This window comes from Pseudarthrobacter ribosi, assembly GCF_055412865.1.
Genome location: NZ_JBVAYZ010000024.1, coordinates 1 through 57232, shown reverse-complemented (window position 1 = coordinate 57232; position 57232 = coordinate 1). Strand labels below are relative to the sequence as shown.

General features: G+C 68.2%; 48 protein-coding genes, 1 rRNA gene and 1 riboswitch (1 of these 50 cut by a window edge). Of the genes, 28 read left to right on the top strand and 21 right to left on the bottom strand.

Annotated elements, in window-relative coordinates:
* Window positions 1-379, bottom strand: partial view of a mannose-1-phosphate guanylyltransferase gene (locus ACZYZ5_RS18105; protein WP_463903595.1) — the 5' portion only. 767 nt of this gene lie to the left of the window's left edge; only the first 379 of its 1146 coding nucleotides appear in the window; the start codon lies at window positions 377-379; the stop codon falls past the left edge of the window.
* Window positions 380-682: 303 nt separating this feature from the next.
* On the opposite strand from ACZYZ5_RS18105, the gene sdhC reads away from it, so the two are divergent.
* The 5 genes from sdhC to ACZYZ5_RS18080 all read left to right on the top strand — a co-directional run bounded on the left by sdhC (window position 683) and on the right by ACZYZ5_RS18080 (window position 5142).
* The gene (gene sdhC, locus ACZYZ5_RS18100; protein WP_144674233.1) at window positions 683-1063 is read left to right on the top strand and encodes a succinate dehydrogenase, cytochrome b556 subunit; all 381 of its coding nucleotides are present in this window, start codon (window positions 683-685) and stop codon (window positions 1061-1063) included.
* A 2-nt stretch (window positions 1064-1065) separates the two neighbouring features.
* Window positions 1066-1560 (top strand): succinate dehydrogenase hydrophobic membrane anchor subunit, encoded by a 495-nt coding sequence (locus ACZYZ5_RS18095; protein WP_463903594.1) that lies wholly within the window; start codon window positions 1066-1068, stop codon window positions 1558-1560.
* Window positions 1561-1687: 127 nt separating this feature from the next.
* Complete coding sequence (gene sdhA, locus ACZYZ5_RS18090; RefSeq protein ID WP_463903593.1) at window positions 1688-3487, top strand: succinate dehydrogenase flavoprotein subunit; 1800 nt, start codon at window positions 1688-1690, stop codon at window positions 3485-3487.
* A gap of 1 nt (window position 3488) precedes the next feature.
* On the top strand, window positions 3489-4271 hold the full coding sequence (locus tag ACZYZ5_RS18085) for a succinate dehydrogenase iron-sulfur subunit (protein WP_024365819.1): 783 nt from the start codon (window positions 3489-3491) through the stop codon (window positions 4269-4271).
* Window positions 4272-4371: 100 nt separating this feature from the next.
* On the top strand, window positions 4372-5142 hold the full coding sequence (locus ACZYZ5_RS18080) for an alpha/beta hydrolase family protein (protein WP_463903591.1): 771 nt from the start codon (window positions 4372-4374) through the stop codon (window positions 5140-5142).
* Here ACZYZ5_RS18080 and ACZYZ5_RS18075 read toward each other — a convergent pair.
* From ACZYZ5_RS18075 to glyA, 10 genes are all read right to left on the bottom strand, one after another.
* The gene (locus ACZYZ5_RS18075) at window positions 5099-6265 is read right to left on the bottom strand and encodes a YihY/virulence factor BrkB family protein (protein ID WP_463903589.1); all 1167 of its coding nucleotides are present in this window, start codon (window positions 6263-6265) and stop codon (window positions 5099-5101) included. The two genes, ACZYZ5_RS18080 and ACZYZ5_RS18075, sit on opposite strands and share 44 nt — an antisense overlap.
* Window positions 6210-6875: a 2'-5' RNA ligase family protein gene (locus ACZYZ5_RS18070; protein WP_463903588.1), complete on the bottom strand. Its 666-nt coding sequence runs from the start codon at window positions 6873-6875 to the stop codon at window positions 6210-6212. Before ACZYZ5_RS18070 ends, ACZYZ5_RS18075 begins: the two co-directional genes overlap by 56 nt.
* Window positions 6876-6879: 4 nt before the next feature.
* Window positions 6880-7995 carry a tryptophan--tRNA ligase gene (trpS, locus tag ACZYZ5_RS18065; protein WP_463903587.1) on the bottom strand — a complete coding sequence of 372 codons (1116 nt, stop codon included), beginning with the start codon at window positions 7993-7995 and terminating at the stop codon, window positions 6880-6882.
* Between the two features lie 17 nt (window positions 7996-8012).
* Window positions 8013-8846, bottom strand: a complete 834-nt coding sequence (locus ACZYZ5_RS18060; protein WP_463903585.1) for an exodeoxyribonuclease III — start codon at window positions 8844-8846, stop codon at window positions 8013-8015.
* A 10-nt stretch (window positions 8847-8856) separates the two neighbouring features.
* Window positions 8857-9429 (bottom strand): hypothetical protein, encoded by a 573-nt coding sequence (locus ACZYZ5_RS18055; protein ID WP_463903584.1) that lies wholly within the window; start codon window positions 9427-9429, stop codon window positions 8857-8859.
* Between the two features lie 86 nt (window positions 9430-9515).
* Complete coding sequence (locus ACZYZ5_RS18050) at window positions 9516-10349, bottom strand: ABC transporter permease (protein WP_463903583.1); 834 nt, start codon at window positions 10347-10349, stop codon at window positions 9516-9518.
* Window positions 10346-11164 carry an ABC transporter permease gene (locus ACZYZ5_RS18045; RefSeq protein WP_463903616.1) on the bottom strand — a complete coding sequence of 273 codons (819 nt, stop codon included), beginning with the start codon at window positions 11162-11164 and terminating at the stop codon, window positions 10346-10348. The genes ACZYZ5_RS18050 and ACZYZ5_RS18045 overlap by 4 nt, the downstream gene beginning before the upstream one ends.
* A 76-nt stretch (window positions 11165-11240) precedes the next feature.
* Window positions 11241-12191 carry an ABC transporter ATP-binding protein gene (locus ACZYZ5_RS18040; RefSeq protein ID WP_463903582.1) on the bottom strand — a complete coding sequence of 317 codons (951 nt, stop codon included), beginning with the start codon at window positions 12189-12191 and terminating at the stop codon, window positions 11241-11243.
* 205 nt (window positions 12192-12396) lie between these two features.
* A complete protein-coding gene (locus ACZYZ5_RS18035; RefSeq protein ID WP_463903581.1) occupies window positions 12397-13329 on the bottom strand; it encodes a bifunctional methylenetetrahydrofolate dehydrogenase/methenyltetrahydrofolate cyclohydrolase in 933 nt (310 codons plus the stop codon).
* A gap of 3 nt (window positions 13330-13332) precedes the next feature.
* Complete coding sequence (glyA, locus tag ACZYZ5_RS18030; RefSeq protein WP_463903580.1) at window positions 13333-14634, bottom strand: serine hydroxymethyltransferase; 1302 nt, start codon at window positions 14632-14634, stop codon at window positions 13333-13335.
* A gap of 172 nt (window positions 14635-14806) precedes the next feature.
* A riboswitch (ZMP/ZTP riboswitch) is annotated at window positions 14807-14892 on the bottom strand.
* Between the two features lie 61 nt (window positions 14893-14953).
* Here glyA and purU point away from each other — a divergent pair.
* From purU to ACZYZ5_RS18015, 3 genes are all read left to right on the top strand, one after another.
* The gene (gene purU, locus ACZYZ5_RS18025; protein ID WP_463903578.1) at window positions 14954-15814 is read left to right on the top strand and encodes a formyltetrahydrofolate deformylase; all 861 of its coding nucleotides are present in this window, start codon (window positions 14954-14956) and stop codon (window positions 15812-15814) included.
* A 41-nt stretch (window positions 15815-15855) separates the two neighbouring features.
* Entirely contained in the window at window positions 15856-16254 is a 399-nt protein-coding gene (locus ACZYZ5_RS18020; RefSeq protein WP_463903576.1) for a class I SAM-dependent methyltransferase, read from the top strand.
* Between the two features lie 97 nt (window positions 16255-16351).
* Window positions 16352-16870 carry a gamma carbonic anhydrase family protein gene (locus ACZYZ5_RS18015; RefSeq protein ID WP_463903574.1) on the top strand — a complete coding sequence of 173 codons (519 nt, stop codon included), beginning with the start codon at window positions 16352-16354 and terminating at the stop codon, window positions 16868-16870.
* A gap of 4 nt (window positions 16871-16874) precedes the next feature.
* On the opposite strand, the gene ACZYZ5_RS18010 is transcribed toward ACZYZ5_RS18015, so the two are convergent.
* On the bottom strand, window positions 16875-18578 hold the full coding sequence (locus ACZYZ5_RS18010; protein ID WP_463903572.1) for a flavin monoamine oxidase family protein: 1704 nt from the start codon (window positions 18576-18578) through the stop codon (window positions 16875-16877).
* The gene (locus tag ACZYZ5_RS18005) at window positions 18575-20116 is read right to left on the bottom strand and encodes an amino acid permease (RefSeq protein ID WP_463903571.1); all 1542 of its coding nucleotides are present in this window, start codon (window positions 20114-20116) and stop codon (window positions 18575-18577) included. Before ACZYZ5_RS18005 ends, ACZYZ5_RS18010 begins: the two co-directional genes overlap by 4 nt.
* 99 nt (window positions 20117-20215) lie before the next feature.
* Between ACZYZ5_RS18005 and ACZYZ5_RS18000 the strand changes: the two genes are divergently transcribed.
* Window positions 20216-21925, top strand: coding sequence for a PucR family transcriptional regulator ligand-binding domain-containing protein (locus ACZYZ5_RS18000; protein ID WP_463903570.1), 1710 nt, complete (start codon window positions 20216-20218; stop codon window positions 21923-21925).
* Here ACZYZ5_RS18000 and ACZYZ5_RS17995 read toward each other — a convergent pair.
* The gene (locus ACZYZ5_RS17995; protein WP_463903615.1) at window positions 21904-22695 is read right to left on the bottom strand and encodes a nitrilase-related carbon-nitrogen hydrolase; all 792 of its coding nucleotides are present in this window, start codon (window positions 22693-22695) and stop codon (window positions 21904-21906) included. The genes ACZYZ5_RS18000 and ACZYZ5_RS17995 overlap by 22 nt on opposite strands.
* Window positions 22696-22982: 287 nt before the next feature.
* On the opposite strand from ACZYZ5_RS17995, the gene ACZYZ5_RS17990 reads away from it, so the two are divergent.
* The 9 genes from ACZYZ5_RS17990 to ACZYZ5_RS17950 all read left to right on the top strand — a co-directional run bounded on the left by ACZYZ5_RS17990 (window position 22983) and on the right by ACZYZ5_RS17950 (window position 33957).
* The gene (locus ACZYZ5_RS17990; RefSeq protein ID WP_463903568.1) at window positions 22983-24173 is read left to right on the top strand and encodes an ROK family transcriptional regulator; all 1191 of its coding nucleotides are present in this window, start codon (window positions 22983-22985) and stop codon (window positions 24171-24173) included.
* A 130-nt stretch (window positions 24174-24303) separates the two neighbouring features.
* A complete protein-coding gene (gene mmsA / locus ACZYZ5_RS17985) occupies window positions 24304-25860 on the top strand; it encodes a multiple monosaccharide ABC transporter ATP-binding protein (protein WP_463903566.1) in 1557 nt (518 codons plus the stop codon).
* A gap of 49 nt (window positions 25861-25909) precedes the next feature.
* Window positions 25910-27178, top strand: coding sequence for a multiple monosaccharide ABC transporter permease (gene mmsB, locus ACZYZ5_RS17980; RefSeq protein WP_463903564.1), 1269 nt, complete (start codon window positions 25910-25912; stop codon window positions 27176-27178).
* Window positions 27179-27240: 62 nt separating this feature from the next.
* Window positions 27241-28344 (top strand): substrate-binding domain-containing protein, encoded by a 1104-nt coding sequence (locus ACZYZ5_RS17975; RefSeq protein WP_463903563.1) that lies wholly within the window; start codon window positions 27241-27243, stop codon window positions 28342-28344.
* Between the two features lie 118 nt (window positions 28345-28462).
* The gene (locus tag ACZYZ5_RS17970) at window positions 28463-28690 is read left to right on the top strand and encodes a hypothetical protein (RefSeq protein ID WP_463903617.1); all 228 of its coding nucleotides are present in this window, start codon (window positions 28463-28465) and stop codon (window positions 28688-28690) included.
* Between the two features lie 4 nt (window positions 28691-28694).
* A complete protein-coding gene (locus ACZYZ5_RS17965) occupies window positions 28695-29765 on the top strand; it encodes a Gfo/Idh/MocA family protein (protein WP_463903562.1) in 1071 nt (356 codons plus the stop codon).
* 116 nt (window positions 29766-29881) lie between these two features.
* On the top strand, window positions 29882-31300 hold the full coding sequence (locus ACZYZ5_RS17960; protein WP_463903561.1) for a hypothetical protein: 1419 nt from the start codon (window positions 29882-29884) through the stop codon (window positions 31298-31300).
* Between the two features lie 903 nt (window positions 31301-32203).
* On the top strand, window positions 32204-33424 hold the full coding sequence (locus ACZYZ5_RS17955; RefSeq protein ID WP_463903614.1) for a serine/threonine-protein kinase: 1221 nt from the start codon (window positions 32204-32206) through the stop codon (window positions 33422-33424).
* On the top strand, window positions 33421-33957 hold the full coding sequence (locus ACZYZ5_RS17950; protein ID WP_463903560.1) for a mucin-associated surface protein: 537 nt from the start codon (window positions 33421-33423) through the stop codon (window positions 33955-33957). Before ACZYZ5_RS17955 ends, ACZYZ5_RS17950 begins: the two co-directional genes overlap by 4 nt.
* Window positions 33958-34116: 159 nt before the next feature.
* On the opposite strand, the gene ACZYZ5_RS17945 is transcribed toward ACZYZ5_RS17950, so the two are convergent.
* Window positions 34117-36336: an NADP-dependent isocitrate dehydrogenase gene (locus ACZYZ5_RS17945; RefSeq protein ID WP_463903559.1), complete on the bottom strand. Its 2220-nt coding sequence runs from the start codon at window positions 36334-36336 to the stop codon at window positions 34117-34119.
* Between the two features lie 248 nt (window positions 36337-36584).
* Between ACZYZ5_RS17945 and ACZYZ5_RS17940 the strand changes: the two genes are divergently transcribed.
* Entirely contained in the window at window positions 36585-37586 is a 1002-nt protein-coding gene (locus ACZYZ5_RS17940; RefSeq protein ID WP_463903558.1) for a trypsin-like serine peptidase, read from the top strand.
* 523 nt (window positions 37587-38109) lie between these two features.
* On the opposite strand, the gene purH is transcribed toward ACZYZ5_RS17940, so the two are convergent.
* Complete coding sequence (gene purH / locus ACZYZ5_RS17935; RefSeq protein WP_463903556.1) at window positions 38110-39795, bottom strand: bifunctional phosphoribosylaminoimidazolecarboxamide formyltransferase/IMP cyclohydrolase; 1686 nt, start codon at window positions 39793-39795, stop codon at window positions 38110-38112.
* A gap of 150 nt (window positions 39796-39945) precedes the next feature.
* Here purH and ACZYZ5_RS17930 point away from each other — a divergent pair, with 150 nt between their 5' ends.
* Window positions 39946-41298 carry an MFS transporter gene (locus ACZYZ5_RS17930; RefSeq protein WP_463903554.1) on the top strand — a complete coding sequence of 451 codons (1353 nt, stop codon included), beginning with the start codon at window positions 39946-39948 and terminating at the stop codon, window positions 41296-41298.
* Window positions 41299-41458: 160 nt separating this feature from the next.
* On the opposite strand, the gene purN is transcribed toward ACZYZ5_RS17930, so the two are convergent.
* Window positions 41459-42037, bottom strand: a complete 579-nt coding sequence (gene purN / locus ACZYZ5_RS17925) for a phosphoribosylglycinamide formyltransferase (protein WP_463903553.1) — start codon at window positions 42035-42037, stop codon at window positions 41459-41461.
* A 39-nt stretch (window positions 42038-42076) separates the two neighbouring features.
* On the opposite strand from purN, the gene ACZYZ5_RS17920 reads away from it, so the two are divergent.
* Window positions 42077-42517, top strand: a complete 441-nt coding sequence (locus ACZYZ5_RS17920; RefSeq protein ID WP_463903552.1) for a hypothetical protein — start codon at window positions 42077-42079, stop codon at window positions 42515-42517.
* 13 nt (window positions 42518-42530) lie between these two features.
* On the opposite strand, the gene ACZYZ5_RS17915 is transcribed toward ACZYZ5_RS17920, so the two are convergent.
* Window positions 42531-43850 carry a cell division protein PerM gene (locus ACZYZ5_RS17915; RefSeq protein ID WP_463903612.1) on the bottom strand — a complete coding sequence of 440 codons (1320 nt, stop codon included), beginning with the start codon at window positions 43848-43850 and terminating at the stop codon, window positions 42531-42533.
* Window positions 43851-44100: 250 nt separating this feature from the next.
* Between ACZYZ5_RS17915 and ACZYZ5_RS17910 the strand changes: the two genes are divergently transcribed.
* Window positions 44101-44505, top strand: a complete 405-nt coding sequence (locus tag ACZYZ5_RS17910) for a DUF4383 domain-containing protein (protein ID WP_463903550.1) — start codon at window positions 44101-44103, stop codon at window positions 44503-44505.
* A 508-nt stretch (window positions 44506-45013) separates the two neighbouring features.
* On the opposite strand, the gene ACZYZ5_RS17905 is transcribed toward ACZYZ5_RS17910, so the two are convergent.
* Window positions 45014-45193 carry a hypothetical protein gene (locus ACZYZ5_RS17905; RefSeq protein WP_463903549.1) on the bottom strand — a complete coding sequence of 60 codons (180 nt, stop codon included), beginning with the start codon at window positions 45191-45193 and terminating at the stop codon, window positions 45014-45016.
* 55 nt (window positions 45194-45248) lie between these two features.
* On the opposite strand from ACZYZ5_RS17905, the gene ACZYZ5_RS17900 reads away from it, so the two are divergent.
* The 6 genes from ACZYZ5_RS17900 (at window position 45249) to ACZYZ5_RS17875 (ending at window position 55828) form a co-directional block, all read left to right on the top strand.
* Complete coding sequence (locus tag ACZYZ5_RS17900) at window positions 45249-46127, top strand: HNH endonuclease (protein ID WP_463903548.1); 879 nt, start codon at window positions 45249-45251, stop codon at window positions 46125-46127.
* Window positions 46128-46494: 367 nt separating this feature from the next.
* Window positions 46495-47643, top strand: a complete 1149-nt coding sequence (locus ACZYZ5_RS17895; RefSeq protein WP_463903547.1) for a glycosyltransferase family 4 protein — start codon at window positions 46495-46497, stop codon at window positions 47641-47643.
* The gene (locus ACZYZ5_RS17890) at window positions 47640-49109 is read left to right on the top strand and encodes a UDP-glucose dehydrogenase family protein (RefSeq protein WP_463903546.1); all 1470 of its coding nucleotides are present in this window, start codon (window positions 47640-47642) and stop codon (window positions 49107-49109) included. The genes ACZYZ5_RS17895 and ACZYZ5_RS17890 overlap by 4 nt, the downstream gene beginning before the upstream one ends.
* A gap of 212 nt (window positions 49110-49321) precedes the next feature.
* Entirely contained in the window at window positions 49322-51595 is a 2274-nt protein-coding gene (locus ACZYZ5_RS17885) for a sensor domain-containing protein (protein ID WP_463903544.1), read from the top strand.
* Between the two features lie 49 nt (window positions 51596-51644).
* On the top strand, window positions 51645-53831 hold the full coding sequence (locus ACZYZ5_RS17880; protein WP_463903542.1) for a putative bifunctional diguanylate cyclase/phosphodiesterase: 2187 nt from the start codon (window positions 51645-51647) through the stop codon (window positions 53829-53831).
* A gap of 188 nt (window positions 53832-54019) precedes the next feature.
* Complete coding sequence (locus ACZYZ5_RS17875; protein ID WP_463903541.1) at window positions 54020-55828, top strand: putative bifunctional diguanylate cyclase/phosphodiesterase; 1809 nt, start codon at window positions 54020-54022, stop codon at window positions 55826-55828.
* A gap of 105 nt (window positions 55829-55933) precedes the next feature.
* On the opposite strand, the gene ACZYZ5_RS17870 is transcribed toward ACZYZ5_RS17875, so the two are convergent.
* A complete protein-coding gene (locus tag ACZYZ5_RS17870) occupies window positions 55934-56782 on the bottom strand; it encodes an SDR family NAD(P)-dependent oxidoreductase (RefSeq protein ID WP_463903539.1) in 849 nt (282 codons plus the stop codon).
* Between the two features lie 158 nt (window positions 56783-56940).
* Window positions 56941-57057, bottom strand: a 5S ribosomal RNA gene (gene rrf / locus ACZYZ5_RS17865).
* Window positions 57058-57232: the final 175 nt, after the last annotated feature.

Sequence of the window (57232 nt, the reverse complement as noted above, 5' to 3'; positions counted from 1 at the left end):
AGGAGCCCATGATGGTGTCCGGGTCGCGCTCGTGCAGGATGGCCGCGGCCAGCCCGATGGCCGCGCCGGAGTCCTTGGGCTCGCTCTCCAGCACCAGGTCGGCGTCGTCGATCTCCGGCAGCTGCCGGCAGACGGCGTCACGGTGGGCCTTGCCGGTCACCACGAGCATGTGCTTGCCGGCGAGCGGTTCCAGCCGGTCGTACGTGGATCTCAGCAGGGTACTGCCCGAACCCGTGAGGTCGTGCAGGAACTTGGGGGCTGCTGCCCGCGACAGGGGCCAGAGGCGGGTCCCCACACCGCCTGCCGGAATCACGGCAATAAACCGGCGCAGGGCCGAATCGTTGAGTGAGTCCTGGCTTGTCGCTTTGTCTGTAGTCATCACGGCTACTTTAGCCGAACGTACCGCATGAGTCCCCGACCGGGCGCGGACACGGCGCCGAAGCGTCATCCCCGGGTGCGGTCCCGGCCCGCCGGCGGCACTCCCCGGCCCGGCCGGGAATGTGGCGTTTGTCTCAAAAGTGGACGAAAACCGCGCCGGGCGCCGTCACCAACGGGTGGCTAAATTGAATAAGCTGTTAGCGAAGCCTAGATTTAGGCTTGAGCTTACGAGTGCTCTCGCAGCAGGCGTTCCCCCCGCGTGGATCCCATGCCAGCGCCGCTGTGTTGCAGGGAGGTTTATTCAGTGCCGACAAAACCAGCTGGCACCTTGTACCGCGGCCGTGAAGGCATGTGGTCCTGGGTTGGACATCGCATTACCGGTGTAGTGATCTTTTTCTTCTTGTTGGTCCACGTCCTGGACACCTCATTGGTACGTGTGTCCCCGGAGGCCTACACCGCCGTGATCGGTGCCTACAAGAACCCCCTGATGGCCCTGGGTGAAACGGGCCTCGTCGCAGCGATCGTGTTCCACGCCTTCAACGGCCTGCGGATCATCGCCGTCGACTTCTGGAAGAAGGGCGCGAAGTACCAGCGCCAGATGCTGTGGGCGGTGCTCATTCTCTGGGCAGTCGTCATGGTGGGCTTCTCCATCCGCCACCTTTCCCTCGCCCTCGGAGGTCACTAGCCATGAGTGCAACTCAGATTGAGAGCCCGCGCAGCCCGAAAGCCGCTGCCAAGGTGGGCAGCGACCGGATCGCGCCGCAGTACCGCCGCAGCGGCAGTTCCAAGGGGAACTTCGAAATGTTCGCATGGCTCTTCATGCGGCTCTCGGGCGTTGTCCTCGTTGTCCTGATCTTCGGACACCTGGCCGTCAACCTGCTGGTGGGCGAAGGCATCCACGCGATCGACTTCGGCTTTGTGGCCGGCAAGTGGGCCGATCCGTTCTGGCAGATCTGGGACCTGGCCATGCTGTGGCTCGCCATGCTGCACGGCACCAACGGTGTGCGCACCATCATCAACGACTACGCCGAAAAGGACGCCACCCGGCTGTGGCTGAAGATCGTGCTGTACGCGGCCACCACCGCCATCATCATCCTGGGCACCCTGGTCATCTTCACCTTTGACCCGTGCCCCGTGGTCAACGGTGTCCAGCTGCCCGGCGGGTTCTGCCCCGCGCCGTAGCGGCGCAGCCCCAGCGGCAGCCGGTCCCTTGCCTGCCCGGTGCGGGCAAGGGATTTCCACGAGGTTTCACCGTCCTGGCTCCGCCGGCCGGTGTTGTTAGCGAATTTTGAGAGAAAGAGCGTCTGGTATGCAGGTCCATAAGTACGACGTCGTCATCGTCGGTGCCGGTGGCGCCGGGATGCGCGCGGCGATCGAATCAGGTCAGCGCGCCCGAACAGCAGTACTGACCAAGCTGTACCCCACCCGCTCCCACACCGGCGCGGCGCAGGGCGGCATGTGTGCGGCCCTGGCCAACGTCGAGGAAGACAACTGGGAGTGGCACACCTTCGACACCATCAAGGGCGGCGACTACCTGGTTGACCAGGACGCCGCCGAGGTCATGGCGAAGGAAGCGATCGACGCCGTCCTGGACCTGGAAAAGATGGGCCTGCCGTTCAACCGCACGCCCGAGGGCCGCATTGACCAGCGCCGTTTCGGCGGCCACACCCGCGATCACGGCAAGGCTCCGGTCCGCCGCGCCTGCTACGCCGCCGACCGCACCGGCCACATGATCCTGCAGACCCTGTACCAAAACTGCGTCAAGCACAACGTCGAGTTCTACAACGAGTACTACGTCCTTGACCTGCTCACGGTCGAGGAAGACGCTGTCCGCGAGGACGGCACGCCGTACAAGCAGAAGCGCGTGGCCGGCGTCGTGTCCTACGACCTCGCCTCCGGCGAGCTGCACGTCTTCCAGGCCAAGTCCGTGGTGTTCGCCACCGGCGGCGCCGGCAAGGTCTTCAAGACCACGTCCAACGCCCACACCCTCACCGGCGACGGCATGGGCATCGCGTTCCGCCGCGGCATCCCGCTGGAGGACATGGAGTTCTACCAGTTCCACCCGACAGGCCTCGCCGGCCTGGGCATCCTCCTCTCCGAGGCCGCCCGCGGCGAAGGCGCGATCCTGCGCAACTCCGAGGGTGAGCGCTTTATGGAGCGCTACGCCCCGACCATCAAGGACCTCGCCCCGCGCGACATCGTGGCCCGCTCCATGGCCAACGAGGTCCGTGAGGGACGCGGCTGCGGCCCGAACAAGGACTACGTCCTCCTGGACCTGACGCACCTTGAGCCGGCGCACATCGACGCCAAACTGCCGGACATCACCGAGTTCGCCCGCACCTACCTCGGGGTCGAGCCGTACACGGAGCCGGTACCGGTCTTCCCGACGGCGCACTACGCCATGGGCGGCATCCCCACCAACATCACCGCCGAGGTCCTCCAGGACAACGACACCGTGGTCCCGGGTCTCTACGCCGCCGGCGAGGTTGCCTGCGTCTCGGTGCACGGCTCCAACCGGCTGGGCACCAACTCGCTGCTGGACATCAACGTCTTCGGCAAGCGCGCCGGCATTGCCGCCGCGGAGTACGCCAAGACCGCCGAGTTCGTGGAGCTCCCGGTCGACCCGGAGGCCTACACGCTGGACCTGCTGGACCACGTCCGCACCTCCGACGGCACCGAGAAGGTCGCTGCGATCCGCAAGGAACTGCAGGACACCATGGACGCCAACATGCAGGTGTTCCGCACCGCCGAGACGCTGAACCAGGTCCTGGCGGACATCGCGTCCTTCGAGGAGCGGTACCAGCGCATCAGCGTCCAGGACAAGGGCAAGCGCTTCAACCTGGACCTCCTGGAGGCCGTGGAACTGGGCTTCCTGCTGGAGCTCGCCAAGGTCATGACCGTGGCGGCCCTGCACCGCGAGGAATCCCGTGGCGGCCACTTCCGCGAGGACTTCCCCGAGCGCGACGACGACAAATTCATGAAGCACTCCATGGCGTACAAGGATGACCACGCCCCTGCGGATGGTTCCGCGGAGGCGATTGCGGGTATCCGGCTTGCCACCAAACCGGTGGTCTTTACGCGCTACGAGCCGATGGTGAGGAAGTACTAAGATGACCGCTGAACTCGCTGAGCCAGCTTCCAAGATCGAACTGCCCGCCCACATCGGTGGCGGCGGGGACATCCCGTCCTTCGACGTCCACCTGCGCGTGCGCCGCTACAACCCGGAGGTCTCCGACGAGTCCACCTGGGATGACTTCCACGTGACCATGTACGGCACGGACCGTGTCCTCGACGCCCTGCACAAGATCAAGTGGGAAATCGACGGTAGCGTCTCCTTCCGCCGATCCTGTGCGCACGGTGTCTGTGGTTCCGATGCCATGCGCATCAACGGCCGCAACCGCCTCGCCTGCAAGACCCTGCTGAAGGACCTGGACACGTCCAAGCCCATCACGGTCGAGCCGATCAAGGGCCTCCCGGTGGAGAAGGACCTGATCGTGGACATGGAGCCGTTCTTCCAGTCCTTCCGCGAGGTCATGCCGTTCCTGATTAACCGCGGCCACGAGCCCACCAAGGAACGCCTGCAGTCCGCCGAGGACCGCGAACGGTTCGACGACACCACCAAGTGCATCCTGTGCGCCGCGTGCACCTCGTCCTGCCCGGTGTTCTGGACCGACGGCCAGTACTTCGGCCCCGCGGCGATCGTCAACGCGCACCGCTTCATCTTCGATTCCCGTGATGATGCCGGCGACATGCGCCTGGAGATCCTCAACGACAAGGAAGGCGTGTGGCGCTGCCGCACCACCTTCAACTGCACCGAGGCATGCCCCCGCGGCATCCAGGTCACGCAGGCCATCGCTGAGGTCAAGCAGGCCATCCTGTCCCGCAAGATCTAGCACCTTGCTCAGCTAGATCAAGAGAACCACGACGACGGCGCCTCTCACCTGCCAGGTGGGGGCGCCGTCGTCGTCTTACCCCTTGAACGAAAGGCCCCCCGTGTCCCGCTCCGAAAGAGTCTCCTTCCAGGGTTCCACCGGCGAACTCCTCTCCGGCATCGTCGACGTCCCCGAGGGGCCGGTGAAGGGCTGGGGCGTGTTCTCGCACGGCTTCACGCTGGGCAAGGACAGCCCTTCGGCCTCGCGGATGTGCAAGGCGCTGGCGGACAACGGGGTGGGCATGCTCCGCTTCGACAACCTGGGCCTCGGCGAATCCGCCGGCCTCTGGTCGGAGGGCTCCTTCAGCCACAAGGTGGCGGACACCGTGAAGGCCGCCGAATTCATGCGCGACTCCGGCCGGCCGGTATCGCTGCTCGTGGGCCACTCCTTTGGCGGGGCCGCCGTCCTGGCGGCGGCGCGGGAGATCCCGGAGCTCGACGCCGTCGCCACCGTGGGCGCGCCGTTCTCGCCCAAGCATGTGGCCCACGTCTTTGACGCCGCCCTGGACCGGATCCTCAGCGAGGGCAGCGCCGAGGTGGACCTGGGCGGCAAACGTGTGGAGATCCGCCGGCACTTCGTGGAGGACCTGGAGAACGCTGACCTGACGGACTGCATCCGGCGGCTCGGGAAGCCGCTGCTGGTGCTGCACTCCCCCACCGACAACACGGTCGGCATCGAGAATGCCAGTACCATCTTCCAGACGGCCCGGCATCCGCGCAGCTTCGTGTCGCTGGAGGGCAGCGATCACCTGTTGACGGCCAAGGGCCAGGCGGCCCGCGCGGCGAAGATTATTTCAGCCTGGGCCGACCAGTACCTCGACGCCACCGCGTAGCCCCGACCGGTCGGGGGCTCTCCCCGGACTCCACCGGGGTCTTGCCCGGCTGGACGCGGCGGGCGCCCCACCCGGTCTTTTTGCCGGCCGGCGCCAGCCTGAGGTCCTGCTCCCGGATCGCCACCCACGCGGCGCAGACCACGTAGACCTGGCTGACCAGGTTGAACCAGATCAGCAGGCCGATAATGATCGCGAAGGGCGCCAGGATGGGGTTCTTGCCCGCACTGGCCAGCAGCTGGGTGCTGAAGATCTGCAGCACGGTGGTGCCCGCCGCGGCGAGGAGGGTCCCTTCCATCAGGGAGCGCCGGGAGGGTTTCAGCCCCGCGGCCACGCGGAACATGATCAAGGCGGTGCCCCAGCCGAGCAGCAGCGGCACGAGGATCGTCACGGAGGTCGTCAGGGGCCCGGCCAGCAGCGGGTCGAGGTTCAGCTGCGCGGCGACCCAGTCCGCGGCCGTGCCGAACACGAGCGAGACGGCCGCGCTGGTCACCAGGGCCACCCCCAGCAGGACCACGGTGCCGACGTCGCGCAGGATCTGCAGGACCGGATTCATGCCCCGCGGGCCGAGCTGCATCATGCCCCGCACGCCGTCGCGGACGCCGCTGATCCAGCCCAGGGAGGTAAACACCGTCACCGCGGCGGCGATCACGGCCGCCCAGCCCAGGCTGGAGGGGTTCAGCAGCGCGTACGGGTCAACCAGCCCCTCGCTGCCGTCGACCTGCAGGAGGCCGGGCGCGGTCATGGCCACGCTCTTGATGATCTGGTCCAGCAGCGCAGGCTGTCCGCTCAGGAAAAGGCCGGCCAGGGCGAACCCGGTGGCCAACAGGCCCGTGACGGAGAAAAACATCCTGAACCCGATGCCGGCACTCATCAGCGGGCCGTGCTGGCGCCCGTAGTGCTGGAACGCGCGCAGCGGCAGAAGCGTGTTGAGCCGGGCCAGCAGCCACCCCACCATCGCCATCAGCGACGCCATGCCCCCGCCGCCGGAGCGTCGAACCTTGCTCCAGTCGACCCTCTTCCGGATGACTTCGAGCTTCAGCCCGGCCAGATCGGTGGGGAGCGGCGGCTCAGCGGGCGCCCGCGACACCGCCCTCGCCTCGGTCGTTGTCAGATTCGGTCCCAAAGTCAAGTTCTTCCCGTAGCTGCCAGATGCCGTTGTCATCATGCTCGTAGAGTCCCATGCTAGCCACCGGGAACGTGGCCCTGTAATCCTTGAGCGCCGTCTCGGCCTCGTCGAGGCTCTCGGGGGCGACGTCGTGGGCGACGGTGACGTGCGGGTGGTACGCAAACGGCAGTTCCCGCTCCAGCGGTCCGGTCTGCAGCTGCTCGTGCAGGCTGACGCAGTCCCCGAAGCCGTCCTCAACGTTGAGGAAGACCACGGGAGACACCGGCCGGAAGGATCCTGTCCCGGCGATGGTCACGTGGAAGGGCTCCTGCTTGCTCGCCACGTCCCGCACATGGGCGAGCGTGGCTTCCCAGTCCTGGGTCATGGTGGTGGTCACCAGCGTGATGTGGGCGGGAATGACGCCCGCCATGGGGTCACCGAAGGACGCCCGCCAGCGCTGGAGCTCCTCGGCGATGTCCGTCGGAAACCCCAGTATGACGCCGATACTGATACCTTCGGTGCGCTGCCCGTTGCCTCCGGCGTCGTGATTGCCTGGAGCCGTGCTGCTGCCGGCACGCGCCGAGGTGCGGGCCGGCGCGTTGGCGGTGACTTTGCTGACGGGGGACATTGCGCTAGCGGACTCCCTGGGTTCCGGCGTAGGGCAGGAACCCCACCTTGGCGTAGACGTCGCGCAGGGTGACGGAGGCGATCTCGCGGGCCTTGTCGGCGCCGAGCGCCAGCAGCCGGTCAAGCTCCGCGGGGTCGTCCAGGAGTTCCTTGGCCCGGTCCCGGATGGGGGTCAGGCGCTCCGCCACGACCTCGGCGAGGTCGACCTTGAGGTGCCCGTACATTTTGCCCTGATAGGCGGCGACGAGGGACTCCACACTCTGCCCGGTGATCGCCGAGTAGATGGTCAGGAGGTTGGAAACCCCGGGCTTGGCCTCGCGGTCGAAGCGGATCTCCGTCTCCGCGTCCGTCACCGCGGATTTGATCCGCTTGGCGATGACCTTGGGATCGTCCAGGAGGTTGATCAGCCCCGCCGGTGACTCCGCCGACTTGGACATCTTGGCGGTGGGGTGCTGCAGATCGTAGATTTTCGCCGATTCCTTCTGGATAAAAGGCGCCGGGACGTTGAAGGTCTCGCCGAAGCGGGAGTTGAAGCGCTGGGCCAGGTCGCGGCTGAGTTCCACGTGCTGCCGCTGGTCCTCTCCCACCGGCACACCGTGCGGCTGGTAGAGGAGGATGTCCGCGGCCTGCAGGACCGGGTAGGTGAACAGGCCAACGCTGGCCTGGTCCGAGCCGTGCCGTGAGGCCTTGTCCTTGAACTGGGTCATCCGGGAGGCCTCGCCGAAGCCGGTGATGCAGTTCAGGACCCAGGCCAGCTGGGCGTGCTCGGGCACCTGGGACTGGACAAAGAGTGTGCACTTGTCCACATCGACGCCGCCGGCAATGTACTGCGCGGCCGTGACCCGGGTGCGGTGGGCCAGTTCGGCCGGATCCTGCGGAACCGTGATCGCGTGCAGGTCCGGGATGAAGAAGATGGCGTCAAACTCGTCCTGCATCCGGACCCAGTTCACCAGCGCGCCGAGGTAGTTGCCCAGGTGCAGGGAATCCGCCGAGGGCTGCATGCCCGAGAGGATGCGCTGCCGGACCCCCAGCGGGACAGCAGCGCCGGGGACGGCAGCGGCGGCCGTGGCCGTGACAGTGGCAGCGTCGTCGACCGGGGTCACAGTGGAAGGAGAAGTCATTCGTGGGAGCCTTAAGACTAGAGCCGGTAGTCCACTACCAGCGGGGCGTGGTCGGAGAAGCGTGTGTCCCAGGACGGTGCCCGGTCAACAACGGCTGACACTGCCGCAGCAGCCAGGGCGGGCGTGGCCATGTGGTAATCAATGCGCCAGCCGGTGTCGTTGTCGAAGGCCTGTCCCCGTTGCGACCACCAGGTGTAGGGGCCGTCGACGTCGCCCGCCAGGCCCCGGTGCACATCCTTCCAGCCGATGTCCTCGCCAAAGAAACGGTCGAAGTAGGCCCGCTCCTCCGGCAGGAAGCCGGCACGTTTGACGTTGCCCTTCCAGTTCCTGATGTCCCGTTCCGTGTGGCCGACATTGAGGTCGCCCACCACGAGGGCATGGTCGCTGTGCTTGGCCAGCTCGGGAAGCCGGTCGACCATGACGTCGAGGAAACGGAACTTGTCGTCCTGCTTCGGGGTGCCCGCCTCGCCGGAGTGCACATAGGCGCTGACGACGGTCAGCTGCGAGGCCTCCCCCGCCGCGTTGCGGACAATGTAGTCGGCCTCGACCCAGCGGCCGGCGGTGGCGAAGTAGTCATCGCCGATGCCCGCCCGGGTCTGCAGGGGTTCGGTCCGGGAGGCGATGGCGACGCCGGCGCGGCCCTTGGCTTCGGCTTCGGCGTGCAGGATGTACCAGCCCTCGCCGAGCAGCGCGTGGACGATCGCGTCAGGCGCACGGACCTCCTGCAGGCAGAGGATGTCCACTTCGCGGGGCTCAAGCCATTCCGCCATGCCGTTCTTGTAGGCGGCACGGAGGCCATTGACGTTGACTGATGCGATGCGAAGGTTGTCCTTCTTCAATGCCGAACTCACCCGATCCACTCTAGTCGACAATGGTTCCGGCGACGGGTTCGTCGGTGCCGGAGGACTTGATCATGTCCCGCGCGTTGGTGGCGGTGATCTCAATGGTCTCGAGCGCCCGGAAGATCGTGTCCTGGTCCGCGGCGGCGCCCTTCGCCCGCTCCTGCTCGACGACGCGGACCTGCACCTGGACAATCTTGAACGAGTGGTCGAGTTTCAGGTCCCGGACCTCGCCGGCTTCGCGGCGGCCCGGCACGAGGCGCGTGCCGCCGTGGTCCACACTGCCCGACGACGGCGCCCGGCCGGCAGCCGCGTTGAAGGAGTTCTGCGCTTCGGTGAGCCTGGCGCCGGCCTTCCGGGCTGCCTTCTGGATGCTGAAGACCACGAAGGAAGCCAGGGCGAGCCAGAAGCCGGCGATGATCGCCACGAGCCAGCCGACGACGTCGTTCTGGTTCGCAGCAAAGATGACCGCGACGACGAAGGCGATGATAAACACCATCATCCCGGGTCCGCTGATGCGGAACATGGAGAACTTGCCTGCGGCGGTGTTATTCGCGGACGGCTTGGAAGACGCGGAGTTGCCCAGAGATTGCATGAGCCTATTATCGCAAACCCTCGCATCGGCGCGGGCCGCTTCCACCCGGGGCGAACGGGCGCCCGCCCCGAGGTCCGACCCGGGCCCTATTTGAGGAACAGCCGGCGCAGCCGGCCGGTGGTGAGCAGCACGCCGCAGGCGATCATCACGAGGTAATAGCCGATATGCACCACCGTCGCCGGGCTGAAGCTGCCCACGCTGATCTGGCGGAGCAATTCCACACCGTGCCACAGCGGCATGGCCTGGATGAGCCACTGGATGTACTGCGGGTAGACGCTGAGCGGGTAGAACGTGGCGCTGAACAGGAACATCGGCAGCATCACGAAGTTGATCCAGTCCATCTGCTGGAACGTCTTCATGAAGCTGGTGATGCCCATGCCGAAACTCGCGAAGCCGAAGGCGATCAGCACCGCGGCCGGGATCATCAGGATCGCCCACGGCGTCGTGATCAGCCCCATCACCCCCATCACCGCGGTGAACCCCGTCGCGTACATCAGGCCCCGCAGCAGGGCCAGGAAGATCTCCCCCATGGCGACGTCGAGCGGGCCCAGCGAGGTGTAGAGCATGCCCTGGTACAGCTTGGCGAAGTTCATCTTGAAGAAGACGTTCCAGGTCGAGTCGTAGACCGCGCCGTTCATCGCGGACACGGCCAGCAGCGCCGGGGCGATGTAGGCGGCGTAGGAGATCTCCCCGCCGCCGGGCCCCTGCACCGAGCCGACGATCGCGCCCAGCCCGACCCCCATCGAGATCAGGTACAGCACGGGCTCGAAGAAGCCGGAGAGCATGACCATCCAGTTGCTGCTCTTGGTGGCCATCAGCCCGCGGGCGACGACGGCGCGGACGTTGCGGGAGTACAGCGGCCCGAACTTCCGGTTGCGGGCGGCCTCGGTGGCGCTGTGGCTGGTGGTGACGGCGCTCATCCGGCCATCCTTTTGATGAACTGGCGCTTGGTCAGGACCCAGCCTGCCACCGTGAGGACCAGCAGGAACACGAGATGCACGATCGTCAGCAGCGGGGGCTCCTCGTAGCCGTAGCTGAAGACCCGGCCCAGCTCGGTGCCGTGCCAGATCGGTGAGATCCAGCCGATCCAGCGCACGGCGAGGGGAAGGGTGTCCAGCGGGAAAAAGGTGCCGGAAAACAGGAACAGCGGCATCACGATGAAGCGCATCACCATGGCGAACTGGCCCTTGTCCTCCTTGATCGAGGCTGCGTAGGCCATCAGCGGCAGCCCGAAGGACAGCCCGGCGAGGGTGGCGACCAGGATCGAGACCCAGCCCCAGCCGCTGGGCGCCGCCCCGAACAGCGCCACCACGGCGAAGTAGATGGCGGACTGCACCAGGAAACGCGCCGTCACCGCGATGATCTGCCCGAGCGCGATCTGCTCCGGGGTCAGCGGCGAGGCGTGCGGCCCGTAGTAGATCCGGCGCCACTTGAAACCGTCCATCACCGGGAAGGTGAACTCGTTCGCCGCCGTCATGACCGCGGCGGAGATCAACAGCGCCGGCGCGATGAAGGTCAGGTAGCTGACCCCGCCGAAGCCGGCCTCGCTGTTGGTGTCGACCAGCGTCGCCAGCCCCACGCCCATGGCGAAGAGGTACGCGACGGGCTGCCCGACGCCGTACATCACGATGGTCCAGCCGTAGCTTTTCATCACCCGCAGGACGTGTTCGGCGAAGTAGAGGGACCCCCAGCGCCGGGCCCGGGCGGCCGAGACCTCCGGCGAGTGGGCGCGCAGTGCGGCAGGGGCGGCGGCCGGGGCCGCGCCGGCTGCCGGACCGGTCGCGGCTGCCGGTTCGGGCAGCCCGGCTTTCCTAGTCAACGAGGCTCCGGCCGGTCAGGCGCAGGAAGACGTCCTCGAGCGAGGACCGGCGCACCAGCGAGGTCACCGGGCGCAGTCCGCGGGCGGAGACCTCTTCGAGGGCGGCCTCGCCGTCGTGGGCGTAGATCAGGACGCGGTCCGGGAGGGTTTCCAGCCGTTCGCCGATGCCTTCGAGGTCGGCGCCGACGGTGGCGTTGCGCTCCGAGCCGAAGCGCAGCTCGAGGACCTCGCGGGTGGAGTACTCGCGGATCAGGCTGGCGGGTGAGCCCTCGGCCATGATCCGGCCCTTGTCCACCACGATCAGGCGGTCGCAGAGCTGCTCGGCCTCGTCCATGTAGTGGGTGGTGAGGATCAGCGTGACGCCCTGCTCCTTGAGCCGGAACAGCCGGTCCCAGAGGATGTGCCGGGCCTGCGGGTCCAGCCCGGTGGTGGGCTCGTCCAGGAGCAGGATCCGGGGTTCGTTGATGAGGGAGCGCGCGATCGTGAGGCGGCGCTTCATGCCGCCGGAGAGCGCGTCCACCTTGGATTTGGCCTTGTCCGTGAGCTGCGCGAACTCCAGCAGCTCGTCGGCCTTGGGCCGGAGGTAGCTCATCGGCAGCCCGAAGTAGCGCCCGTAGACCAGGAGGTTGTCCCGGACCTTGAGTTCCTCGTCCAGGTTGTCCTGCTGCGGGACGACGCCCAGGTGCGCGCGGACTTCCGGCCCGTTCTGGTCCGGGTCCAGGCCCATGATGCTCAGGCTCCCGGAGGTCCGCTGGGACACGCCGCCGATCATCTTCATGGTGGTGGACTTGCCCGCGCCGTTGGGGCCCAGCAGGCCAAAGGCCTCACCGGCGGGCACGGAGAAGGAGATGCCGTCGACGGCGGCGACGTCGCCGTAGCGCTTCGTCAGGTTTTCGGCGGTGATCACATACTGCGGCGGGCCGGTTTCGGCGGGGCTGCTCACTGGGGCGTCCTTTTGGGAGGCTTCCTTGGCTGAGGATTCTCTTGAGACTAGTTCAGGCACCCGAATCACGGTAGTGGATCCCGCCGAACTATGAAAGAGTCTTTTCGTAAAAAATCCAGACGGTGGCCATTCCGAGATGTCCGGGGCTTTTAACGGCCCAGGGCGCCACCTCCGGGACGGAGGGGCGCCCTGGGGACAGACGGGCTCAGGCGGCGCCGGAGGGGCCCGCCTCGGCCAGGTGGCGTTCCGCGGTTTCCACGACATTGGCCAGCAGCATGGCGCGGGTCATCGGGCCCACTCCGCCGGGGTTCGGGGACAGCCAGGCGGCGACGTCGGCCGCGGCGGGGTCCACGTCCCCGGTGACCACCGCCTTGCCCGAGCCGTCGTCGACGCGGCTGACGCCGACGTCGAGCACGATGGCGCCCGGCTTGAGGTCCCCCGCCTTGATCATGTGCGGCTGGCCGGCCGCGGCAATCACGACGTCGGCCTGCCGGAGTTCGGCGGGCAGGTCGACCGTGCCGGTGTGGGCCAGGATGACGGTGGCGTTGACGTCCTTGCGGGTGAGCAGCAGCCCCACCGGGCGGCCGATCGTGACCCCGCGACCCACCACCAGGACGCGCTTTCCGCTGAGGCTGATGCCGTGCCGGGTGAGCAGCTCCACGCAGCCCTTGGGGGTGCACGGCAGCGGGGACTTCATGGGGCCGCTGACGTTGGCCACCAGCCGGCCCAGGTTCGTCGGGTGCAGGCCGTCGGCGTCCTTGTCGGGGTCCATGGCCTCCAGGATGACGTCCTGGTCGATGTGCTTGGGCAGCGGGAGCTGGACGATGTAGCCGGTGCATTCCGGGTTCTCGTTGAGCTCCCGGACCACGGCCAGCAGCTCCTCCTGGGTGGTCTCCTCCGGCAGGTCGCGGCGGATGGACGTGATGCCCACTTCGGCGCAGTCCTTGTGCTTGCCGCCGACGTACCAGGTGCTGCCCGGGTCGGAGCCGACCAGGATGGTGCCCAGGCCCGGGACGATCCCGCGGGTCTTGAGCGCGGCCACGCGTTCGGTCAGTTCGGCCTTGATGGTGGCGGCGGTGGCCTTCCCGTCGAGGATCCGGGCGGTTTCAGCCGTGTGTGCAGTCTCAGCAGAAGTCATGGCCTACCACTGCTCGTGCTGCGGGTACAGCGGGAAGTCGGCGGCGAGCTTGTCCACGCGGGACTGGAGCGCCTCGATGTTGGTGGCGGCACCGGCCTTCAGTGCGGTCGCGATGATCTCGGCGACCTCGGTGAACTCCTCGGCACCGAAGCCGCGAGTGGCCAGGGCCGGGGTGCCGATGCGCAGGCCGGAGGTGACCATCGGCGGGCGGGGGTCGAACGGCACGGCGTTGCGGTTGACCGTAATGCCGACCGAGTGCAGGAGGTCTTCGGCCTGCTGGCCGTCGAGCTGGGAGTTGCGCAGGTCCACCAGGACCAGGTGCACATCGGTGCCGCCGGTCAGGACGGAGACGCCGGCGTCGGACACGTCGGACTGGTTGAGGCGGTCGGCGATGATCCGGGCGCCCTCGAGGACGCGCTCCTGGCGCTCCTTGAATTCTTCCGTGCCGGCGATCTTGAACGCGACCGCCTTCGCGGCGATCACGTGCATCAGCGGTCCGCCCTGCTGGCCCGGGAAGACGTTGGAGTTGATCTTCTTGGCCCACTCCTTCTTGGCCAGGATCACGCCGGAGCGGGGCCCGGCGAGGGTCTTGTGCACGGTGGAGGTGACCACGTCGGAGTACGGGACCGGGCTCGGGTGCAGGCCGGCGGCCACGAGGCCGGCGAAGTGCGCCATGTCGGTCCAGAGCAGGGCGCCGACCTCGTCGGCGATCGACCGGAAGGCCTCGAAGTCGAGGTGGCGCGGGTAGGCGGACCAGCCGGCGATGATCACCCGGGGCTTCTCGGCGATGGCCTGCGCGCGGAGCTTGTCCATGTCGATGCGGAAGTCGTCCTGCTCGACCTGGTACGCGGCGACCTCGTAGAGCTTGCCGGAGAAGTTGAGCTTCATGCCGTGGGTCAGGTGTCCGCCGTGGGCCAGGGACAGACCCAGGATCTTGTCACCCGGGGTGATCATCGCGGAGAGCGCCGCGGCGTTGGCCTGGGCGCCGGAGTGCGGCTGGACGTTGGCGTATTCGGCGCCGAAGAGCTCCTTGACCCGGTCGATCGCGAGCTGCTCGGCGATGTCGACGTACTCGCAGCCGCCGTAGTAGCGGCGGCCGGGGTAACCCTCGGCGTATTTGTTGGTCAGGACCGAGCCCTGGGCTTCCATCACCGCGCGCGGGGCGAAGTTCTCGGAGGCAATCATTTCCAGGGTGCCGCGCTGGCGGCCCAGCTCCTGGGCGAGGACTGCGGCGATTTCGGGGTCAAGGTCGGCCAGCGGCTGGTTGCTCACGGCGGCTGAAGAAAGGCTAAGAGACGTGGTCACGGGGGAACTCCTGGCTAGGCAACGGGCACTGCTTAAGGTCAGGTTACCGGCTGGCCCGCGGCAGCGCCCCTAGATTACGGCCCCGGCAGACGGGGACGTGGCAAGGGCCGGCACCCCGCAGTGGGGCGCCGATGCGGGCCGGCAGCGGGGCGCTGCCAACCGGAAAAACATGACCCTCGGCCCAGGCGTACGATCCGTGGTCTTCGTGAGTGCCGCTCCCTGGTGGTTAGCCACCCAACGCCAGTTGCGACCGTTCCAGACTACCCCAGTCCGGGGGCCCGGACCGAGCCGCCGGTTGACCGCGGGTAGGCTATCTTCCGTGACTGACGACCAGCTGACTGCTTCCTATATCCTGACCCTCTCCTGCCCGGACCGCCCCGGAATCGTGCACGCCGTGGCCGGCGCCCTCCTCGTCGCGGGCTGCAATATTACGGACTCGCAGCAGTACGGCAGCCAAAGCACCGGCACCTTCTTTATGCGCGTCGAGGCCACGACGGCGTCCTCCGAGCTGGAGCTCCAGGCCACCCTGGAGCCCGTCGCCCAGGCCTTCGGGATGCAGTGGAGCCTCAACCCGGCCGGCCGGAAGGTCCGCACCCTGTTGATGGCCAGCACGTCAGCGCACTGCCTCAATGACCTGCTGTTCCTGCAGCGCTCCGGCACCCTGCCCATCGAAATCCCCGCCATCGTGTCCAACCACCGGGACCTGGCGGGCCTGGCCGAGTTCTACGGCATCCCCTTCCACCACATCCCGGTCACCCCGGACACCAAGGTCCAGGCCGAGGACGAACTGCGGGCGCTGATGGCCGAGCATGACATCGAGCTCACGGTCCTCGCCCGCTACATGCAGATCATCTCCGACGAATTGTGCCGGCAGCTGACCGGCAAGGCCATCAACATCCACCATTCCTTCCTGCCGTCCTTCAAGGGCGCCAAGCCCTACCACCAGGCGCACGCCCGGGGCGTGAAGCTCATCGGCGCCACCGCGCACTACGTGACGGCGGCCCTGGACGAGGGCCCGATCATCGAACAGGAAGTCATCCGGGTGGACCACCGCCGCACGGCCGAACAGTTCGTCCAGATGGGCCGCGACGTGGAGGGCCGCACGCTGGCCCAGGCCGTGCAGTGGCATGCCGAGCACCGGGTCCTGCTGGACGGAAACCGGACGGTTGTTTTCAACTGAGACCGGTTGATTTCAGCTGACGACGGTCATTGAATAGGGGTATGGCACTTTCCCCGGAAGACCCGCTGACCGAGTTCGTGGCCCTGCTCAAGGCTGAGGACCGCAGGGGTGTGCTGGGCCTGGACTGCGGCCAGGGCTCCGACGGGCTGCGCTTTGTCCAGTCCGGCATCCACTTCACCGGCGTCGACCCGTCCGAGGAGAACATCCATGCGGCGCGGGCCCGGGGCCTGGAAGCCTCGGTCGCTCCGGCCGGCGCGCTGCCCTTCGCCGCCTCGGCCTTCCCCTCGGTCTGGGCGGTGGACGCCCTCGCGGGACTGCCCCCGGAAAAATGGGACGACGTCGTCCGGGAACTGGAGCGGGTGACCGCGCCCGGGGCGCCGATCGCCGTCGTCCTCCCCGAACCGGGCGCAGGACTCACGGTGCTCCGCTCCCCCGCCTGACAACCCCCGTTGACCTATCAGTTTTGGTTGTTCCCAGCCCTGAGAACCACCACAAGTGGTAGCGCAACGGGTAAGGGGCGTGTCCTAGGCTGGAGGCATGGCTCCCATTTACGCTTTCGCCGGGGACACCCCGGCCGTCCACGAATCCGCGTTCATCGCACCGAGCGCCTCGGTGATCGGCAAGGCAACGCTCGCCGAGAACTCCAGCGCCTTCTACGGCGTCTCCGTCCGGGCCGACACCGCCGCGATCAGTGTGGGCGCCGGCAGCAACCTGCAGGACAACGTGGTGCTCCACGCCGACCCGGGCTTCCCCTGCACGGTCGGCGCCCGGGTCAGCGTCGGGCACAGCGCCGTGGTGCACGGCTGCACGGTCGAGGACGACTGCCTGATCGGCATGAGCGCCACCATCCTCAACGGCGCCGTCATCGGCGCCGGCTCGCTCGTGGCCGCCGGCGCCGTCGTGCTGGAAGGCACCGTGGTTCCGCCCCGTTCGCTGGTCGCCGGCGTGCCGGCCAAGGTCCGCCGCGAGCTGACCGACGAGGAGTTCGCGGGCGTGCAGCAGAACGCGGCGCACTACCAGGAGCTGGCCCGGGCGCACCGCGAACTGCACGGCTGAGGGCCTAGTCCAGGGAGATCGGGCCCAGTTCGTCAAGCACGTCGCCGGGTCCCGGGTTCCCGGCCGCCGATGCCCCGCCGAGGTGGTTGACGACGCCCCAGACGGCGTTCAGTCCGGTGGTCACGGCGCCCTCGGCCCACCCGGCGGTGAAGGACACGTCGTCGCCGGCCAGGAAGATCCCGCGCTGCCCCTCCGGGAGCTGGTCCTGCTTGAAGTGGCTGAAGAGGCGCTGCTGGTAGCGGTAGTGTCCCGGCAGGTTGGCCTTGAAGGCCCCCATGAAGTTGGGGTCCGCTTCCCAGGAGACGGTGATGGGCTGGCCGACGATGTGGCTGGCGATGTCCACGTTCGGGTAGATCTGCTCGAGCGAGTGCAGCATCAGCTCGACCCGCTGGTCCGCGTCCAGGGCCAGCCACTTCAGCGCGTCGTCGTTCCAGGTGTAGGAGAGCAGGATCACCGCGGGCTGCTCCGGCCCGTTGTCCAGCAGGTAGGTGGCACGGTTGAGCCGGTCGGTCAGGGTCATGGACATGACCTCCCGGCCCGTCGCCGGATCGATGTCCTTCCAGAAGGGCCGGTCGACCATCACGAAGGTCTTGGAGGACTGCATGTAGTGGGAGCGCTCGATCGCGGTCCACAGTGCTGCCGGGAACAGGGTCTCCTCGGTGTGGATCCGCGTCGAGAGCAGCCATGACTGGCAGGTGGTGATCACGGCCGGATAGGCCGCCTCGCGGCCCCACCGCTCCCGGATGCGGAAGTCGCCGCTGCCGTCCCGGGCGATCCGGTCCACGGCGCCGCGCGGAGCGCCGGCGTGCAGCGATGCCAGCGATGTTCCCTCGGGCCAGTGGACCATGCCCGACGGCGCGTGTTGCCAGAGTGCCTCCGGGAGCCGTTGCGCCCCGCCGGCGATGAGACGGTGCGCGTCGTCGGCGTCGGTGTAGACGACGCGCAGGATTTCGAGGATGGAGTTGGGGAAGTCCGTGTCCCAGCCGCCCGTGCCGAAGCCCACCTGCCCGAACGCCTCGCGGTGGGCGAACCCGGCCTGCTTGAACGAGTCGCTGCCGGCGATGAACCCGTAGAAAGTCTGTTCATCCAGCAGCGGCAGCAGCGCGTTCCACAGCTCCTTGATCCGGGCGGTGTCCCGCGCGCGGATGGCGTCCTGCATCTCGGCGAACTTGGCGCCGTCGTTGACGGCAGCCTTCCAGGCCTCCGCGACCTCCCGGAAGAACGGCGGGAGGTCCGCCGGGGTGCGGGCGTAATGCTTCTCCCCGGCGAGCTCGATCACCGTGCTGGAGGTCGCCGCAGCCAGCGGGTTGGGGAACTCCTGGGTCTCCAGCCCGAGCAGCTCGACGTAGTGGTAGAAGGCCTTGCCGGAGACGGGGAAGCGCATCCCGCCGAGGTCGGCGACAACGCCGGCGGCGGAGGGGAAACTTGCGGTCCGGAGCCGGCCGCCGATCTGGTCCGCCTCGTAGAGGACGGGGCGCAGGCCCAGTTTCATCAGCTCGTAGGCCGCCACCAGTCCGGAGAGCCCGGCGCCGACGACGGCCACTTCGGTTCCGTGGAGCCCTGCCGGGAGGGCGCCGAGGCCGTCCGGATGGGCCAGGTAGTGGTCGTAGCTGAACGGGAAGTCGGGATTCAGCATGGTGATGGGTGCCTGGTCGCCGGCGCCGGGCGCTGCCGGTCGGGGCGCCGGGAGTTCTGTGGCGGTTGTCATGAGTGGTGTGCCTTCATCGGTTCGGGTGTGGGCGGGGTGTCGGAGGGGGCTGCGCCGGATAGTTCACGGTATTCCTCGTGGCTGAGCGCCGCTACCCGGGAGTGCCGGCGGCCGTAGCCGAGGTAGACGGCCAGTCCCACCAGCATCCACAGTCCGAAGACCACCCAGGTGTCGGTGCCGAGGTTGAGCATAAGGTAGCCGCACATGGCGGCGCCGAGGATGGGGGTCAGCGGAAACAGCGGGACGCGGAAGCAACGGGCAAGTTCGGGCCGGTGGCGCCGCAGGTAGATGACGGCGATGTTGACCAGGGCGAACGCGAACAGCGTGCCGATGCTGGTGGCGTCCGCCAGCGCCCCGAGCGGGACGAGGCCCGCGGTAAGGGCGACGGCGGTGCCCACGATCAGGGTCCCGGCCACCGGGGTGCCGGTGCGGGGCGAGACGCGGCTGAAGATTCCGGGCACCATGCCGTCCCGTGACATCGACAGCAGGATACGGGTCTGGCCGTAGAGGACCGTCAGCACGATGCTGGCGATGGCCAGCACGGCCCCGACGGCGAACACGAGCGCAATCCAAGGCTGCCCGGTTGTCTCCTCCAGGATCTTCACGAGGGCGGCTTCGGTGCCGTCGAACCAGCCCCAGGGCCGCGCGCCGATCGCCGCGACCGCGACGAGCACGTAAATGGAGGTGACGATCAGCATGGAGAGCAGGATGGCCCGGGGCAGGTCCCGCTTGGGGTTGCGGGCCTCCTCGCCAGCCGTGGAGGCGGCGTCGAACCCGATGTAGGAGAAGAACACCCGGGAGGCGGCGGCGGAGACGCCAGCGGCGCCCATCGGCAGCAGCGGTTCGAAGTGTGCGGCGTTGAAGGCGGTGAAGGCCACGGCGCAGAAGAACACCAGGATGCCGACCTTGACCACCACAATGGCCGTGTTGATCCAGGCGCTTTCCCTGGCGCCGCGGACCAGCAGGGCCATGGCCAGGACCACGATCACGATCGCCGGCGCGTTCAGCACTCCGCCGTCCCCGGGCGGCTGCGAGATGGCGTCCGGCAGCGCGAGGCCGAAGACGGCGAGGGCTTCGTTGACGTACTGGCCGGCGCCGACGGCGACGGCGGCCACGGAGACTGCGTATTCGAGCACCAGGCACCAGCCGCAGATCCAGGCCATGCCTTCGCCCATGGTCGCGTACGTGTAGGAGTAGCTCGATCCTGCCGCGGGCACCATCCCGGCCATTTCGGCGTACGAGACGGCGGAGAGCAGCGCGGCGACTCCGGCGATCGCGAAGGAAATCCAGATGGCCGGGCCCGCCAGCGGCACGGATTCACCCAGGATCACCAGGATGCCGGTGCCGAGGGTGGCGCCGACGCTGATCATCGTCAGCTGCAGCACACCGAAGCTGCGGACCAGCCGCGTGCCGCCGTGGCCGTTTTCGGCTTCGCTGACGAGCTGTCCGATCGGCTTGCGGCGAAGCAGCTGCGCGGTCAGTCCGGGACGGCCCGTGGTGGCCGGTGGCCGTTCTCCAATAAGAGTTGGCACAGTCATCGTTGACGTCCGTTCTTCAGTAGTGGTGATTTCCCCGCTCCAGCCTAGGCTTGTGAGCCAGCTCTCACGGTTGTGCAAAATGACCTATAGTCTTCAACCATGAGACTTAATGCACTCCCGCACCGCGCCGGTGCGCATGCGGCGCGAGTGGCGGCCGATGACGGCGAGCGGCTGGGGTTCGTCACCCTCGCGCAGTTCCTGCGCCAGCTGCCGCCGGAGCTGTCGGTTCTGCACGACGGCGGCAACGGGGCGGAGCGGCTGCGCTGGGTGGAGCCGAGCGAGCTGGAGGATCCCACCCCGTACCTGCTCGACGGCGAGTTCCTGCTCACCGCCGGCCTCCCGTTCCTGGGCGGGGGCGGAGCCGAAAACCTCGTGGACGCCTACGTGCGGCGGCTGGTCGGAGCGCACGTCTCCGCCCTGGGCTTCGGCCTGGAACCGTACTTCGACGCGGTGCCCGACGCCGTGCTGCAGGCCTGCCGGCGGCACAACCTGACCCTCGTGGCCGTCCCGAAGACCGTTCCCTTCGCCGCCGTCGGGCTGGCCTTCTCGCAATTGCTGGAATCGGACAACGCCACGACGTTCCGGCAGCTCGCGGACACGAACCGGCAGCTGATGCGCGCGGTGCTGTCGGCGCGGCCGGAACACGAGCTCCTGGCCGCCCTCGTGCAGCGGGTTCCGGTCTGGGCGGTCCTGGTGGGCACCGACGGGCGGGTGCGTGCCCGCGGAACCGCCGGCGCGGCCACGCCGGGCGTGGACGCGGCAACGCTGCAGCCCCTGCTGGCGAGGCTGCTCTCCGGCAGCGGCCCGCGCGTGGAGCTTGACTCGTCCGGCACGGCAGGTTCGGCGCTGGTCTTCGGGTATCCCCTGCGCAGCACCCGGGACGCCAACCTGGGCGCCCTGGTCCTGGGCACCGATGCCCCGCTGACTCCGGCCCAGAACAGCGTCGTCTCCACCGCCGTCGGGCTGCTGGAACTGCTGGTGCGCCAGCGCACCAGCGGCTCACTGGCCCCCAGCCAGCTGGCCACCGCGCTGCTGCTGCATCCTGACAGCCTGGCGTCCGGAGGCACCCGCTACCTCAACGGGCTCAAGGACCTGCTGGCGCAGAGCGTCTCCTCCACCCGGTCCGGGCAGCTGCGAGTGATCCTGGGCATCCGCCCGGAGGCGGCCGCAACCCCCGCCGCTCCCGTGCGGGAGCTGCTGGAGTGGCGCCGGATGTTTGATACCAAGCTGGTGGAGATCACCGACTCCGGCTTTGCCGCCATCACCCGGCTGAAGGTCGACGACGCCCTGCTGGCAGGCGTAGAACGGCTCGGCTGGCGCCTCGTGATCGGCAGCGCCACCGAGCTCTCGGGACTTGCGGAGGCCTACCGGCGGGCCTGGTCCCTTCGCGGCCGCGTCGGGACCACCGGACGCAGCGTCCGGGTGGATGACGTGACCTGGTCCGTGGCCGGCCTGCTCGGCAAGGAAGCCGGCGCCATGCTGGCCGCCCGGCTGCTGGCGCCCGTGCTGGCGCAGGCACCGGAGCGGCGGGACGCCCTGCTCGGGATCCTCCGCGCCTGGCTCGGCGAGAACGGCAGCTGGGACGCCACAGCCAAAGCCACCGGCCTGCACCGCAACAGCATCCGCCGGCAGGTCGGCCTGCTCGCGGAGCTGCTGGAGCTGGACCTCAACCAGGCGCAGGCCCGGGCCGAGCTGTGGATTGCCCTGCAGTACACGGACGAGCCGCCCGGGGTGCCGCCGGCGCCGGATGCCCCTGCCTCGCCGGACGCCCCGGAGTCCGGTACCGGTCAGCTGCCCCAGGAGCGGTAGATCTCCGGCCGGCGATCAGCCAGGTACGCTACCTCGTGGCCGGCGGCACCTGGCTCCGGCAGCTCGGCGAACAGCAGTTCGGCCCCGGTGCCGGCCGAGGCCAGGAGCCCGCCGTCCTGGGCTGCGATGACGCTGCCGCCCAGGAAGTCGCAGCCCTCCTCCGTCCCGCTGTGGTTCGCATAGGCCACCGTCAGATGATTCTCCAGGGCCCGCGCCCTGATCAGCACCTGCGGCACGGCATCGAATCCCTCCGCGAGTGCTGTGGGCACCAGGAGCAGCTCGGCGCCGCGCACCGCTGCGGCACGGACGGCCTCAGGGAACTCCACGTCGTAGCAGATCACCAGTGAGGTCCTGATCCCGTGGAAGTCCACGACGCCGGGGCTGGCCCCGGCGGGCACAAACGCCCGGCGCTCCTCCGGCCCGAAGAGGTGAACCTTGGCGTAGCTAAGCAGCTCCTCGCCGTTCTGATCGACGAGGGTGGCCGTGATCTGCCATTCCCCCGCTGCGGTGACGGCGGGGAGGCTGTAGACCAGCGCGATGCCGTTCCGGCGGGCAATCTCCGCCAGGGCCGTCCGGATGGAGGGCAGCGCCGCCGGGTCAAGCTCCGCCCGCAGCCGGAGGGGCGCATACCCCACCGGGAAAAGCTCCGGGGTGAGGAGCAGCCGGGCGCCGGCCGCGGCAGCCCTGCCGGCGGCGGCATCCACCGCAGCGCAGTTGGCGTCAACGTCCAGCACGGCGGCGTTCGCCTGCATCAGGGCCAGTAGCACCATTACCACCTCAGCATCCTTACGGCCCGCCCTTCGCGGCGGACTCTCGCCTTTCCAGCGTAGCCATCCGCCAGCGTCGGCGTCCCGGTGCATTTCCGCCCGGCCGCGGCGGAAGCGGGGCGGAATGCCCCGCCGGCCGCGGGGAAAGGAGGGCGGAACACCCCGCCGGCCGCGGCAGACGCCCCGGCGGACACTGCACCGAGCCGCGCACCGGCCCTGCCGGCCGACTTCCGGAGCTATCATGCGTTAACTTCTTGACTACAAGACGCGGATGGGGCAATCTTCATTGCATGCCCTCACCAACGCGCGCAACGAGGAGCCGATCCAAAAACCCCGGATCGCAATCCGCACTCCGGCATCTGAACCAACAGCGGATCATTGAATGCCTGCTCGCCGGCCCCTCCACGCAGGCGGAACTGGCACGGCAGACCGGCCTCTCCACGGCCACGGTCTCCAACATCGTCAAGATCATGCAGGACGCCGGGTTGGCCTCCACCGAACCGATCACCAGCTCCGGCCGGCGGGCCCTGAACGTCCGGCTCAACAGCAACGGGGCCGTCGCCGTCGGCATCGACTTCGGCCGCCGGCACCTGCGCGTCGTCCTCGCCTCCCTGAGCTACCACGTGATCGCCGAGGAATCGGTCCTGCTCCCCCTGGGCCACCACGCCGAGGAAGGCATCACCGCCGCCGTCGGACTGCTGGACCGGCTGCTGGCCGGCAGCGGCGTGGAACGCAGTGCGGTGGTGGGCGCCGGCGTCGGCATCCCGGGCCCCATCGACCGCCGCGCCGGGACGGTGGCGCAGGGCGCCATCCTGCCCGAATGGGTGGGCCTCAACATTCTCCAGCGCCTCGAGGAGGCGCTGGATCTCCCGGTTTTCCTCGACAACGACGCCAATCTCGGGGCCCTGTCGGAGGTGACCTGGGGGCCGCACACCGGCACCAGCAACCTGCTGTTCCTCAAGATCGGGTCCGGCATCGGCGCGGGGCTGATCCTGAACGGGATGCCCTACTACGGCAACGTCGGCATCACCGGCGAAATCGGCCACGCGACCATCCACGAGCACGGGCTGGTGTGCCGCTGCGGGAACCGCGGCTGCCTGGAAACCATCGCCTCCACCACCACCATGATCGAACTCCTGGGCCGCGGGGAGGACGCGCCGCTCACCCCGGAGGACATCGTCCGCAAGGCCCTCGCCCGGGACTCCGCGACCCTGCGCGTGGTGGACGACGCCGGGCTCGCCGTCGGCCGCGCCCTGGGCAATGTGGCCAACCTGATCAACCCCGAAGTGATCGTGGTGGGCGGCCCGCTGGCGGGCCTCGGCGAGCTCCTGCTGGGTCCGATCCGGCGGGGCCTGGTCCGGCATGCCGTGCCCGTCATCGGCGAGACGACGACGCTCACGATGTCTTCCCTGGGGGACCGCGCCGAGGCCCTGGGCGCCACCGCGTTGGTCTTCCAGCACGCCGGAATCCGGCGGGGATAAGCCTTTCGTTATCGGGCCGTTGCGTTAAAGACTTGACGACAACGCCGTGATCCAGTTTACTTTTCCATCAGACGGCCCTGCGGTTTGCAGGGGCGGACAACGAAGTCATGCATTGGAGGCGTAAGGGCAGATGACGTCCCTCAACACGCACAGCGATCCGATAATCCTCGAGATGCGCTCCATCACCAAAGAATTCCCCGGCGTTAAAGCATTGTCCGAGGTGAACCTGCGGGTAAAGGCCGGTGAAATCCACGCGATCTGCGGTGAGAACGGCGCCGGCAAGTCCACTCTCATGAAGGTGCTCTCGGGGGTTTACCCCTTCGGCACTTACGACGGCGACATCGTCTACCAGGCCGAGGTCCAGCATTTCAAGGACATCCGGGCCAGCGAGCACGCCGGCATCGTGATCATCCACCAGGAGCTCGCGCTGATCCCCGAGCTGTCCATCATGGAGAACATCTTCCTGGGCAACGAACCGACCAAGCGCGGGGTGATCGACTGGGCCGAGGCCCGGACCCGCTCCACCGAGCTTCTGGCCCGGGTCGGACTCCGGGAAGACCCGGAAACCCCGATCAAGGAAATCGGCGTCGGCAAGCAGCAGCTCGTCGAAATCGCCAAGGCCCTGAACAAGTCGGTGAAGCTGCTCATCCTCGACGAGCCCACGGCCGCCCTCAACGAATCCGACTCCCAGCACCTGCTGGACCTCATGCTCGGCCTCAAGGGCCGCGGCATCACGTCCATCATCATTTCCCACAAGCTGAACGAGATCGAGCAGATCGCGGACTCCATCACCATCATCCGTGACGGCAAATCGATCGAGACGCTGAACGTCAAGGCCGACGGCGTCGACGAGGACCGCATCATCAAGGGCATGGTGGGCCGGACTCTGGAATCCAGGTTCCCGGACCACGAGCCGAAGATCGGCGAGGTCTTCTTCGAGGTCAAGAACTGGAACGTGGGCCACCCGCAGGTCCCGGACCGCATGGTCTGCAAGAACTCCAACTTCTTCGTCCGCCGCGGCGAGATCGTCGGCTTCGCAGGGCTGATGGGCGCCGGGCGCACCGAGCTCGCCCGCTCCGTTTTCGGCCGGTCCTACGGCCAATTCCTCTCCGGACAGATCCACATGGACGGCAAGGACGTCGAACTCAAGAGCGTCAAGCAGGCGATCGACGCCGGGTTGGGCTACGTTACCGAGGACCGCAAGTCCCTGGGGCTGAACCTGCTGGACGACATCAAGGCAACCACCGTCTCGGCCAACCTCAAAAAGGTGAGCAAACACAACGTGATTGACGCCAACCAGGTCTTCACCGTCGCCGAACAGTACCGCAAGTCCCTGCGGACCAAGGCCCCGTCGGTGGAAGAGGGCGTGGGAAAACTCTCCGGCGGCAACCAGCAGAAGGTGGTGCTGGCGAAGTGGATGTTCACCGACCCTGAGCTGCTGATCCTGGACGAGCCCACCCGAGGGATCGACGTCGGCGCCAAGTATGAGATCTACGGCATCATCCAGCAGCTGGCCAACCAGGGGAAGGGCGTCATCGTGATTTCCTCGGAGCTGCCCGAACTGCTGGGCCTCTCGGACCGCATCTACACCATCTTCGAAGGCGCCATTACCGGCGTGCTCAACAAGGACGAAGCCAGCCAGGAAACGCTCATGAAACTCATGACTTCGGCCCGCAAAACCGCCTGACCCGCTGGGGCCAACTGCTCCGTACCCTCCGGAAACAAGGACTGAAACAATGAACGCGCTCAAGAAGCTCTTTGGCGGCAACACCCGCCAATTCGGCATGATCTTCGCCCTGGTGGCCCTGATCGTCTTCTTCCAGATTGCAACCGATGGCCGGACGCTCACCCCGGGCAACGTCATCAACCTCTTCAACGGCAACTCCTACATCCTGATCCTTGCCATCGGCATGGTCCTGGTGATCATTGCCGGCCACATCGACCTCTCCGTTGGCTCCGTTGCGGCGTTCGTTGGCGTTTGCGTGGCCCTCTTCATCCGGGACTGGGGCATCCCCTGGTACCTCGGAATCCTGATGGGGCTGGGGCTGGGCGTGCTGATCGGAGCCTGGCAGGGATTCTGGGTGGCCTACGTCGGCATTCCGGCGTTCATCGTCACGCTGTCCGGCATGCTCATTTTCCGCGGCGCCAACCAGTACGTCGGCAAGTCCAACACCATCCCGGTGCCGACCGAGTTCCAGAAGATCGGTTCCGGCTATCTGCCCGAGATCGGGCCGGACACCGGCTACAACAACCTCACCGTGTTGCTGGGCCTGCTCGCTGTCGCCTTCGTGGTCTTCAGTGAGATCCGCTCCCGCCGCAACGCCAAGGCCCTCGGTGCCGAGGTCCCGGAAGCCTGGGTCAGTATCGTCAAGCTGGTCCTGATCTGCGGCGCCATCCTTTACGCCACCTACCTCTTCGCCACCGGCCGGCCGGGCACGTCCTTCCCGATCCCGGGCCTGATCCTGGCTGCGCTTGTGATCATCTACGGGTTCATCTCCTCCAAGACCGTCATCGGCCGCCACATCTACGCGGTCGGCGGCAACCGGCACGCAGCTGAGCTCTCCGGCGTGCAGTCCAAGAAGGTCAACTTCCTGGTCATGATGAACATGTCCCTCCTGGCCGGCCTCGCCGGCATGATCTTCGTCGGCCGCTCCACCGCCTCCGGCCCGTTCGACGGCGTCGGCTGGGAACTGGACGCCATCGCGGCTGTGTTCATCGGCGGCGCCGCGGTGACCGGCGGCGTCGGCACCGTGATCGGCTCGATCGTCGGCGGCCTGGTGATGGCCGTGCTGAACAACGGCCTGCAGCTGCTCGGCGTCGGCGCCGACCTGACCCAGATCATCAAGGGCCTCGTGCTCCTGATCGCCGTCGCCTTCGACGTCTACAACAAGTCCCAGGGCAAGAAATCCATCATCGGCATGCTCATGAAGAACTTCGGCCGCAGCAGCGAGATCAAGGCCGACGAGACCACCTCCACCAAAGAGGTCATCTCCAGGGGCATCTGATCCGCTCCTGATCCGTTCCATCACGATTCTCCGCACACCATCTAAAGAAAGTGAACCAAGCAATGCGACTGATTGGTAAAGCAGGAAAGGCAGCAGCAATCGCTGCTATTGCGGCACTGGCGCTGACAGCCTGCGGCCGCGCCGACACCGGGACCACTGGCGGTTCCACCACCGGCGGGGAAGCATTCCCGAAAGACTCCCTGATCGGCGTCGCGCTCCCCCAGAAGACCAGCGAAAACTGGGTCCTGGCGGAGACGCTCTTCAACGACGGCCTCACCGCTGCCGGTTTTAAACCGGATGTGCAGTTCGCCAACGGCGGCGTTTCGGAACAGCAGAACCAGATCAGCGCCATGATCACCAAGGGCGCCAAGGTCATCATCGTCGGTGCCATCGACGGTGCTCAGCTGGGCACCCAGCTGCAGCAGGCCAAGGAATCCGGCGCCACGGTCATCGCGTATGACCGTCTGCTCCTGAACACCGCCAACGTGGACTACTACGTGGCCTACGACAACTTCAAGGTCGGTGAACTCCAGGGCCAGGCGCTGCTGGAAGGCATGAAGGCCAAGAAGCCGGAAGGCCCGTACAACATCGAGCTCTTCGCCGGTTCCCCGGATGACGCCAACGCGAAGGTCTTCTTCGACGGCGCAATGAGCGTCCTGAAGCCGAAGATCGACGACGGCACCCTCAAGGTGCTGTCCGGCCAGACGACCTTTGAGCAGGCTGTCACCCAGGGCTGGAAGGCAGAGAACGCCCAGCGCCGCATGGACACCCTGCTCGCCGGGACCTACAGCACTGCACCCCTCGACGGTGTGCTGTCCCCGAACGACACGCTGGCCCGAGCGATCATCACCTCGGTGAAGGCTGCCGGCAAGCCGATTCCGGTCGTCACCGGCCAGGACTCCGAAGTCGAGTCCGTGAAGTCCATCATGGCCGGGGAGCAGTACTCCACCATCAACAAGGACACCAGCAAGCTCGTGGAGCACGCAATCACCATGGTCAAGGACCTCCAGGCCGGCAAGACGCCTGAGGTCAACGATGACAAGTCCTACAACAACACGGTCAAGGTTGTTCCGGCCTACCTGCTGGAGCCGGTCATCGTGACGCAGGAGAACGTCTACACGGAATACGTCAACGATCCGGTGCTCGGACCGATCACCAAGCAGTAGTTCCTGTCTGAACAGCACCTCAAAGAGCCCCGGCACCGCCTCCTGGCGGGCCGGGGCTTTTTGCTGCCCAAAATCCCGCGCCGGCCATTCCGGCCGGCCCAAGATCCCAAGGAGTCACGTGAGCGTCCTTGCCCGGAGTGTAGGCAACGCCTTCAGAAGCAAGGTCCGAACAGCGGCCGTGGTCGCCCTGCTGGCGGTTGCCATCGGCCTCGCGCTCGCCATGCTGGTGGCCAACAAGACCGACCGGCGGTTCCGGCTCCAGCAGCTCCGGCGGCCCCCAACCCGACGCACCCTCAGCTCCGGCGTGCACAAACCAGGGACCTCCCCCGCCCGGGTGAGAGGATGACTCCATGACCGCCCACATCGCCACACCCTGGTTGTTCAGCCAGCCGGACCCCGATCCCCGCACCGCCACCGGCGCCAGGCTGCGCTGGGGCGTCATCGCCACGGGAGGCATCGCGGCGTCCGTGACCCGCGACCTGGAGCTCCTTTCCGACGCCGAGCTGTACGCGGTCAGTTCGCGCACCCAGGCGGCAGCGGATGCCTTCGCCGCGGATTTCGGCTTCGCCCGGGCGTACGGTGACCTCAACGGGCAGACCGGCTACGAACGGCTGCTCGCCAGTGACGCAGTCGACGTCGTCTATGTCGCCACGCCCCACGCCCACCACCACGAAATCGCGCTGGCGGCCCTGAACGCCGGCAAGCACGTGCTGTGCGAGAAGGCGCTTACCGTCAACGCGCGGGAGGCCTCCGAGCTGGTTTCGCTGGCGCGGGCCAAGGGGCTGTTCCTGATGGAGGCCATGTGGAGCCGCTTCCTGCCGAGCATGCAGCGGGCTTTCGAAATCGCCGCCTCCGGCGAGATCGGCGAGGTCAAGTGGGTGGGGGCGGACTTGGGCTTCCCGGCGCCGTATTCGCCCACCTCACGCCTGTGGGCCCCGAAGGATGGCGGCGGCGCGCTGCTGGACATCACGGTGTACCCGCTGCTCTGGGCCCTGGGCACCCTGGGCTTCCCGCAGACGGTCAGCGCTACCGGCTGGCTTAACGACGACGGCGTGGACGCCCAGAACGCTCTGACCCTCGGGTACCACCACGGAGCCCAGGCGCAACTGACCTCATCCCTGCTGGCGCACGGCCCCCGGACGGCTACCGTGGCCGGCAGCCAGGGGTTTCTGCAGGCCATCGGCTCGATCAACAACCCCAAGGAGCTTCAGGTACGCGTCGGCTTCGACGAAGCGCGCAGCGAGTCCTTCGACGTCGTCGGCCGGGGATACTGCTATGAACTGCGCGAGGTGACCCGGTGCATCCAGCACGGACTCATCGAGAGCCCCGTAATGCCGCTTGAGGACTCCCTGAACACCATGCGGCTGTTCGACGGCGTGCGTGCCCAGCTGGGTGTCAGCTACCCGAACGACGCGCGGTGACGCTCGTTTCCTCCCCATAAATACGCCCAAGGTTACTTTGGGCTCTGGACTCGCCCCCGCGCGCGGACTTACCCTATAGGGAACCGTCGAGCATTATGGGGAATTGGGGTGTGCGCGTGGACCCAGCAGCAGTCCCGATGCGCTCGCGCCGTCCGCTCCGGCGGATCATCCTCGGCGGCGCCGCCGGACTCGCCTGGCTGGCGCTCTCCGCGACAGCTGCCGGCGCGGACGACACTGCCACCCCCGCTCCCGCAGCCGACGTCACCGTCGCCGGAACCACGGCCCTCGCCGCGGCCGCTGCCCCCGCGGCCACACTGCCCGCGGCGGCAGCCCCAGCAACTGTCGAAGCCGCTGCAACGGCCGGTCTCACCCCTGGGGGAACGCCTTGGGCAACTGTTCCGGTCCCGGCACCCACCGGGGAGCCGACGCCGGACCCCGCCGTCACCACGCCGCCGGCCTCCCCGGCCGAGCCGGTCACTGCCCCGGTTCCGTCCCCCACGCCGATTGATTCCGGCCCGACGCCCTCGCCCGCTCCGGACCCGGCTGTAACTTACCCGGCTCTCCCGCCGGGTCCAACGACGCCCGTTGCCGCTCCCGCGCCAAGACTCCCCGTCATTGCCCCGGTCACCGCTCCGACGCCCACGCCCACGGAATCCGCCCCCACGCCCGCGCCCACGCCCACGGTCACAGCCCCCACGCGCCCGCACAGGGACAAGGCCACCGCTCCCACGCGCCCGCACAGGGACAAGGCCACCGCTCCCACGCGCCCGCACAGGGACAAGGCCACCGCTCCCACGCGCCCGCACAGGGACAAGGACAAGTACAAGGACACGGTCCCGAATCCGTCGCCCACACCTACGCCCACAGTCCCGGATTTGTCGCCCACACCCACACCCACAGTCCCGAATTCGTCGCCCACGGCCCCGGCACCTGCCGAACCCGCAGTAAAGCGCCCCGTGGATGCGGGCCCGCTTCCAGCCCGGCCATCGGTTCCAAACCTGCCGCTCATTGAGGTGGCGCCCAAGGGCATGTCGACGCCGGCGACGGTTCCCGTTCCCCCGGACCCGGTACCCACCGCAAAACCCGACGTCCGGGCCGGCTGCAACGTCACCGAGGATCGCCTGACCGCGCTGCGGGAACGCGCGGCCGCACCCGACATTGAGATCTTCGGGACCCCGCTCTACCTCCCGGCTCTGGACACCCCTGTCCGGCCGAGGGTAGGCGGCCAGCCAACGACGGGTAGCGCTCCCCCGGCTGGCGCAACCCCGGAAGGCACCGTGCCGCCAGCACCTGCCGGCGACGACAGCCCCACCCCCTGGCCCGACGGGACAAATCTGCCCGCGCCCGATGCCCTGCCCGCAGCGCCCGGCTCTGGATCCGGAAATACCGTTTCCTCCGGTGGACCCACCGGTGGGGCCGCCTGGCTTCCCAGCGCGTACCTGGTCATTCCCACAGCCGGCGCTGATCCAATCCGTGGTCCGCTGCAGCACGTGCACTCAGCCGTCGCCGCTGACCCCGGTTCATCTCCTGACTAGTTAGCCGTCTCTGCCCTCCACAGAGCACGGCCAATCGGGCTGCCTTGGGCGCCCGCCAACAGTCATTCAGGAGATTCCCAATGGACGGCAATGTCCGCTGCCGGTATTCCGGCGCCCCTTTTTGCCCTCTCTTTTCCCCCGCCAAGGAACGGACGCGTTCAGCGCCCGCAGCGCTGCACGCTGCCCCGGCACGTCCTGCCGGCCGCCGGGCGCGCCGCAGACCCTCCCAGCACCATAAGGAACGCCCGCCCTAGGGCCGGCTTCCGCTGAGGTCTTGTGAGGCCGGAGTGAGGTCCGTTGGGTCCGCTGGGGGACTCAACGACCTNAGGTCCGTTGGGTCCGCTGGGGGACTCAACGACCTCGCAGGCTCCGGAAAAGCCAGCCGTCGTTGGGTCCGCTGGGGGACTCAACGACCCCGCAGGCTCCGGAAAAGCCAGCCGTCGTTGGGTCCGCTGGGGGACTCAACGGCCCCGCAGGCTCCGGAAAAGCCAGCCGTCGTTGGGTCCGCTGGGGGACTCAACGGCCCCGCAGGCTCCGGAAAAAGCCAGCCGTCGTTGGGTCCGCTGGGGGACTCAACGGCCCCGCAGGCTCCGCAAAAGCAATCCGTCGTTGGGTCCGCTGGGGGACTCAACGGCCCCGCAGGCTCCGCAAAAGCAATCCGTCGTTGGGTCCGCTGGGGGGACTCAACGGCCTCGCGGGATGCGCGAGTCCACCGCACTGCGGCCGTCGATCCGCGGCCGCAGTGCGAGCGGCCGATACCCGTCCCGGTATCATTCTTCAGGGGGCCGCCGTGGCGCCCGGGGAAGGAACGGGGACAACGTGGATACTAGTTCGCCCAATAGCACCACGGCAGAGCTCCTGGGCGGCCGCTACCGGCTGGGGGAACTGATCGGCCGGGGCGGAATGGCGTCCGTCTACAGCGCCAAGGACGTGAATCTCGGCCGGGAGGTGGCACTCAAGCTTTTTGCCCCGCAGTCCGCCGATCCTGACGACCTCAGGCGTCAGGAAGCCGAAATTGAACTCCTGGCCACCCTGAACCATCCGAGCCTGGTGACCCTCTTCGACGCCGGCACGGACACCCGCATCCCGGAGGAACCCCGGCCGTTCCTGACCATGGAACTGGTGGACGGGCAGGACCTCCGGGCGCGGATCCGGCACAGTCCGTTGCCGCTGGCCGATATCGCGGTCATCGGAGCCGGTGTGGCGGACGCCCTGGCCTACCTGCATTCGCTCGGCATCGTCCACCGGGACATCAAGCCGGCAAACATCCTGCTCGTTCCGGTCCGCCCCGGGGAACCCCTGCGGCCGAAGCTCACCGACTTCGGGATTGCGCGCATGATGGACGGGACCCGGCTGACCGCCACGGGCACCATGGTGGGAACCGCCGCGTACTTGAGTCCGGAACAGTCCCGCGGCGCGGACCTAGGTCCGGCAAGCGACATTTACTCCCTGGGGCTGGTCCTGCTGGAATGCATCAAGGGTGAATTGGAATACCCCGGCAGTGCCGTGGAATCCGCCGTCGCGAGACTGCACCGGGCCCCGGCCGTCCCCGATTCAGTGCCCGTCGAATGGGCCACACTGATTCGGGCCATGACAGCGCTGGATCCCCTGGAACGTCCGTCCGCCGCGGACCTCGAAGTGGCGCTGCGACATGCCTTGGTTTCGCCCGAGTCACTTCCCGGACTCCCCGCCGAGGAACGTACCCGCGTCCTGCCGGCCCCGCCGGCCCGTCCCCCGCTGTTGTCCTCGGCCGCACCACGCGCCAACCCCGGGACGCTTGCCATGCCCGTTGGTGACCCGGCTGCCGCCACAGTTGCCGCCGCCGGCAACGGCGGCAGTGCCAGCACCGCCGCCCGGGCCGGGTACCTGCTGGACCCGGACGCGGTCACCACCCCGCGGGCAAACCGCGACTCCTGGCCGTCCCGGACCGCCTCGCGCTTCCGGCTGGCTGGCCGCCGCACCCAGATCCTGCTGTCCCTCGCGCTCCTGGCGCTCGTGACGGGTGCCGTTACGGCTGCCGTCGCTCTGGCAGCACCTGAACCACCCGCCGTCGTCCCCTATCCGGCCGTGACCGGGGACCTGGGGCAGCACCTGCAAGAGCTGCAGAAGAGTGTAGAACCATGAAGCTGACCGCCCGTCCGGCACAGACTGCCCGGTCCCGATTCCGTCCTCGCCGCACCCGCCCGCTCCTCGCGGGTTGGCTCCTCGGCACGGCGCTGCTCACCGGTGCCCTGGCCGGCTGCGCCGCGGCCCCGGAACTGGACCGCACCGCCGCCCGGGAGCTTCAATCCCAGGTCCTTGCCGTGACCGAGGCCGCCGCCGCCAATGATCCGGCCGCGTCGCTGAAACATCTCGACCAACTCGTACTGAAACTGGACGAAGCGGCCGCCCGTGGCGAGGTGTCCTTTCAACGGCACCAGAGCATCCGGAAGTCCGTCGATACGGTCCGCGTGGACCTCAACGCCCGGCAGGCCGAAGCCGCCCGGGTTGCCGCCGAAGAGGAAGCGGCCGCGCAGGCCGCGGCCGCCGCCCGGGCCGAGGCAGCCGCCGCAGCGGCCGCAGCGGCGGCTCCCCCGCCCGCCGTCGCGCCACCGGCCGACGGCGGCAAGGCCAAGGGCAAGGGTCAGGGCAAAGACCAAAACAAGGACGACGACTAGCGCCATGGCGATCCCCTAGCGGGCCGAAGGAGGGAGGAGTCCGCGGGCTCCCCCTCCTTCGGGAAACGCCGAGCGGCGCACCGGGAATCTCCGGTGCGCCGTTCGGGGTGGAACGCTGTGCGGGGTCAAGCAATACCGGCAGGACACCGGTTCGTGGACCTAGCCCAGCATGGACAGCACATCGCTGAACTTCGCCGAGGGCCGCATGGCCGCGGTCACCTTGGCCTCGTCCGGGTGGTAGTACCCGCCGAGGTCCACCGGGGAACCCTGGACGGCGAGGAGCTCACCGAGGATGGTCTCCTCCGCGGAATCCAGTGCGCCGGAAACAGCAGCGAATGCCGCGGCCAGTTCGGCGTCGTCGGTCTGGCGGGACAGTTCCTGCGCCCAGAACTTGGCCAGGTAGTAGTGGCTGCCGCGGTTGTCGAGCTCGCCGGCCTTGCGCTTCGGGGACTTGTCCTCGAGCAGGAAGGTGCCGGTGGCGCGGTCCAGCGTGTCGGCGAGGATCTGCGCGCGGGCGTTGCCGGTGGACGTGGCCAGGTGCTCGAAGCTGACGGCGAGGGCCAGGAACTCACCCAGGCTGTCCCAGCGCAGGTGGTTTTCCTTGAGCAGCTGCTGGACGTGCTTCGGGGCGGAGCCGCCGGCGCCGGTCTCGAAGAGGCCGCCGCCGTTGATCAGCGGAACCACCGAGAGCATCTTGGCGCTGGTGCCCAGTTCCAGGATGGGGAACAGGTCAGTGAGGTAGTCGCGCAGCACGTTGCCGGTCACCGAGATGGTGTCCTCGCCCTTGCGGATACGTTCCAGGGTGAAGGCCGTGGCCTCCTCCGGGGACATGATGCCGATCTGCAGGCCCTCGGTGTCGTGCTCCTTGAGGTACTCCTCGACCTTCGCGATCATCTGGGCGTCGTGGGCGCGGCTCTTGTCCAGCCAGAAGATGGCCGGCATGGCGGAGGCGCGCGCGCGGGTGACGGCCAGCTTGACCCAGTCGCGGACCGGGACATCCTTGGTCTGGCAAGCGCGCCAGATGTCGCCCGCGGCGACCTGGTGCTCGATCAGCACCGTGCCGGCGTCGTCGATTAGCTGGACGGTGCCGGCGGACTGGATCTCAAAGGTCTTGTCGTGGCTGCCGTACTCCTCGGCGGCCTGCGCCATCAGGCCGACGTTCGGGACGGTGCCCATGGTGGTCGGGTCGAAGGCGCCGTGGGCGCGGCAGTCATTGACGACGACCTGGTAGATGCCGGCGTAGCTGCTGTCCGGGAGGACGGCGAGCGTGTCGGCTTCCTGGCCGTCGCGGCCCCACATGTGGCCGGAGCTGCGGATCATGGCCGGCATGGAGGCATCCACAATCACGTCGGAGGGGACGTGCAGGTTCGTGATGCCCTTGTCCGAATCGACCATGGCCAGCTCGGGGCCGTCGTTCAGGCCTTCCTTGATGGCCGCCTCGACGTCGCCGCGGATCTCCTCGGGGAGGTCCTCGAGGCCGTTGAGGATGGAGGCCAGGCCGTTGTTCGGGCTCAGGCCGGCGGCGGCGATCTGGGCGCCGTAGGTGTCGAAGAGCTCGGCGAAGTACGCCTTGACGACGTGTCCGAAGATGATCGGGTCGGAGACCTTCATCATGGTCGCCTTGAGGTGGGCGGAGAACAGCACGCCCTCTTCCTTGGCGCGGGCCACCTGGGCCGTGAGAAAGGTGTCCAGGGCGGCGGCGCGCATCACGGTGCCGTCGACGATCTCGCCGGCGAGGACGGGGAAGGCCCGCTTGAGGACCTTGACCGTGCCGTCTTCCTTGACCAGCTGGATCTTGACGTTTCCGTCAGCCTTGATGACCACGGACTTCTCGTTGGAGCGGAAGTCATCGGCGTCCATGGTGGCGACGTTGGTCTTGGACTCGGCGGTCCAGGCACCCATGCTGTGCGGGTTCTGCCGGGCGTAGGCCTTGACCGAAAGCGGTGCGCGGCGGTCGGAGTTGCCTTCACGCAGCACCGGGTTGACGGCGGAGCCCTTGATCTTGTCGAAGCGGGAGCGGATGTCCGTCTCTTCGTCCGAGGAGGGGTTGTCCGGGTAGTCCGGGAGGGCGTAGCCCTGGCCCTGGAGCTCCGCGATGGCGGCCTTCAGCTGCGGCGTCGAGGCGCTGATGTTGGGCAGCTTGATGATGTTCGCTTCGGGCTTCTTGACGAGGCCGCCAAGTTCGGCCAGGGCGTCACTGACGCGCTGCTCTTCGGTGAGGTAGTCGCCGAACGCGGCGATGATACGGCCGGCCAGCGAGATGTCGCGGGTCTCCACTTCCACACCGGCAGTCGAAGCGAAGGCTTCGACAATCGGCAAGAACGAATAGGTGGCCAGCATCGGCGCTTCGTCGGTGTGGGTATAGATAATCTTTGCCATTGCTCGGGCGTCTCCCTGAAGGTCTGGGTATTTCCGGAATTTTTTGCCAATTCAACACACCTAACTTACCCGAGGGAGTAGGGTTACCGCCTACCGGCGTCGTGCGCCCCGGGCTCCGTGACGCCGGCAGTGTGTTGTGACAAGAATTGACAAGATGCTTTACACCTCGGTCAAAGTCCCGTAGTTTCATTCCCATCACAGCGGCCACCACCGTGGGCCGCACCGCATTTCCACCGGTTAGGACCACCATGAGAACACCCAAAACTCTGGCCACCAGCCTCCTTAGTCTCTCGGCTGCGGCACTGCTGGCTGTGACCGCCGCCGGCGCAGCGAGCGCCGCCCCGGCACCCGGCAACGCGCCGACGGAAACGTCGGGGGTCAGCAGCCACACCGTCGTCGAGACCGGCGGGGCGGAGTACTGGACGGAAGAACGGATGCGCAGCGCCATACCCGGCGACGTGCTGGCCGGGAAGGCCATGCAGAAGAGCGCCAAATCCAAGGCCGCTGCGAACCGCCCGGCGGAAGCGGGGGCGCCCAGCACCGTCGAGTCCCAGAGCCCGTCACGTCAGGCCAAGGAAGTCCAGCCCAAGGCGAACGCGAGCGCGGCCCCGGTTAAGCACATCGGCAAGGTCTTCTTCACTTTGGGCGGCTCCAACTACGTCTGCTCCGGCAACTCGGTCTCCTCCGCGAACAAGAGCACCGTCTCCACGGCAGGGCACTGCGTCAACGAGGGCCCCGGCGCCTTCGCCACCAAGTTCACTTTTGTCCCGGCCTACCTCGACGGCGACGCGCCATACGGCATGTGGACGGCCAAGTCCCTGCACGCCCCGACCCAGTGGAGTTCCGGCGGCGACATGACGTACGACACCGGCTTCGCAGTCATGGAACCGCTCGACGGCCAGACGCTCGCGGACGTTGTGGGGGCCTCGGGCCTGCAGTTCAATGCCGCCCGCGGCCTCACCTACAAGGCGTTCGGCTACCCCGCGGCACGGCCTTTCGACGGTGAATCCCTGAAGAGTTGCAGTGGGACCGCCACGAACGATCCCTACAACCCGCAGTTCAACTCCCAGGGCATCCCCTGCAACATGACCGGCGGATCCTCGGGCGGCCCGTGGTTCGTCGGTACCAGCTCCACCGGCCTCCAGAACTCGGTCAACAGCTATGGCTACGGCAGCAAGTCCACCACGATGTACGGCCCGTACTGGGGCTCGGTCATCCAGCAGGCCTACACCACCGCGGCCGCTTCCTAAGTCAACACCCGGCAGCACACATACCAGCGCGGGGTCACTCGAGGCCCATCTTCAGCAGTGGGGATGGGCCCGGTGGCCCCGCGTTGACGTGTGCCGTGGCGCCGGGGCCGACGGCACCACAGGACATGTCCCCCGCGCAGAGCAGTGCGTGGGCATAGTCCCAATGTGCCCAGCCCTTGGCTCCCGGAATGAGCATGTCCCCCCGGCCCGGGACCCCAGCTCGATCCAAGCCCGACGGCTCCACGGGACATGTCCCCCGCGCAGAGCAGTGCGTGGACATCATCCCAGTGTGCCCAGCCCTTGGCTCCCAGAATGAGCATGTCCCCCCGCCCCCGGGACTCCAGCTCGATCCCAGTCCGACGGCACCACTGGACATGTACCCCGCGCAGCGCAGTGCGTGGACATAGTGCCAATGTGCCCACCCGTGGCCACGAAAAATGGACATGCCCTCCGGGAAACGGAGGGCATGTCCATTCGTGCTGAAGCTGGGAGCCCGGAACCCCGCGCGAGGTTGAGCGCGACTCTAGTGGAAGAAGTGCCGGGCGCCGGTGAAGTACATCGTGATGCCCGCGGCGTTGGCTGCGGCGATGACTTCCTCGTCGCGGACCGAGCCGCCGGGCTGGACGACGGCGCGGACGCCGGCGTCGATCAGGATCTGCAGGCCGTCGGCGAACGGGAAGAACGCGTCCGACGCGGCCACGGCGCCGCGGGCACGCTCCGGGGCGCCGCTGGCGTCGGCGTTCGAGGCACCGCCGGCGCCGTCGACTTCGGACTCCACGCTCACGCCCAGCGAGTTGGCCCGTTCGACGGCGAGCTTGCAGGAATCGAGCCGGTTGACCTGGCCCATGCCGATGCCCACGGCGGCACCGTGGTTCGCCAGCAGGATGGCGTTGGACTTGGCGGCGCGGCAGGCGGTCCAGGCGAACGCGAGGTCGGCCAGGGTGCCGGCGTCGGCGGCCTCACCGGCAGCGAGGGTCCAGTTGGCGGGGTTGTCGCCCTCGGCGTCAACCCGGTCCGACATCTGCACCAGCACGCCGCCGGACACCTGCCGGATTTCGGAGGGGTAGCGGCCGTAGCCCTCGGGCAGGGCCAGGAGGCGGATGTTCTTCTTCTTGGACAGGATCTCCACGGCCTCGTCCTCGAAGCCCGGGGCGATCACGACCTCCGTGAAGATGCCCGCGACGGTCCTGGCCATGCCGGCGGTGACCGTGCGGTTGGCCGCGATCACACCGCCGAACGCGGAGACCGGGTCGCAGGCGTGTGCCTTGGCGTGCGCGTCCGCGATCGGGTCCGGCGCGGAGGCCGACCCCACGGCCACACCGCAGGGGTTGGCGTGCTTGATGATCGCGACGGCGGGCTCGGCGAAGTCGAAGGCCGCGCGCAGGGCGGCGTCGGCGTCGACGAAGTTGTTGTAGCTCATGGCCTTGCCGTGCAGCTGGTCGGCCTGCGCGATGCCGGCCGGGGCGGCCTTGTCGACGTACAGGGCGGCCTGCTGGTGCGGGTTTTCGCCGTAGCGGAGGACCTCGGAGCGCTCCAGCGCCAGGCCGGCGTAGGCGGGCCAGTCGATGACGCCGTCGCCGTCCTCGTCGAGGAACTGGCTCGCGGTCCAGCTGGCCACGGCGGTGTCGTAGGTGGCGGTGTGCGCGAAGGCCTTCGCGGCGAGCCGACGCCGGGTCTTCAGGTCAAAGCCGCCGGACGCGGCCGCGGCAACGACGTCGTGGTACGAGGACGGGTCCACCACAATGGCGACGGCGGCGTGGTTCTTCGCGGCGGAGCGCACCATCGCGGGGCCGCCGATGTCGATCTGCTCGACGACGTCGTCCTGCGCGGCGCCCGACTTCACGGTCTCCACGAAGGGGTAGAGGTTCACCACAACGAGGTCGAACGGTTCGATGTCCATCGACGCGAGCGTGTCCATGTGGGCCGGGACGCGGCGGTCGGCGAGGATCCCGCCGTGGACGCGCGGGTGGAGGGTCTTGACGCGGCCGTCGAGCATTTCCGGGGAGCCGGTGACTTCTTCGACTTCCTGCACCGGGATGCCGGCGGCGGCGATTTTCTTGGCGGTGGAACCGGTGGAGACGATCTTGACGCCGGCCTCGTGCAGGCCCCGCGCGAGCTCCTCCAGACCGGTCTTGTCGTAGACCGAAATCAGGGCCCGGCGGATGGGAACACGGTCGATGGATACACGCTCAAGCTGCGTAAAGCTCACAAAAGTCTCCGTCTTATATCGCGGCGGGGCCGCGGGTGGTGGGGATGAGGCCAGTTTATCGCGTCAGCGCGCCGGGCCTTCCCGCGCGCCGGAGTATGAAGCGGACCGCACCGGGGCGCGGGGCCACGTAGAATTTTCCTGGAGGCTGAGATGAATACGTACACCACTGTGCCCAGCGGCGAACAGGTGGTCCAGGAACTGCCATGGCGTTGGAAGGTGCAGGGCCGGATCTTCCTGATCGGCGGCCTGGGCTTTATGTTCGACGCCTGGGACGTCACGCTCAACGGCATCCTGATTCCGCTCCTGTCCAAGCACTGGTCGCTCACCCCGGGCGAGGCCGCCTGGATCGGCGCGTCGAACCTGATCGGCATGGCCCTGGGCGCCTTCATCTGGGGCACCATCGCGGACACCATCGGGCGCAAGAAGGCGTTCACCGCCACCTTGCTGATCTTCTCGGTCTTCACCGTGCTGGGCGCCTTCTCCCCTGATTTCCTCTGGTTTGTCGCGTTCCGTTTTATGGCCGGCTTCGGCTTGGGCGGTTGCATCCCGGTGGACTACGCGCTGGTGGGCGAGTTCACGCCCCGCAAGCAGCGCGGCAAGGTGCTCACCGCGATGGACGGCTGGTGGCCGATCGGCGCGGCGCTGTGCGGTTTCGTGTCCGCCGGGCTCGTGGCCCTGTACGGGGACTGGCGGCTGACCATGTTGGTGATGGTGCTGCCGGCGCTGCTGGTGTTCTGGGTGCGCCGCAGCGTCCCCGAATCCCCGCTGTTCCTGATCCGCAAGGGCCGCCGGGAAGAGGCCGCCAAGGTCATCGATGACCTCGTCGCCGCAACCGGGGCCGAGCCCCGTGTCTACAGCCTGCCCGAGGCACAGGACGCCCCGCGGCTCTCCGCCGGCAGCGCCTGGACGCAGCTGCGCCTGCTCTGGCAGTACGACTGGAAGATTACGACGGCGGCCTGGTCACTGTTCTTCAGCATCCTGCTGGTCTACTACCTGTCGCTGACCTGGATGCCGCGGATCCTGATCGGCGCCGGCTTCGAGGAGTACAAGGCCTTCCTCACCACCGCCTCCATGGCCGCCGTCGGACTCCTGGGCGTGGTGGTTGCAGCGCTGCTGGTGGAGCGGGTGGGCCGGAAGTGGATCCTGGCGATCACCGGGCCGCTGTCCGCGCTGACCCTGGTGATCGTCGCGATCGTGGTGGACATCCCGACGGCGGCCGTGTTCTGGCTGCTGGTGTTCGGCTTTGTGGTGCAGGTGGCCATCCCCGTGCTTTATGCCTATGTCTCGGAGCTGTATCCGACGGAACTGCGCGGCTCGGGCTTCGGCTGGGCCTCGACGTTCTCCCGACTCGGCGCCGGCTTCGGCCCGCTGGTCTTCGCGGCGTTCCTCTGGCCGGAGCTGGGCCTCGCGACCTCGTTCGCCATCGCCGGAGTGCTGGTGCTGCTCAGTGTGCTGTGGATGGCGTTCTTCGCCCCCGAGACGAAGCAGCGCCAGCTCGCCTAAGCCGCCGCTCCGGCGCCCCCTCGGATGCGCCCGCCCCGCCCCGCCCCGTCGGATGAGCGATCACTTTTGGTGCTTCTGAGGGCTCAGAAGCACCAAAAGTGATAGCGCAACGGGGTGGTCGGGCGCGGGAGGGATACCTGGGGCTGGACGATTTGGTGGGCTACTTGGTGGCGGGGGTCTCCGCGGCGAGGGATGCCAGGGTCGAGACGAGGAGTCGGCGCTCGACTACCTTGATCCGTTCGTGCAGCGACTCCTCGGTCTCGCCGTCCGCGATCGCCACGGCTTCCTGCGCGATGATCGGGCCCGTGTCCACCCCGGCGTCGGCCCAGTGCACCGTGCAACCGGTGACCTTCACGCCGTACGCCAGCGCATCGCGGACCCCGTGCGCGCCCGGGAATGAGGGCAGCAGCGCAGGGTGGGTGTTGAGGTATTTGCCGCCGAACGCGTCGATGAAGTCCGCGCTGACGATCCGCATGAACCCTGAGGACACGACGACGTCGGGTGCGTACGCGGCCACCGCGTCGGTGAGCGCGGCGTTCCAGGCAGCCCGGTCCGGGTAGGCCTTGAAGTCCACCACGAAGGTCGGGATGCCGGCGGCGGCCGAACGCTCCACCCCGTAGGTGCCGGGCCGGTCCGCGCCCACGGCGGCGATCTCGACGTCGAGCCGGCCCTCTGTCACGGCGTCGATGACGGCCTGGAGGTTGGAGCCGGTGCCGGAGACGAGGACTACGATGCGCATTGTCCTAGCTTATGGGGCCGCTCGCGTAGGCTGGAAACCATGAATCCCCCGAACGACACCGCCGGCAGCAAGGGCGGCCAGCCGCAAGGCCAGCACCCGCTCAGCGACGCGGCCAAGGCCTCGCAGGCCAAGACCCACAATCTGTTCCGCAGCTTCATTGTGGCGGTACTGGGGTCGTTCTTCGTCTACCAGCTGGACCTCAATTACCTCTGGCTGAGTGCGATCCTGACGGTGGCCGGCATCGCGCTGGGCATCATGGTGCTGGTCCGGTACGCCAAGTTCAAGGAATCCAAGCTGGTGCTGTTCGGGACGATCTCCGGGCTGGTGGTCCTGGCCGTGCAGGTGCTGCTGCTGTTGACCTCGGCGCTGTTCTTCAACCAGGTCCGGGACTACCAGCAGTGCAGCCGCCAGGCCCTCACCCAGCAGGCCGCCTCCAGATGCCAGACCCAGCTGGAACAGTCGCTGCCGCGGTTCCGCTAGGCGCAGTGCCGCGTTACAGGGACGCCGTGTCCAGGTCCGCTTCGCGCAGGTTCTGCTGGCGTTCCAGCCAGGGTCCTGCGGCGTAACCGATCACGACGCCGATCGCCACCTCCGCGGCCACGAACAGTGCCGTCCGGAGCGGGTCGGGTCCGATCTCCGTGAGCCGTCCGATCCCGGCGGAGCCGCGGGCCAGCCAGGCCAGGCCCGCTGCCAGCAGACCGGCGACGCTGCCGACCATCACGCCGAGCGCCAAGGTGGAGACCGTGGCAGTGAACCAGCGGGCGCGGATTTTGATCGAGAGCCATTCGTCGAAGTGGTTTTCCCCTTCGCGCAGGAACCACCAGCCCGCGAGGATTCCGGCGAGGACCGGCACCATCAGCGCGGCCACCGCGAAGTCCAACGGCCCGGCCGGCAGGGCCGCGAACACAGGGATCGACGGCAGCGGCCCGACGGCGGTGCCCAGCGCCCCAGCCTGGGAGCCGACGCCCAGGGCGACGCCCGCACCGCAGATCCAGGCGAGCGCGAATACGACCAGGTTGGGCAGGAAGCCGAGCTGCGCGATGGTGAGCATGGCGCCGCCCGTCGCTCCGGCGTCGAGCGCTTCATAGACCGCAACGGCAAGGTTCCAGTGGACGAAGAACGTGGCGGCGAGCAGCAGGCAGGACATCGCCAGGCTCGCCATCAGCGCCACGAAGCCGGCTTTGACCGCGGACCCCAGATAGGAGCCGGCCCAGCGCGAATGCTGGCTGGTGCGGGAAAGCCAGGCCACGGCGTCGACGCCGATAAGGCGGCTCCAGGAGCCGGCCTCACGGCGGGCGCCGATCACCATGCCGAGCCCGAAGGGGATCAGCGGGATGAAGGCGGCGGACCAGAGGCCCACGCCGACGTCGTCCGTGCGGCAAACAAAGCCGGTGGTCAGACCGAACGCGGCATACATCAGCCAGGAGCCGAGCAGCGCCTGCCAGAGCTGGTCCGTGTAAGAGGCCCGGGCCAGGCGCCGGCCGGCACGCCAGGCCAGCAGGAACGGGATCAGGGTCAGCCCGAGCGGGGTGAGCGAGAGGACGCCGGACTGCGGATGGGCGGCCGCGGAGTCCATGCCGACGGTCTCCAGCAGCAGCGGGACGCCGTGGATCAGCAGCCAGGCCTGGCCGGCGAGGCTGGCCAGGGCGTCGGGTTCGGTGTTCAGGAAACCGGCCGTGGCCCACACGGCGAGAATCGGAGCGGCCACCACCAGGGCGGAAATTATGGCTGCCTGCGCGGACTCGAGGGCTCCCTGCAGCCACAAGGGCATCGGAAGTCCACGTTCCCCGGTCTGATCAGCGCGCAGTTTCATCGTGTTCCATGGTGCCATGTGCGGGGGTTCCTGCCTGTTCCGACAGGCTCAACCGGCCGATTTGGCATGGATTTTCCCGGGGTCCCGGCGTCCAGGGCTGCATTCAATTGGCCGACCTGCAGGCGCTTTTTTCCCTACCCCGCCGTAAAATTGGAATGTCCGCAATCATGGTTGGAGGCAGAAAATGACCACCGCATCTCCACATGCTCACGGCGTTCACTTCGGTCGGACGGATGTCCAGAACGTCGGCATGGGTGTAGGTATCGTCCTTATAGTCGTGGGTATCCTCGGATTCATCCCCGGCATCACCACGCAGTACAACTCATTGGCGATCGTTGGACCGAATTCCACCGCCCTGTTCCTGGGCCTGGTCCAGGTATCGATACTGCTGAACATCATTCAGGCCCTCATCGGCACCATCGGCGTGGTGATGTCCCGGAACAACCCCATGGGCGCCCGGAACTTCCTGATGGGCTTTGGCCTGTTGTACATCGTCCTTAGCGTCTATTCGCTCATTGTCGGTGTGGGGTCGGCGGCCAACTTCCTGTCGATGAACGTCATGGGTGCGTGGGGTTTTATGATCTTGGGCGTAGCAATGGTAGTCGCCGGCTGGCTGATGTCGAGGCATCTGGCTGACGACGCAGAAACCCGGTAAGCAACAACCGGGACAAAGGGAGCCGCGAATGAGTAACGTTTCATAGCATTCTGAAAATTCGTACTACCTGCTGGTGCAGTCGCCTCGCGGAAACGCAGCGGCTGCACCAGCTTTCTTTGTGTGCGGGTGTGTAAGGGGGGCGGAGCCTGCGGGGCGCGGCGCCTGCGGGGTGCGGCCCTGCACGGCGTGCGGTGCCTGCGCGGCGCGCGGTGACTGCGCGGCGTGCGGATTGCGTTTCGCGAGACGCCATGTCCCAAGCAAAGCTCACTCATTCGCCACGAATGGCCGCTATGAGCCAGGCGCCCTCATCCCTTCGCCACGAATGGCCGCTATGAGCCTCCTTTTAGCGGCCACTTGCGTCAGATCGCCGCTTGCATGTTGCAGGCCTGCACTGATTTACGACGCCGGCGCCAAGGTTCGGCGAGCTGGACGCAACGGCCTCCAGGCGAAGCCCACCCAGTCGACACAAGCGGACGCTTGCGTCCAATCGCCCGCTTGAGGGCTGCGGCTAGAAGCGGATCATGGAGTAAGGCAGGCTCGGCAGATTCCCCGCCGTCCACGGGCGGTCCGATTTTTCCAGCGGAATGAGCCCGCGGCCGTCGCGAACCACCAGCGCCACCGTGCCAACGATGGCGAACACGGCACCCGCAGCCAGGACTATCAGCAGAACCACAATGGACCCGGTCATGACCAACACCTCTAAGATCAATTTTACTGCGGTCCGGGCCTGCGAGAATGGCCAGATGACCGCCATCATCCTGGGCTGGAACCCGGACCGCTGGAATGACTGGAACTACGCCGCCGCCGTCGACCGCGTGGCCGCGACCGGGCTGCACCTTGAGCGCTGGAGCGTGGACGGTTCCGGGAGCGTCGCCGCGGGAACGGACGCCTGGCTGCTCCTGCAGGGTGACCACGGCCGGGGACTCATTGGCCATGGAATCGTGGTCTCGGAGCAGCCCGAAGCCGGACGGCACTCGATCGTTCCAGACGGGGCCGTGCCGGACCCTGCCCCGCTGTATGCGCAGGTGGCCTTCGATGCCCTCCTTCCGCCCGGCGAGCAGATCGCCGTCGGCGTGCTCACGGAGGCGTTGCCCGGCGTCCCCTGGGACGATGATGATGCCGCCGGGCTGCGTGTTGAACCGGCCGAGGAGGCGGCGATCCGGGCCGTGTGGCGGGATTTCGGGCCTTTGCCCGGCCCGGACCCCACCCGGCCAGGTCCCGGCACCTACCCCCAGGACGCGGTCACCCGGGTCATGGTGAACCGCTACGAGCAGGACCCCGACGCGCGGCGGGCCTGCATTGCGCTCCAAGGCAGCACCTGCGCGGCCTGCGGGTTCTCCTTCGAGCAGACTTACGGCGAGATCGGCCTGGACTTCATGCCGGTCCACCACCTCGTCCCGGTGTCCCAACTGGGCAGCGGCTACGAGCTGGACCCGCTCACCGACCTCATCCCGCTCTGCGCCAACTGCCATGCGATGGCTCACGTCGGGGTGGGCACACCGCGGACCGTCGCCGAGCTGCGGCGGATCATCGGCGAGGCCGGGTTCCTCCGCGGCTCCGCGGTCACCGACGTGCAGCTCGAGGCCCAGCGCCAAGCCCGGGAGCTCCTGGGCCCGCAGTAGGCCTGGGTTCGCGGGAGGCTCCCCGCCCCGGGCCCGCCCGTTTGCCACATATGACCGCCACGCGGGGTGGACATGCTCATTTTTCGGCGCAACGAGCGGGCATATGGGCATTATGTCCAGCCCCTGGCCCGCACGGAGGGCATGTCCAGCGGAGGGGGGTGGAGCCCGGCGGCCACGCGGGGGTGGACATGCTCATTTTTCGCCGCAACGAGCGGGCATATGGGCATTATGTCCAGCCCGCGGCCCGCGCGGAGGGCACGTCCAGCGGGCGGCGTGGACTCCCGAACCACACCCCGTTAACCCACTCTTCCCTCCCCCGCCACTCACCCGCCCCCGCGCCGACAGCCGGCCCCCGCACTGTGGAGGGGTGAGGATCGCAATTGTTGCTGAGTCATTCCTGCCGCTGATGAACGGGGTTACCCACTCCATCCTGCGGGTCCTGGAGCATCTGCAGGAGCGCGGAGACGAGGTGCTCGTGATCGCGCCGTCCACGCAGGACCTGGAAACTCCCAACGAGGTCTACGGGGCGCATGTCCACCGGCTGCCCTCGGTGCCACTGGCCGGCTACGCCAACGTCCGGGTAGCGATGGGCGGTGTCTCTCGGGTCAAGCGAATCCTTGCCGGGTACGCCCCCGACGTGGTCCACCTGGCGTCGCCGTTCGTGCTCGGCTGGCGCGCGGCGCAGGCCGCCCACCAGCTGAGGATCCCCACCATCGCCGTCTACCAGACCGAGGTCCCGGGCTACGCGGGGCGCTACGGCGTCCCGTTCCTGGAGAACTGGGCGTGGAACCGGGTGGAGAACATCCACCTGCTGGCATCCCGGACCCTCGCCCCGTCCAGCTTCGCGCTCAACCAGCTGCGCGGCCGCGGCATTCCGCGGGTCGAGATGTGGCGGCGCGGCGTGGACACGGAGCGGTTCTCCCCGGGGAGGCGCGACGCCGGCTGGCGGGCCGCCGTGGCCCCGGCCGGCGAGCGCATCATCGGCTACGTGGGCCGGCTCGCGGTCGAAAAACAGGTGCAGGACCTCGCTGTGCTGGCCGACGTCCCCGGCACCCGGCTGGTGATTGTGGGCGACGGACCCCAGCGGCAGGCCCTGGAGAACACCCTGCCGGACGCAATCTTCACCGGTTTCCTCGGCGGCGAGGAGCTGGCACGGGCGGTGGCGTCCTTCGATCTCTTCGTCCATCCCGGCGAGTTCGAGACGTTCTGCCAGACGATCCAGGAGGCGATGGCCTCGGGCGTGCCCGTGGTCGCCACCGGCCGCGGCGGCCCGCTGGACCTCGTCGAGAACTCCCGCACGGGGTGGCTGTATGAGCCGGGGAATCTTGTCGCGCTGCGTTCCCACGTGGTGGACCTGATGGGCGACGACGCCAAGCGCCGCGCGTTCGGAGCGGCGGCCCACGCTTCGGTCCAGGGCCGGACGTGGTCGGCCCTCGGTGCCGAGCTGATCCAGCATTACCAGGCGGTCCTCGCCGCCCGCGTCCCCAGCACCACCCGGCAAGGAGTCGCCCTGTGAGAATTTCCGTGATCGGCTGCGGTTACCTGGGGGCCGTGCACGCGGCCACCCTCGCCTCGATGGGCCACAGCGTGGTGGGCATCGACGTCGACGCCGCCAAGGTGGAGCAGCTGGGCCGTGGCGCGGCACCGTTCTTCGAACCGGGGTTGGACGAACTTCTGCGCGACGGCATCGCCACCGGCCGGCTCAGCTTCTCGACCGGCTTCGTCGACGCCGCGCGCGCCCAGCTGCATTTCCTCTGCGTGGGCACACCGCAGTCCAAGATCTCCGACGGCGCCGACCTCAGTTACCTCGTCGCCGCCACGGAGGCGCTGCTCCCCCATCTGGCCGAACGGTCCGCCATAGTGGGCAAGTCCACCGTCCCGGTCGGAACCGTGGACATGCTCCGCGGTGTGCTGTCGCCGCGGCCGGACGTGCTCCTAGGCTGGAACCCCGAATTCCTGCGCCAGGGCACGGCGGTCAAGGACTCCCTGGTCCCGGACCGCCTGGTCTACGGCGTCCCCGAGGACGGCCCCGGCGGAGACAACACCCCCGACGACACCTTCCGCGACGGCGGCTCCGCCCGCACGAACGCACGGAACACCGGCACACCGGACACCGGCGCAGCGGTCACCGCCGTCCTCGACGCCGTCTACGAGCCGCTGCTCGCCGCCGGGATTCCGCGCCTGGTCTGCAACTTCGCCACGGCGGAACTGATCAAGTCGGCGTCGAACGCGTACCTTGCCACGAAACTCAGTTTCATCAACGCCATGGCCGAACTCTGCGACGCGACGGGCGCCGACGTGAAACAGCTGGGCGCGGCCATGGGCTTTGATCCGCGCATCGGCGGCCGGTACCTCCATGCCGGCCTGGGTTTCGGCGGCGGCTGCCTGCCCAAGGACATCCGCTCCCTCCGGGTCCAGGCGGCGGGCCTGGGCGTGGATTCGGTGGATCGGTGGATGGCGGTGGTGGATTCGATCAACCAGGACCAGCGTTCCCGCACCGTCGGGCTGGCCCGGGAACTGTGCGGCGGCCAGCTCGGCGGCCGCCGCGTCACGGTGCTCGGTGCGGCCTTCAAACCGGACACGGACGATATCCGGGACTCCCCTGCCCTGGCCGTTGCCCTCAAGTTGGCGTCGGCGGGCGCCCATGTCACGGTGACGGACCCTGCCGCGATCAACAACGCGTGGCTCCGCTACCCGCAGCTGCGCTTCGAGCCGTCCACGTCCGCGGCCCTGGAAGGGGCGGAGCTTGTGCTGTTGCTGACCGAATGGGACGAGTACGCCTCGCTCCGGCCCGCCGTCGCCGGGGCGCTGGTCCGGCGCCGCACCCTGCTGGACGCCCGGAACGCCGTCGATGCCGCGGACTGGGAGGCGGCAGGCTGGACGGTCCACGGCCTGGGACGCGGCCTACGCCGGGGCCGCGCGACCGGCCCGGGCAAAGCCGCGGGCCACGAACTGGTCCCGGCCAGCCCACCCGCGCGATGACGGGACCCGCCGACGGGACCCGCTGACACGACCCGCACGGGACCCGCGGACAGAACCCGGTGACAGAACCCCCCGACACGCCGGGCGCTGAAAAATAGGGCGCTGAAAACCGGGCCGAAACCCGGCTGCTGAAACGCCGGGCTCACGTGGTCACCGCCGGGCGGTGAGGCCCCTATGATTTCCTGAGGGGAGGGACTCTAAATGAACTACCGGTGGTCTCAAATTGGTACGGCGGCGGCACCGTGACGGTTTCCCCGCACCCGGCGCCCGGCGTCGAGTCGGTGCTGGAATCCAGCCCCGATGCCCTCCTGGTGATCGCCGAAGACGGCACCATCCGCCTGGTCAACGCCGCCACGGAGCGCATGTTCGGCTACACCCGCGGGGAGCTCGTGGGCCAGGACCACCGCATGCTCCTCGCCGAAGGGTTCCGCAGCGGCCTCCACCGGCTCTTCTTCGCCCTCCGCAAGGACGCCGACGCCGGCCGCGCCCCCGTCAGCGGGTCCGGCCCCGCCATTGGCCCCGCCACCGAGCCGGATGCCGAGCCGGATGCCGCCGACACCTCCCCCACAACCACCGCCACCTCCGCTCTCCCGCCGGTCGAGGCCTACGGGTTGCGGCGCGACGGTACCGAGTTCCAGGGCGAAGTGGCCTGCTCGCTGCTGGTCCAGGACACCGGCGGTGCACCCATGAGCATGGCCGTCGCCGTCCGCGACACCTCACACCGGCGCGCCGTGGACGAGGGGCTCCGCGAAGCCCTTTCCCTGCTCAGCGCCACGCTGGAATCCACGGCCGACGGAATTCTCGTCGTCGGCGGCGACGGCCGGATCGCCAGTGTCAATAACCAGTTCGTCTCCATGTGGGGCGTCCCGCGCGAACTGCTGGCCACCCAGGACGACGACGCCGTGATGGGCTTCGTCATGGACCAGCTGGTGGACCCCGCGCAGTTCGTTGAGAAGATCGCTTCGCTCTACGCCGATCCGGACTCCGAAAGCCACGACGTCCTGGACTTCCTGGACGGCCGCACCTTCGAACGCTATTCCCGCCCGCAGAAGGTCGCGGACCGGGTGGTCGGCCGGGTGTGGAGCTTCCGCGACGTGACCCCGGCCCGGGCCGCGCAGGACCTGATCACCCAGGCCATGGCCGATCTCGCCGAGAAGGCCGCCCAGCTCAAGGCCCTCGCGTTCCAGGACCCGCTGACCGGGCTGTCCAACCGCCAGCTGTTCAACGACCACCTCGAGGCAGCCCTGCGCGGGCCGTGCGGCACCGCCGTCGACGTCCTGCTCCTGGACCTGGACGACTTCAAGGAAGTCAACGACATCCTGGGCCACCATGCCGGGGACCAGCTGCTGATCGAGGTCGGCCGGCGCCTGCGGGAGTGTGTCCGCCCGAACGACGTTGTAGCACGCCTGGGTGGTGACGAATTCGTGGTGCTGCTGGCCGGTTCGCCGGACCCCGACGCGGTGGCCGGGCGGATCGTCGCGTCCCTGCGGGTACCGCTCTGGATCGACGGGACCATGCTGCGCCCGAGCCTCAGCCTGGGCCTTGCCTCGATCAAGGAGGGCGCCGTGGACGCCTCCGAGCTGCTGCGCCGGGCCGATATCGCGATGTACGCGGCGAAAGCCGCCGGGAAGAACCGGTACCTGCGGTTCCGCCCGGAGATGATGAAGTCCCTCGTGGAGCGCACCGAGCTGGAGGCGGGGCTGCGGCTGGCAGTGGACGCCGGCGAGATCGCCGTGCACTACCAGCCCATTGTGTCGGCCCGGAGCGGCGTCGTGGTGAAGGTGGAGGCGCTCGCCCGCTGGGAGCGCGACGGCGGCATCGTCCCCCCGGCGCAGTTCATCCCGGCGGCGGAACGCAGCGGCCTGATAGTCGAGATCGGCACGGAGGTGCTGCTGAAGGGCTGCACCGAGCTTGGACCCTGGCTGGCGGAGGACTCCGCGCGCGCCCTCGCCGTCAACGTCTCCGGGGTGCAACTGCAGCACGGGGACTTCGCCGAGCTGCTGCTGGCCGTCGCCAGGAACACCGGCGTGAAGCCGCGGCAGCTGGTGGTGGAAGTCACCGAAAGTGTCTTCTTCCACGACGACTGCCACGTGATCCAGCAGCTCACCGCGCTCCGGAACGCCGGCGTGCGCGTGGCGCTGGATGACTTCGGCACCGGCTTCTCCTCGCTGGGGCGGCTGCAGGGGCTCCCCGTGGACACCCTGAAAATCGACCAGTCCTTCACATCCATGATCCGCACCGGGGACGAGAAACTGCCGATCCTCGCCTGCATGATCGCCATGGCGCACGGCCTGGGCCTGACCGTGACGGCGGAAGGTGTCGAGACCGCGGCGCAGGCCGAATACCTGATGAAGCTGGACTGCGATTCGCTGCAGGGCTTCCTGTTCTCCCGCCCCACCGCCGGTCCCGGCCTGCAGTCCGGCATTGCCCGGTCCAACGACGCGTTCACCGCCCTTCGGGGGGAGCGGGTCTCCGGGCCGCGGTGACCCGGCCCCTTCCGACCCCGGGGTACTGGACAAGGGACCAGCGAACCCTATGATTCAGGAACGCATAGTCCGCGGCGCCGCCGCCGGATCAGCCATCAGTACATCAACCGTCGCTTTGGGGGCCGGTATCGCCGTGGGAACTGGGATTGAAGAAAGCCTGCTGGAGCAGGGCCCCGATGCTGTCTTGCTGCTGACCGCGGACGGGACCATCGCCTTCGTGAACGCGGCTGCCGAGCGCCTCTTCGGCTACCCGCGCGAGCAGCTACTCGGAGTCCAGCACACCGTCCTGCTCTCCGAGGACGAGCGCGGCGGCTTCCTGCGGGTCCTCGGCCGGCTGGGCCGTGGCAGCCTGTCCGGCAGCCGGCCGTTCGCGGCGGCAGGCCGGCGTCGGGATGGCAGCGAACTGTCCCTGGAGATCACCTGCTCGCTGGTGACGCTCGACGACGGCCCGGCCATGGCGGTTGCCGTCCGGGACGGCAGCCACCGGGAAGACACGGATTCGGGCCGCCGGCTGGCGGTCTCGCTGCTCGATGCCACGCTGGAATCCACCTCCGACGGGATTGTGGTCATCTCCAACGAGGGACTCATCACCGGCATCAACGACCAGTACCTCAAGTTGTGGGGCATGCCGCCGGAGCTGCTCACGGCGGAGGACCCGACGGCGCTGGTCACCTTTATCTCCCGGCAACTGCGCGATCCGGACTACTTTCTGCAGAAAGTCTCCGAACTCAACACTGACAGGGCCAGGCAGAGCCACCACGTGCTGGACTTCAAGGACGGCCGCACCGTGGAGCTTTACTCCCGGCCGCAGAAGGTCGCGGAAGTGGTGGTGGGCCGGATCTGGAACTTCCGCGACATCACCTCCACGCAGCGGGCCCAGGACCAGGCCCGCCGGGCCCTGGCGGAACTCGCCGAGCAGGCCGACAAACTCAAGGAACTCGCGTTCCAGGACCCGCTGACGGGACTGGCCAACCGGACGCTCTTCACCGAACGCGTCGCGGCAGCGCTGCTGACCAGCGATCCGGTGCATGTGCTGCTGCTGGACCTGGATGACTTCAAGGAAGTGAACGACATCCTGGGCCACCACGCCGGGGATGAGATGCTGGTGAAAATCGCGGCCCGGCTGCAGCAGTGCGTCGGGCCGCACGGCACGGTGGCACGCCTCGGCGGGGACGAGTTTGTGGTCCTGCTGATCGGCTGCAACGACTCCGACGCCGTGGCCCAGCGGATCGTGGCCACCCTGAACGCCCCGTTCTCCATCGAAGGATCCCTCATGCGCCCGGCCCTCAGCCTGGGCGTCGCCTCGCGCGGCACCGGGGCCATGACGTCCTCGGAGCTGCTGCGCCAGGCGGACCTGGCCATGTATGCCGCCAAGGAAGCCGGGAAGAACTGCTACCTGCATTTCCAGCCGGCGATGCTGACCGAGCTGCTGGCACGGACCCAGCTGACCGCCGGGCTGAGGCGGGCCGTGGAGCTGGGGCAGATCATTGTGCACTACCAGCCCGTGGTGTCCACCGAGCTGCTGGAGGTCGTGCAGTTCGAAGCGCTGGCCCGCTGGCAGTTCGAGGGGAAGCTGATGCCCCCGGACGAGTTCATCAGGACCGCGGAACGCAGCGGCCTGATCCGGGACATCGGGGCGGAGGTGCTCCGGCGCAGCTGCGCCGAAATGCAGCCCTGGCTGGCGGAGGACCCGTCGCGGTCCCTAGCCGTGAACGTCTCCGGCGTGCAGCTGCTGCACCGGGACTTCGCCGAACGCGTCCTGGACATTGCGGCGTGGGGCCAGGTGGACCCGCACCAGCTGGTGCTGGAGGTGACGGAGAGTGTGTTCTTCGATCCCCGGACCCACGTCATCGCCCAGCTCGAGAGCCTGCGCGGGGCCGGCATCCGGGTGGCCCTGGACGACTTCGGCACCGGCTACTCCTCGCTGGGCCGTCTGCAGGAGCTCCCCGTGGACGTCGTCAAGATCGACAAGTCGTTCGTCTCCATGCTGCACACCGGCGCGGAGAAGCTGCCGATCCTGACCTCGATGATCCACATGGCCCGCAGCCTGGGCCTGAAGGTCACGGCGGAGGGCATCGAAACCCCGGAACAGGCCCGGTACCTCATCGCCCAGGGCTGCGATGCGCTGCAAGGTTTCCTCTTCTCCCGCCCGGAGCCGGAGCACCGCCGGGAACTGGGTATCCGCAACACTGCCGCGGCCGTTGCGGTGCTGGCCGAGGTAGCCCGCCCGGGATAGCCGCCGGACGGGCGACGGCCGCCGTTGCCGGTCTGGGCCCGGCGGCCCGGCATTCTCTTGGGCGCGGCATGATGCGCAGCGCCCCGCAAGCGGAAACTGCGCATATGCTTCAGGGAAACGCAGTCCGCCTTGCCCTCCGCAGGAGCGGCTGCCATCCGTATCCATCGGCTTGGGGGCAGGCAAAACACATGGAAGCTGCACTCGCAGACCTGCTGCTCGAACACGGCCCGGATCCGCTGCTGCTGCTCGCTCCGGACGGGTCGATCTCCTACCTGAACACCGCCGCCGAGGAGCTCTTCGGCTACTCCCGGTCACAGTTGCTGGACACCGATTCCAGCCTGCTCCTGGCCGAGGTCTTCCGCGCGGACTTCCGCGCACTCCTCGCCGGGCTGGCCGGCCCGGCACCCCGTGCCGGCGGGCCCGTCGCCGGCTACGGCCGCCGGGCCGACGGCACGCAAATCCCGGTCGAAATCACGTTCTCCCTGCTGCCCGCCGACGCCGCGGCAGGCCCGGCCGCGCCGTCCGTCGCGATCTCGGTCCGCGGCGCCCTGCACCGGACGGAGATGCACCCGAACCCCCCGGACGACGACGGCGCCACAGCCGGCGGGGCCGCGCACCGCCGTCCGACGCTGGCGGCGTCGACGGCCGCTCCCGCCGCCTTTGCCGGGCACGATGACCAGGTGCGGGCCGGGGTGCTGCGCGATCCGCTGACGTCGCTGCCCAACGGCACCCTGTTCAACGTACGGCTCGCCGCCGCGCTGCGCCGCCCGGACCCGGTGGACGTGCTGCTGCTGAGTCTGAATGACTTCCGGAGCGTGGACGGGCTGCCGGGCCGCTCGGCCGCGGACGAACTGCTGGTGGAGGTCGCGAGCCTGTTGCGCAACTGCGTCCGCCCGCACGACACCGTGGCCCGGCTCGGCGGCGACGAGTTCGTGGTGCTGCTGACCGAATGCCAGAACGCCGACAAGGTGGCCGCTCGGATCGCCGAGTCGCTGTACGAGCCGCTGCGTGTCCGCTGGTCGCTGGTCCGGCTTGGCGCGAGCATGGGCCTGGCCTCCCGGACATCCGCGACGCTCGACGGCGCGGAGCTGCTCCGGCAGGCCGACACGGCCATGACGGCGGCCAAGTCGGCAGCGACGAACGGCGGCAGGAACTCCTGGCTGCGGTTCCGGCCGGAGATGCTGAACACCGTGGCCGACGCGCCCACTAGTGCCGACGGCCAGGCCGGGCTCCGGCAGGCGGTGGAGCTGGGCGAGGTCTCGGTCCATTACCAGCCCGTGGTGTCCCCGGGGCGCGGTGCGGTGGTGCAGTTTGAGGCGTTTGTGCGCTGGGAACGGCACGGCCGGCTGGTCCCGCCCAACGAGTTCCTGCCCGTCGCCGAGGAGAGCGGACTGATCCGCGAGATCGGCGATGAGGTCCTGCGCCGGGCCTGTGCCGAGATCCGGCCCTGGCTGGCCGGCGCCGCCTGCAGCGTTTCGGTGAATGTCTCCGGCCTGCAGTTCCAGAACCGGGATTTCGCCACGGAGGTGCTCGCGATCCTGGCGTCCGCCGGGGTGGATCCGCGCCAACTCGTGCTGGAACTGACCGAGAGCGCGTTCTTCGAGCCGGACTCGGCGGTGCTGCGCCAGCTGCGCGCGTTGCGGGCGGCCGGGGTGCGGATCGCGATGGACGACTTCGGCACGGGCTACGGGTCCCCAGGCGGGCTTACGGGGCTGCCGCTGGACGAGGTCAAGATCGACCGCACGCTGGTGGCTATGATCCAGACCGGCCAGGAACAGGTGCCCCTTTTGGGCACCATGATCGACGCCACGCACGCCGCGGGCCTGCAGGTCACGGCCGAGGGCGTCGAGACGCCGGCGCAGGCGAAGTACCTGATGGACCGAGGCTGCGACTCCCTGCAGGGCTATTTGTTCGCCAAGCCGGCTCCTGCCGGCGGGCTGGCCGCGGCCGTGGAGAGCGCACTCAATGCGATCGACAAGGTCGCGGCCACGCGGTAGCCCTGTCCGGGCTCCGGCGCGCCGGTGCCGCCCGGCAGCCGGCCGGCTGCCGGCAGGTGTCGGCGGTCACTGCCAGTGGCTACCGGCTGTGGTCACTGCCGGCGGCTATTGCCTGAGGTCGAGCTCGTCGAGGTCCGCGCCCACCATCGCCGCGCTGCGCTCCCACAGTTCCCGTGCCAGCTCCGGGTCGTACGCCTGCTTGTTGGCCTTCGCCAGCGCCCGCTTGGCGTAGTACGCGCCGGAGACCCAGTCCTGTCCCGGTGTGGCCGTGGCGAGCCACACGAGGGTGTCCGCGCCCTGTTCGGGGCTCAGCATGAACCTGTTGAGGAAGCTCCGGTAGAGGAAGCGGAACGGGCTGGTCGTGTCGGCGGCGAAGTTGGTGGCCACGACGCCGGGGTGGAAGGACGCCGTCGAGATGCCTGCGGCCTGGTAGCGGTTGTTCAGCTCCGCGGTGAAGAGGATGTTCTCAAGCTTGGCGTTGCCGTAGGCGCGGTTGGCGGAGTATGTGTTGGCCGTCTCGAGGTCGTTGAGGTCCAACTTGCCGTAGAGCGAGTTTGCCGCGCTGGAGGTGTTGATGACGGTGGCGTGGCTGGCGGTAAGCACGTCCATCAGCTCGGTGGTGAGCAGGAACGGGGCCAGGTGGTTGATCTGGAAGGTCTTCTCATGCCCGTCCACGGTGAGCCCGCGCTGGCCCATGATCCCGCCGGCGTTGTTGGCCAGGACGTCGATCCGCGGGTACTTCTCCTTCAGCTGCGCGGCGAGTTGGCGCACCTGTGCCAGCTCCGCGAAGTCGCTGACGAAGTGGTCAGCGCCGATCTCCTGGGCGATCCGCTCGGTCTTCTCCGCGGAACGCCCGACGACGACCACCCGCTCCCCCTGTTTGCTCAGCGTCCGCGCGGCGGACGCACCGATGCCGTCGCTGGCTCCGGTGATGACAATGGTCCGTGCGGTCATGAGGGGATCCTTTGAGCGGTAGCGGCAATCGGGTGGTCGAAAACGAGCCTACCGAACCACAACGACGCCGGGGCGGCGAATGTTCCGTATGTGGATTCCGGCGTTAAATGCGGGAGAGCCCCGACCGTGTGGTTGGGGCTCTCGACCGTTTAATGATGTTCCGGCGGTGACCTACTCTCCCACACCCTCCCGGGTGCAGTACCATCGGCGCTGTGGGTCTTAGCTTCCGGGTTCGGAATGGGACCGGGCGTTTCCCCCACGCTATGACCGCCGTAACCCTTGCTCCCGTTCCCCTGGTTTTGTGGCCGGGGGCGGGAAATCTGTGGTGTTACAACTGTGGTGTTGTTTATTTGGTTGTGGTTTTGTTCCCTGGAACAACGTGCCGTCTGAGTGACGGGTTTGTTGTTTGGGAACCACATAGTGGACGCAAGCAGTCTTGTTATCTTTGTA

What these genes read in the sequence shown, in the direction of transcription:
- ACZYZ5_RS18095 (WP_463903594.1), top strand. Translation starts at nt 1,066, where the DNA reads ATGAGTGCAACTCAGATTGAGAGCCCGCGCAGCCCGAAAGCCGCTGCC.
- sdhA (WP_463903593.1), top strand. Translation starts at nt 1,688, where the DNA reads ATGCAGGTCCATAAGTACGACGTCGTCATCGTCGGTGCCGGTGGCGCC.
- ACZYZ5_RS18085 (WP_024365819.1), top strand. Translation starts at nt 3,489, where the DNA reads ATGACCGCTGAACTCGCTGAGCCAGCTTCCAAGATCGAACTGCCCGCC.
- ACZYZ5_RS18070 (WP_463903588.1), bottom strand. Translation starts at nt 6,875, where the DNA reads ATGTCCCCCGTCAGCAAAGTCACCGCCAACGCGCCGGCCCGCACCTCG.
- trpS (WP_463903587.1), bottom strand. Translation starts at nt 7,995, where the DNA reads ATGACTTCTCCTTCCACTGTGACCCCGGTCGACGACGCTGCCACTGTC.
- ACZYZ5_RS18055 (WP_463903584.1), bottom strand. Translation starts at nt 9,429, where the DNA reads ATGCAATCTCTGGGCAACTCCGCGTCTTCCAAGCCGTCCGCGAATAAC.
- ACZYZ5_RS18050 (WP_463903583.1), bottom strand. Translation starts at nt 10,349, where the DNA reads ATGAGCGCCGTCACCACCAGCCACAGCGCCACCGAGGCCGCCCGCAAC.
- ACZYZ5_RS18035 (WP_463903581.1), bottom strand. Translation starts at nt 13,329, where the DNA reads ATGACTTCTGCTGAGACTGCACACACGGCTGAAACCGCCCGGATCCTC.
- ACZYZ5_RS18020 (WP_463903576.1), top strand. Translation starts at nt 15,856, where the DNA reads ATGGCACTTTCCCCGGAAGACCCGCTGACCGAGTTCGTGGCCCTGCTC.
- ACZYZ5_RS18015 (WP_463903574.1), top strand. Translation starts at nt 16,352, where the DNA reads ATGGCTCCCATTTACGCTTTCGCCGGGGACACCCCGGCCGTCCACGAA.
- ACZYZ5_RS18010 (WP_463903572.1), bottom strand. Translation starts at nt 18,578, where the DNA reads ATGACAACCGCCACAGAACTCCCGGCGCCCCGACCGGCAGCGCCCGGC.
- ACZYZ5_RS18005 (WP_463903571.1), bottom strand. Translation starts at nt 20,116, where the DNA reads ATGACTGTGCCAACTCTTATTGGAGAACGGCCACCGGCCACCACGGGC.
- ACZYZ5_RS18000 (WP_463903570.1), top strand. Translation starts at nt 20,216, where the DNA reads ATGAGACTTAATGCACTCCCGCACCGCGCCGGTGCGCATGCGGCGCGA.
- ACZYZ5_RS17995 (WP_463903615.1), bottom strand. Translation starts at nt 22,695, where the DNA reads ATGGTGCTACTGGCCCTGATGCAGGCGAACGCCGCCGTGCTGGACGTT.
- ACZYZ5_RS17990 (WP_463903568.1), top strand. Translation starts at nt 22,983, where the DNA reads ATGCCCTCACCAACGCGCGCAACGAGGAGCCGATCCAAAAACCCCGGA.
- mmsA (WP_463903566.1), top strand. Translation starts at nt 24,304, where the DNA reads ATGACGTCCCTCAACACGCACAGCGATCCGATAATCCTCGAGATGCGC.
- mmsB (WP_463903564.1), top strand. Translation starts at nt 25,910, where the DNA reads ATGAACGCGCTCAAGAAGCTCTTTGGCGGCAACACCCGCCAATTCGGC.
- ACZYZ5_RS17975 (WP_463903563.1), top strand. Translation starts at nt 27,241, where the DNA reads ATGCGACTGATTGGTAAAGCAGGAAAGGCAGCAGCAATCGCTGCTATT.
- ACZYZ5_RS17965 (WP_463903562.1), top strand. Translation starts at nt 28,695, where the DNA reads ATGACCGCCCACATCGCCACACCCTGGTTGTTCAGCCAGCCGGACCCC.
- ACZYZ5_RS17955 (WP_463903614.1), top strand. Translation starts at nt 32,204, where the DNA reads ATGGCGTCCGTCTACAGCGCCAAGGACGTGAATCTCGGCCGGGAGGTG.
- ACZYZ5_RS17950 (WP_463903560.1), top strand. Translation starts at nt 33,421, where the DNA reads ATGAAGCTGACCGCCCGTCCGGCACAGACTGCCCGGTCCCGATTCCGT.
- ACZYZ5_RS17945 (WP_463903559.1), bottom strand. Translation starts at nt 36,336, where the DNA reads ATGGCAAAGATTATCTATACCCACACCGACGAAGCGCCGATGCTGGCC.
- ACZYZ5_RS17940 (WP_463903558.1), top strand. Translation starts at nt 36,585, where the DNA reads ATGAGAACACCCAAAACTCTGGCCACCAGCCTCCTTAGTCTCTCGGCT.
- ACZYZ5_RS17930 (WP_463903554.1), top strand. Translation starts at nt 39,946, where the DNA reads ATGAATACGTACACCACTGTGCCCAGCGGCGAACAGGTGGTCCAGGAA.
- purN (WP_463903553.1), bottom strand. Translation starts at nt 42,037, where the DNA reads ATGCGCATCGTAGTCCTCGTCTCCGGCACCGGCTCCAACCTCCAGGCC.
- ACZYZ5_RS17920 (WP_463903552.1), top strand. Translation starts at nt 42,077, where the DNA reads ATGAATCCCCCGAACGACACCGCCGGCAGCAAGGGCGGCCAGCCGCAA.
- ACZYZ5_RS17915 (WP_463903612.1), bottom strand. Translation starts at nt 43,850, where the DNA reads ATGAAACTGCGCGCTGATCAGACCGGGGAACGTGGACTTCCGATGCCC.
- ACZYZ5_RS17910 (WP_463903550.1), top strand. Translation starts at nt 44,101, where the DNA reads ATGGGTGTAGGTATCGTCCTTATAGTCGTGGGTATCCTCGGATTCATC.
- ACZYZ5_RS17905 (WP_463903549.1), bottom strand. Translation starts at nt 45,193, where the DNA reads ATGACCGGGTCCATTGTGGTTCTGCTGATAGTCCTGGCTGCGGGTGCC.
- ACZYZ5_RS17900 (WP_463903548.1), top strand. Translation starts at nt 45,249, where the DNA reads ATGACCGCCATCATCCTGGGCTGGAACCCGGACCGCTGGAATGACTGG.
- ACZYZ5_RS17880 (WP_463903542.1), top strand. Translation starts at nt 51,645, where the DNA reads ATGATTCAGGAACGCATAGTCCGCGGCGCCGCCGCCGGATCAGCCATC.
- ACZYZ5_RS17875 (WP_463903541.1), top strand. Translation starts at nt 54,020, where the DNA reads ATGGAAGCTGCACTCGCAGACCTGCTGCTCGAACACGGCCCGGATCCG.
- ACZYZ5_RS17870 (WP_463903539.1), bottom strand. Translation starts at nt 56,782, where the DNA reads ATGACCGCACGGACCATTGTCATCACCGGAGCCAGCGACGGCATCGGT.